The organism is Glutamicibacter soli (genome assembly GCF_003309065.1).
In the GTDB taxonomy this organism is placed as follows: domain Bacteria; phylum Actinomycetota; class Actinomycetes; order Actinomycetales; family Micrococcaceae; genus Glutamicibacter; species Glutamicibacter soli.
The window spans coordinates 1-56,350 of the sequence record NZ_POAF01000011.1 but is presented as its reverse complement, the minus strand read 5'-3'; the positions used below and the strand labels follow the sequence as shown (position 1 = coordinate 56,350).

The window sequence follows — 56,350 nt, the reverse complement described above, 5'->3', positions numbered from 1 at the left end:
TGCGAATACGACGCGTCGCCGTACCGCATATGCCTTTCCCGAGCTGGGGACACCGCTCCCGGGCTGGTCGATTGACAGCCCTACCGTTCACTCCTAGGCTTGTGAGACGAATTCAAATTCCAAATGAATCATCTCCGGAGCAATGTGCGTTCCAGCTCGTAGTTTCGGACTCGAAGGCAAGAGTGTTGGTAGCGCTCTTGCCTTTTCTTATGGGTGATAAGTCTTTTATGACTTGACGGATCCAATACTACATCTTGTGTCTTTCTGGTCAAGCGGCCACAAGATGATGTATTACAGCGACTCCACCCCTACGCAATGGAGCCCACAGGAATTGTGGATAATGACCCCTGAATAGCCCCTGGTTTCTTGCGGTATGGGTCGGCTTGTCCACAGCCTGGAATCTTGAGTGTGTGGGTTAAAAATACTTGTTGTGAAAAGTTTCTGGGCGTGTTTCACTTACGTCGGCTTGCACCTGGATAGAAATGCTTGTACCTACATTTGAACGACGCATGACCAGCATTTTTGACTTCTTTTCCTGCGAGCGTTGGTTCTGAAGTTAGCCCGCGGGGATCTGCCGTCTCCTTTGTGGGAGAGCCATTGAAACAGGGTGATAACACATGTTATATATGGGGTGAAGAAGTTTTTATTTTCGAGGTTTAGGGGGTTGTGATGAGCCAGCTCATGGAACGTCCGCGTCATGATGAGATGCGTGCGCGGCTGTTGAAGGCGCGGCAGCGTATGGAGGTTGATGCGCTGGACTATAAGCGCACTTTGAAGGCTGCTGCTGATGGGATGAGCCAGCGTGAGATGGCGGCGTTGCTGGGTATGTCTCAGCCAGCGGTGGCGAAGGCTTTGCAGCGTGCGCAGAGTGTGCCGGCGGTGGTGGGGGAGTTCAATGCGGCTAGCCCTTATGAGGTGTGCCAGCGGTACGCGGCCGGGTTCATTGACCGCGATGAGTTGGTGCGCCAACTGGTTGCGTGGCCTTATAAGCCGACTCCCTGGGCGAATGAGTACGGGGAATATGAAGAGAGCTTGGAGGGGACGTGGGAAGAGGTTGGCGATGCGCTGAGGCATGAGCTGATTGATGCTGCCACGTACGATGAAGTTCTGAGAAAGACGGCCGGCTAAGAGGCGAGCAACCGAAGGGTGAATCGTTGGCTCACGACGAATCGATTGAACGACATTATGCAGCGCTCAGGCAGGTGCTGGCTGATCCTGATATGAACCCGCGAGGGCCATATTCCACGATCCGTCAAGCGGACTATTTCGCGCAGACTGGTGCACGTCCACGTGCTACTGCGGAGCGCGAACTATTGCATAAGAAGTGGCTGCAAGAAGTCATGGACAAGTCTTCTGAGCGTGGGGAAATCAAGCACGAACAGCGCGCTATCGTGATGGCCGGCCCGCCCGGAGCTGGGAAGGGGACGGTGCAGCGGGAGTGTCTGAATGACGTTCCTGGTTATGTGCAGTGCGATCCGGACATGTTCAAAGAGAAGATTATCGCTCACGAGTTGGAGAGCGGGAATCTGGATCGGTTGAAAACTCCATTGGTGAAAGAACTTGAGACCCAGGGCCACAAGTTCGCACCAATGGAGTTTGCTGCGTTAGTGCATGAAGAATCGTCCATGTTGAGTGCGAAGCTGCAACGGGATCTGCGCAAGGACGGGACGAACTACGTCATTGACACGGTGTTGAAATCTCAAGCGTCTGCGCGCGAAGTGGCGGCGAGTTTGGATAAGCGTGGATACACCTATGACGTGGTGAGTGTGCAAGCGACGTTCGAGGAATCAAAGGCCGGGATCTATGGTCGCTGGCTAGAGGGCCGTGCAGCATTTGAGCGTGGTGAGAGCCAGCTTGGAGGCCGTCCGGTGCCGTCAGATTTTGCGAATAATCTGATCACACCGGATGGTAAATCAGCGACGGAAGAATCCGCGAAGTGGCTGTCAGAGCATGGCGAAGGAGTAGTGAGTTTTAGACAATACCGGCGGGGTTCTGCAACGCCGGAAATTGACCAAGTGAAACATGACGGCAAACTCATAGCACGTCGCGCGGCGACTGCACGGCAGACATTTCCCAAGGCGCATGAGGTGCCGAAAACTCTCCGACAAATGAACCGTCCTGGAGCAGATCGGGGAACCGGGATCGGATACTAACGGCACACCCTCCCCGTCCCCCGATAAATGCCGAACTACATGCCCCGGCCCCCTGTCCAGGGTGGGCGCAGCCCATCGCGCAGCGACGCGCAGCGCCCTTGACAGGGGGCCGGGGCATGTCACACTCGGGCATCGGGGACCGGGGATAGTGCGCAAGATGTACGGAAAAATTTACCCCAGCGTTCCATCTCTATCAGAGGCCGTGCATGGGCCACGATCTCCCGTCGTAAGCGAACTCAGGTACCGCAGCTTGTGGCTTGTGTGCGGGCGGTCGATTGGTTCCTGCTGTCCACGTGTGTGCAGGAAAAGCAGCGCAGCGATTGGGCTTTTGCTGTGCACATGTGGGCAGGAGGCTACCCAACGCAATCAGGATTAAACAATGGGCTGGCACTCACCGTGAGGTGAGTTCCGGCCCATTGTTGTGCGCTTGTTTAACTTTCGGCTGCGGAGGTCGTTTCGTCGGCCTTTTTGCGAGGCCGGCGACGGGATGGGGAGCCGATCTTATTCAGCTCGGATTGCGTCCAGCCCTTCTTCAATGCAGCGGTGAAAGCTTGCTTTTCGGTTGCCTTCGCTTGGTCTAGTTGCTGCTCGGCTTCCACGCGAGCGGCCACGGCTTGGGCAATGTCGGTGGCGGCTTGCATGCGCAGGTCGTTTTGCGCTTGGAGCTGTTCGAGAATGCGGTTTGCTGCGTCACTCATGACTGGCGCCTTCCGGTAGGGTCGCGCCGGCTCGACGGGGCCGATCCGGCGAAGGTCTGCTGCTTCCAGCGTAGCGCGGTCACGCTGCGAAGCCAACGGATGTTGCACTCCGGTGAGGTGCAGTGCCCCGCCTTTGAGGCGGAGCAAGCTATAAACTTAGGTGCCCTAAGTTGCTTGTGTCCTTGATCTTCGATTCTGCGGATGGGACAATCGACCTATTAGGTCGATTGGTGTTGCACTGGGCTGGGAGGTTGATTCGCATGGCTCGCTTCGATTCACGCAAGCGTCAGCCGAACGCGACCGGTGGCCGTTCGGTGCGTCGCGTAGTGAAGCTGACCGTTGAGCAGAACCTCGCGTTGCAGGTCATGGCAGACGAAGTTGGCGTGTCAGTTGCTCGCCTCTTGGTGGAGTCCACGTTGTCGCAGTCTCGTGGCGAGACTGCTGCCGAGCGTCACGAGCTGATTACCTCATTGTTCTTGTTGCAGCGTGGCCTTGCCGCTGTCGGGAATAACATCAACCAGATCGCCAGGGTGGCGAACACAAGTGGTGAAATCAAGGGCGAGCTGCACGATTCGTTGGAGCATCTGCGCGCGACGGTGGGGCGCATTGATGACGTTTTGGAGTCGTTGAAGATCGTGGGGGAGCCGGCATGATCCCGAACGTGGTGCGCGGTGGTCGTATGGCTGGTTTGATGAACTACTTGGTCGGGCCTGGACGTGCGAACGAGCATGAGAACCAGCGGCTGATCGCGGGCGATGACCGAGTGACTTTTGCTTACGCTCCGGGTGTGGAGTTGTCGAAGTATGATGCGTTTGAAATTGCCGAAATCTTGGATGCGCCGCGCAAGCTGCACGGCACGTCGGTGGTCAAGCCGGTGTATGCGAAGGACGAAGAAACCGGCGCATTTTTGAAGGACCAGAACGGTAAGAAAATCCGTACCGGGTCGAAGGATGCGCACGTGTGGCATTGTTCCCTGGCTGTTGAGGCCGGGTACGGTTCGGTACCGGATGAGCAGTGGGCGAAGATCGCCGGATCGTTCGTGGAGAAGATGGGGTTCATTGACCCGGATGGCGCGAAATCTTCGCGCTGGGTTGCGGTGCATCACGGGGCGTCGAAGAACGGGAATGACCATATTCACTTAGTGGTCTCGATGGTTCGTGAGGACGGCACCAAAGCTCACACGCATAATGATTTTCATCGCGCCCAGGTGGCGTGCCGTGAACTAGAAGTTGAGTACGGGTTACCACGGTTGGAATCCCAGGAACACGGACAGGGACTGGCAGGAGAGAAGCCGGCAGAACGTGCCAGGGCCGACCGAAACCACATGGCCTTGTCGGATAAGTTCGAGTTGCAACGCCGCCTCAGAGCAGCATTGGCGACCGCGAATTCGGCCGAAGAATACTTACGCCATGCTCAAGATCACGGGGTGCATATTGCGCCCAGCTTCAAACCAGGATCAAACACAGAAGTGCGTGGCTACCGGGTGAGCTTTGGCCATAGCGCCACGGACGGAAAGGCTGTGTGGTACGCACCGTCAAAGATTGACCGCACGCTAGGTTGGCCTGACATTAACCAGCGGTTCGGGGCACAGGGTAAAGCGGCTGCTGACGCGTACCTTGTCTCGTTGCATTCGGCGAATAGCCCGGCGATGAAAACTCGCACGAAGGGTCACGCGTTGTCGGTGGCGCAGCTGGAACGCATGATGAGCCATAAGACTGGCCCGGACACGTTGGCGAACATTTACGCGCGGTTGTCGTTGCAATGGGAACGCAATCATCCTGGAACGTTGCATCAACTGTCTATGTCTTATGCCCGCGCTACCCAGGGGATGGGTAACGCCCGGTATGCTGCCCGGTTGAATCAGAGGTTCGCGGCGGGCAACGGTCGCGGTTGGGTGGCAGTTGCCAAGCAGGCAGGACGTTTGGGCCGGCTGATGTTGGAGAACAGCTTGCGTACCGATAGACCACGGTTCACCGCCGGTGTGGATCGGTTGATCAACGATGCCGAGAGTATTGTGCGCGCTGAGATGCGCAAGATCGAACAAGAACAGTCTCACACGGCGCCAGCTCGCGGGTTGGCTGGCACCGGGCAGGGTACGACACCACGAGATACAGGGTACGAACGCTAAAGGAGAGTGAGCACCATGAACGACAATGAAGAATCTGAAATCATGCAGGACTTCGGACAGATGCTGCGAACGGTCATGGGTTCGGGCTTGCAAGCTGTTGAACAGGCACAGCGTCGAGCTGCGATGCGCGCCCAAGAGCAAGCGATGAACGAAGCCAAGGAACGCGGCGTCGCTCAGATGATCGGCAAAGATTTTGCCTCCGACAAGTTCTGGCGTTCTGCCGGTTCCGAAGCTATTGCCGACCGCATGACGCTTTCCTTGGAGCTGGCCACCAAGCACGGTGCGAGCAGTGAAGCAGCTCGTGCGTTCATGACCGGTGCTGATCGTATCCGCAACCAGTTCGGCATCAATGTGGAGGATCTGAACCGGGATCATCCCACGGCAGCCACCGACCGCCACCACGCGTTGCGTGATGCCCTGGACGACTATTTGGCCGGCCAGCGAGCCACGGCCGAGCAACCACCCATGGGCCAGGAGCCTTGGTTCGCGCAGCCGCAGGGAACGTTCCGGGATTATGACTACAACGATGGTCTAGAACGCCATGTGGAGATCAGCAAAGAGGAAGCGCTACGGCGCTTGGAGCTGATGCCGGCGGATACGGTGCGTGACCCATCTATTGGCGGGCGCGACACGATCAGTTTTGTTCCGTCCTGGTACGGGCATGACGATGACGTAGACCGGGCGATTGCCGAGAAATTCCCACACCTGGTGCCCGAAGGCGCAAAGCTACCACCGGAACGCACTACTGCCGAGGCGGCAGAAGCCCAGAAAGACGAAGCCACGCATCTGGGCCAAGCTGAAAGAGCCGAGGGCGAAGAGCACCTTGACCGGGCGAACGCGGAGACTGCCGAAGCTAAGGAAGTACGCACCCCACCACAGGCTGGGGCCGGCCCGGAGGACGCGAGCCCCGTGCCGTTAAACCAGCACAGTGATGCGTCCCAACGCATCCTGTCGGTGTGGCGGGAGAAATCCGGGGGAGCGAATAACCCCTCGCTAGCCCAAGCGCCCACGCTGGAACATTCCAAGTCCGCCACCTCAGCGAAGCGCCCGAAAATCCTGGTCGGGCAAACCCAAGGTCGAGGCAAGGAACAGGGTCTGTCGCGATGAAACTACCTGATGATCACGCCGATGATTTTGGTGCACTGAACGAAGAACCGCCGGCACCAGCCACCGAGGCGCCCGCATCTGATCCGCAGCCGGAGTTTGTGTATCGGGATGCTGAGCACTGGTTGCAGGAGCTGGCGCTACCGCACTACCTGCGCAAGCTGGGCGGAGCTGGCCACCGCTGGGCACCGAACTGGTTCGATTACCCCGAGGCCGACACCCTGATCCAGTTGTTGTGGGAGTACTGGGAGCAATCGCGGCTCGATGGCGTTCAGGCGATGTTGGTGTATTTCCGGGACTACTTCTACCCGCTGATGAATGTGCTCACCAGCGAGGACGGCCCATTCCATGCGTATGACAAGGTGATGCGCCCAGAACTGCCCGAACCGTTCCCGGTGTATAACGCGCCCAAGGGACATTTTCCGCAACCGTAGGACTTGGCAGGTCTAATTCCGCGCGCGTTCTCTGAGATTAGGGAAGCTGCTGAAGATTCGTCTTTCGAGTGGCTCTCGACTTGTGGTTTGGTTTGGCGTGAAATCGACGAATGAACTCTTGATACGTTGAATCTTCATTTATACAAGGTGTTGATAATTGTGCCCCGATCACTATTATAGTGTTTGGAGTAAATATGCATTCGTTTCAGGAGGAAGTTTGAAAAAATATGTCAAGGCTATCTCGGTAGCTCTTGCCGCAGTGTCGCTGTGTGCAGTATCCAGCCTCAGCGCCGTCGCTGCTGAGCCTATATCTACGGAACAACATGCATTGACAGCCTTCAAGGCGAATCTGGATAATCCTGAGGATTTGCGAGCGTTTGAAGCGTTGAATAGCGAGCAAAAAAATGAGCTTGCTTCGTACTTGCTCGGTGAGATTGATCCATTTGAAGAAGCAGAAAAAACAGGTGGCGAGCCCAAGGGGCAGTTTGAGGTCGTAAGTGATGAGGTTGTAACGGCTCCGGTCCTGTCCAAAAATCAACTTGGGACCGCGGCCCGAGCTGCCAGCACCACAAAGACTGTTTCCGCTTGGCAGTCTTTCACTTTTGCTGGAGTCACCATTTCAAAAACCACTGTTCGCATGAACTATACGGTCTCGAGCGGATCTGCGAAAAAAGTTTCCAGCTACTCCTGTGTAGTGAATGCTAATTATGACCCTTTTTCAGAGGTTCATACGTCTAAGGATGGCTCTTGGGTCTCTGGGGGTAAGGCCACTGCCGAGTGCTTGGTTAAGGTCAAGCGCGGAACTCCAACACCATGGGGCCAGATTACTTGGAGCACGAAATCCAATGTGCAGTATGTTACTGGCAATGGGCGTGGTAGCGTAACTAGTCATGGTTGGAGGTAGTTACTAGGATGAATCCATTGATTCCCACCGCTGGCGATCTATTACTGGCGAGTTTAGTCAGTGTTCATGTTGTTCTGGCATTGATCGCATTAGTGTTGTTACTCGTTTCAAGAGTTCGTCGTGCAAATTTCTTGCTGCAGTTGCTCGCTATTCTTTTTGTGCCTGTCATCGGGCCTGCGGCGTGGCTTTTCGCTCGGTATAGGTCACGTAGAACCCATGAAGCAGAAAAATCTTTATACCTTCATTAGTTTTGCGTATTGAAACGACCCCGGGCCTCTAAGTAATTTTAGGTGCCCGGGGTCTCTCGTAAGGTAATCGATAGCTAGACAGAAATTCATGCGGTTTACTGAAGTGACGGAGCGTTAATCACCTAGGTAGTGACCCGAAGTGCTCTTCCAAGGGTTCTGTTGAAGAGGAGGAAGAGGGGAAAAGCTACCCATAGAAGGTCGATATCTATCTGATCGCCCCCACTAGTTACAGCGTAATTTTGAGCTAACATCTTCGTAGTATTCTTGTGAGTCTCGCACATCTTCCCCGTAGGGCTTGGTGGAGTAGTGCTGTAGCTCGATCAGGCCAGCCGGCAGGCCCGAGCTGGTCAAGATCGCCCGACCCCGTGGAAGTGCTGCCAAATCGGCCACGTCCAAGATCCGCTCGCGCTGCATCGAGCTAGAGACGGAGCGTCCGGTGCGGCCACTGGTACTGGAGGAGCGTTTAAGCACGTCGCGTTCCCCGACGAGCTGAGCAAGGAACGGTAAGAACTTGTCATCCGAAAGCCCTGAGCCGGCAACGCGGATGTTGGCGGCACCCCAGAGCTTGTTCATGCCCTTCTCGCCGTAGGCTTCCACACCTTGGCTGTAGGACTGGAAGAACGTGGACACCACAATGCCCCGCGAACCATAGTGGGAATACACGTCCGGCAGTTCGCGCCAACGCACCACGTTCGCCGCCTCATCCAGCACAGCAGTCAGCGGCGTTTTCAGCCGGCCACCGGGCTGGCTGGCAGCGGTTTTCTCCGCTTCGGTCATGACCGCCATGACCAGAGCAGCGGTAATCGCGCGGGCCGATCCTCCGCCTTCCTTGGAAATGAGATACAGAGTGTCGGTGCCGGTGGCCAGCTTGCGATGATCAAACTCGGGACGATTAATCCCCATATCCCGAACCCACGGGATCACCTTGTCATAAGACAGCACATTCACCCAGGGGCGCATCGTGCCATACACCCCGTCACGCTGCTTCGGGGTGAGCTTCTGGATCTGCTCCAAGGAGTTCGCTAGAGGCAGGTGGCCGTGGTCTTTGAGCAGGTCGCGGGCCGTGAAATCCTCGGGATCTTGCGCCCACGCGAACACGTCAGTGATCGGACGCCGGCCCACGGCGGCAGCAAAGAACAGGTGCGAGAGCAACCGCTTACCGTCAGACTCGAAATACGCGTCCTGCTTGGCGCCCGCGTCGGTGGCGGAAGCTAAGAACACGTCCGCGAGCTTTTCAGCAGTTTCCATATCGGTGACGAAGGAGAGGGGATTCCACCACCAGGAGGGTTCTTCTCCGATGATGCCTTGCACGTCGTGCACCCAGACCGCGCCGACGCGGGCGCGGGGGCCACGGGTCATGTCTACGATGTCGCGCTTGTTCGAGGTGGCCAGTACCGGCCCGCCGGTTTCCAGGATCTGGGGGACGCACACGCAGGAGGTTTTGCCGGCGCGTGGCCCCATCAACCAGATCTGCACCCACTCATAGGAAGCAAACAAGCTAGCTTTGTTGTTTACTAGCTTCGCCAAGGGTGAGCCGATGCCGGCCTTGGTCGCTCCGAGGCGTTCAGCATCCGCCCGGGCTGCTGGTTCTTCCATGGCCTTGAAGTCTTTGGCATGGCTCATCTCCTTGGCCAGATGATCAATGCGGGAGCTGGTGCCTCGGCTGCGCCGCCACACCACAACCAGCATCACGATGACCGCCAACAGGAGCAGCAGCCCGAGGGCGAACACGGCGATTTGGACGCCGCCGACGGGCAGGAAGCCGCGGGACTGATCCATGAGGATTTGCACCGGATTATTCGAGGCCTGCGGTACGTTCGGGTCGAGGATCGCGCCGAGTGTCCACAACAGTACCCCCATGATGCCGAGGGTGAGGATGCCGCCGCCGATGATCCATAGGGTTTCGTCGTTGGCTGGCTGGTTTTTGCGCCCGGAGCGCGGATCAGCGTTGAACATTACTTGACCATCTCCCAAGCCCGGTTGGTATCCGAGATCTCAAATTCCAGATCGGTGAGCTGCGTGACGAACGGAGTGCCCGGGTTCTTGCCGACCTTCATGATGAAATGTCCGGCCCCGGGCCGGCGGGAAGCCTTGTTGGTTTTCGGATCAACCACGGCTTCACCGGTCCAGTCAGTCATCAACGCTTTCTCCTTGGAAGACAGGGCGAACACTTCTTCCAGGTTGCCCATCTCCGAAGGCGCCAACCCGCCCAGGAACACCAGGGCGGAGCGTTCCACGAACCCCCACGCGGTGGCGGTCAGGTGTTCTTTTGATAGGCGGAGGTCGTTCATGGTGTGGGTGATCATGACCTGCCCGATGCCGCGCCCACGATTTAGGCGGGTGATCGTGTCGATGAAGTGCACCATGTCATCTGATGCTCGCAGGATGCGCCATAGCTCGTCCATGACTAGGAAGTAGGTGCGCCGTTTGCGCTTGCCCGCTGCTGCTAAATGCTGCTCAGCCGATACGGTGGCTGATCCGAGGTTCCAGCACAAGGACTGCACGGCCGCGACCAGTACGGAGTCGTTTTCGTTGACCCCGGAAATATCGAACACCACCGGTACCCCGGGAGTGATGTGCGCGTCGGAGGGCTTGGCGAACATATCCCCATAGGCACCGGAGGGGCCGAGGTTGATCAACGCATCCAGCAGGGCTTGGAGGCGTTGGTCGTATTCGTGGTCATCATCGTAGGCGAGCACGTTCTGGCGCAGCACTTCGGGGCGGGAGCGGATGAAGTCCACCAGCTCACCAATCAACGGCGCGTGACGCAGCTCGGGGTCGAGTTCGTTGATCGCCACCGACAGGCAGGTGGACTCGTGCGGCTTCAACGGACGGCCCAACATCATCGAGGCGATGCCTTCCATGAGGGAGCGGCGGCGGCTGATCATCTCCTGAATCGCAATGTCGCGGGCCTTCTCGTTCTCAATCTCGTTCAGGCTGGCCACCAGGGGGCCAAGATCCAGCGGGTTGAGGTGTCCCTGGCCAGGAGAGAACGTGATGACTTGACCGCCCAGGGCGCGGATGTGGGGCACATAGTCGGGCCGGGAGTCGGCCAGGATCATCGGCACCACACCCCAGGCGGAAAGCACTGCCAAGAGACGGTGCACCAGCGAGGTCTTGCCCAACCCGGGCTGGCCAAGAATGAACGCGGACGGGTTGGAAATGATGCCGTTGAGGAACCACGAAATCGGATCACCGGTCACCAGGGTGCCCCGCAGCAGGTGCCGACCCAACGGTGCGCCAATCGTTGGCAAGCCGGCCCCGTTGACGAAGGGCCAGAACCCGCACACTTGCACGCAGGAGCCTTGAATCTCCACCGGGTTTTCGATGTAGTTCACCGGCCCGCCACCAGGTCGATTCCACCCCGCATCCGACGGGGAGTACCTGGACTGGGCGCCCTCGGCCAACAGCCGGGAGAGCAAGCCCGGTTCCTTGGCCGGCTTAGGTGCGGCCTTCTTCGCTGCACGTTCGAGGCGGGCCACGTCGCGCTTGGACAGCGTGAGGCTCTGCGGATGAGCCAGTTCAGCTTGTGCCCGTTCTGCGGGGCTGGGCTGGTGGCGTTTCTTCGAGAGTTTCAGGGGAATCATTAGAACCACACCTTCAGCTCGTCGGGGATCATCATGTGATCAGGCACCACGAGACCTAACGGCAAACCTGCCTGGAAGGTGACTGCTTGGTTCGCCAACGCCTCACGGACGCGCAGCTTGGCGTGGGACACCATGCCAGGAACGGTGCGATCAAACTTCTTCAACTCAGCCTCATCCTTGACGCTGATGGTGATGATCAGCCCGAACCGGGTCAAACCCGAACCGAGGGCTTCTTCCTGGGCTGTTTTCTGCGCGGCGGCGAGCCGCTGGCGGGCACGCACGGACACGCGCTGCTGCGAGCCGGAGAACATCGCATCCTTCTGCTCGTTCTCCACCACCGTGGAGGTCTGATCCGCTGGGATCGGACGATACAACAAGGTCACCCGCTTACGCAGTGCACCTTCACTGGGTGCGGTGAGACGGGCCAGTGAGTTGGACATGAATGCGCCGCGCGGGCCTTCATACATCGTCCATGACTTCGATACGGCCCGGTCGTGCCGGTAGTGATCGAACGCGTCCAGCGCGAACGACGGGCCAGCATCCTCCCACGCCAGCCCGGTGCCGCCAGCGGCTTGGGCTTCCTCCACGGCCACAGCGGTGGTCGGGTCATAGGCGACGCGGGTGAAATCAATGATTTCCTGGGCGGTGTTCGGGCGTACTGCGCCGGCCCCGGTGTTCGCCAGCCCGGAAATGATGCCGGGGAGCTTGTTGCCGATTTCCTCGGCCATTTCTTCCATGCCCCGATCCCCGGCTTTTCCGTCGAGGCGGCGACCGTCAAAGGTCAGGGTAATGCGTGCCACGACCTCAGGTGCGGTGGAATTATCGGTCTGTGCGATGCGTTCCACGACGCGTTGGGCGAACTCGGGCGCATCCTCGCGGTGGTTATCGGCCAACAGTTTTTGCAATCGAAGGCCGGAGTCTTGGGAGGATTCGATGGTGACCGAAGCGCCGCGGATTCCCTCGTCCAGGCCGCGTTGGGTCAGCCAGTTCGCCCAGTGCGCGACTTGGTTGTCCACGTCGGCTTGGTCGATGAGGTTATCGCCGTTGGGGAAGCATTCGAGTACGACGGAGTAGTTGTGGTGGCCACGTGAGGACAAACGGATCAGTCCGAAGGGGTTGCCGTAGGAGTCCATGGATTCGGTCAACTGCGACTTGGCCATGAGGCCCGGAAGGCGTACTTGTCCGTCGGGGGTGAATCCGGTGGGGCCGGAGAGGTAAACGTGTTTTTTGGATGCGACTTTCTGCCGCTGCGCTAGACGAAGCATGAGTCTCCCATAGATTGAACGGCCTTGCTTTTTCGTGACCAGCAGCAGCACGGCTCCCAGAATGGTGGCCAGGGCGATGATCACTGCGGCCATGATCCAGCCGCGTGCTGCGGTGACAATGACGATGAGGACGATGGGCACCAGCATGAGGCTCTGGCCCATGGACAAACCCAGCAAGCCTGAGCGGCGCGGCACGGTCAGGTTGCCGAAGGTGTTCGGTTCAATTCGCACATCACTGGTGGCCATGATTATTCGCCGTCCTCATCTACGAGCTTGCTGGGATTCGCCCCGTTAGCGAGGCCTTTCACGTCACCCATTTTCTGCATGGCTTCCGTAGCCTTGTTCGGTGCTTTCGCGCCGGACGGGCCACCGGCAGACGGAGCATGTTCTTGAGGTGAACTTGAGGATTGGGTTGTGTTCCCAGAGCCGCCAGCACCAGCCCCCGAGGGTGAAGCACCGGAACCAGAGGAAGCAGAGCCACCAGAACTATTGGCCCCAGCAGCGCCCGCACTGGCGCTGGACGAAGCTGAACCGGAACCGGTACCGGAAGATCCTGAACCCGTCGAACCGGTGCTGCCACCTGCGGATGAGCTGCCCGAACTAGATCCAGCCCCGGAACCACTATCACCCGAGGGTGAAGAACCGGACCCAGCAGCACTGGTCGACGCAGAAGCGCCACCGGCACCCCCGCCAGTACCGGCCCCGGCACCGCCGCTGGCCCCGGCACCGCCGCCGGCAGCACCCGCAGCGGTAGACCCGCCGCCAGCCGCCGCCGCGCCACTACCGCTACCCGCAGCAGCACCAGCACCACCGGCCGCAGCCGCTGCACCACCAGTGCCCGCCAGGACGGCGGCACCCGCCGCGAGCGTGACACCAGCACCCAAGGCCGCGCCACCGGAGAACGCGCCAGCGCCGACCCCGGCCGCAGGAACGATGAACTTGATCAACGCGGGCAACGCCAACGCCGCCAACAACAGGATCAACAACGCAATCAGCGTGGAATGCATCGCCTCAGTCACCGTGGCTTCCTCCCCTTCCGGGGCACTGCCTTGCACCAACATGCGGAACCCCAACGAGTAGATTCCCGCTGCGACCGGTTTAAACAGCAACAGGGCCACCAGCCAGCCATTGGCTTTACGCCACGCTTGCCGACCCTGCTCCGATCCGCTGCCTGCCGCCAGCACGACGATGAAGGCTGAGAGGATCAGGAACATCACGTCACGGAAATACATGAACAGCAGATTGATGACCGCACCGAGCAGCAACAGGATGAACAGCAAAAAAGCCGTGCCAGGGCTCGCTAGCAGCGCGGTGCCCGAGGTGAGCATCTGGGTCAGATCCACATCCCCACCAGTGGAACGTTCCACGATCCACCGGGAGAACTCATCCGAGGCTTTGAGCAGCACGCCAATGCCTACGGCGTAGGCGGTTGTGGCCAGAATCAGGTTCACAATCGGGGTGGCCAAGCCGATCAGGCTGTTCTTCACGTCTTGGGAAGTGACCAGCTTGATTAGCCCAATAAAGAACCCCAGAATGGCGAACCCTGCGACGTACCAGGACATGTCTGCACGAAGGCTCGTGACGGCCGCGTTGTTCACATCCGGGCTGGCGGTATCCATCCAGAAGGTGGACACCTGCGCCACGAACGCCACCGCACCGTCATAGAGCGACTTCACGAAATCAGTGATCGCACTATCCGCAAGGTTTTTTAGACCGTCACCAATGTTGCAGCCTACTTGCCACCACTCGCATCCACCCTGATTTGCCACAACAATCGCCTACTTGAACTCTGTGAAGGAAGTTGGGTCGTTAACTGTGTTCCATGTGGGTGGGCTAGCACTTAGATCTAAGCGCCAATCGTGCGCTTTTTCGCTCCACACAAGATTGGCGCTCATTGCCGCGTACTGCTCGCCGGTCTTGGAAAGGTATTCAACAATGGCGCTGTCATCGCTGCTATTCATGACGCGGTATCCGAGCATGGGAGGAAATCCCTCATCGCTGGTGCCGGAACCCTGTTCCTGGAAGAGTCGTTCACGATTCATAGATTCAGCCGCAGCATCAATTTCTCGACCTTCTGAGAAATCAATGACGAGGGTAAATCCCGCCACTACTGCGCCGGTGGGGGTGTGGCTAAAGCAGCGCCAGAAATCCCCGTCCATCTTCGCTGGACCATGCTCCGCCGATACCGGTAGCAGCATCCCAGCAGGGTGGCGCTTCCACTCCGTAGCCGGGGCATCGTTCGGGAACGAGGTATCAGTGCTTAACGCAGGGCAATCCCCAGAGGCCGGCTTAGAAGCCGAGGCCGAAGGGGAAGCCGAAGGTGGCGCAGTGTCGACCGGCACCGAAGGAGCCGGCGCGGTCGGTGTGGCTTCTGGCTGCGGTGGGGTGCGGGGGAAGAAAATGAGCCCGAGGATCACTACCGCAGCGATGAAGGCGAGGATGCCGCCCCAGAGTTTCCAGTTTTTACCTAATGGGTCAGTTTCGGCCATGAGGATCTTCTCTCTTTTCTCTTTGACGGTTCACAAGCGTGTCTTAGACGAAGACGTTGATGATCGTTCCCGCGCTAATGGCCAGAATGCAGACGATCAACGAGATGATCAGTCCCTTGAAGCCGTTAATTTCCCGTCCAGTGAAGGACGCGAACGCCAAGAACCCGGCCGAGGCAAGGAACCCTGCCACACCGAGCAGGATCACCGCCCACGCGATCCAGTTCAAGATCGTGGTGAACCCTTGGGTGCCCGGAGGCTGCTCCGGAGTGGGGTTAGGGATAGTGGCGGCGAGGTCGATACCGAAAGCCAGAGCTTGCAACAACATGGGTGTGCCTTTCTATGGGGTGGGAGTGTTGAGAAGTTTGATGATTCGTTTGATCCGCCCAGGGAGCCGGGCAGGATCGGGTGGGGCATCCAACCAGGAATCCATCCACGGGATATGCGTGCCCCGGGGCACCATCCGCAATAAGCGTTTGGTGGCTTTCTTCCGGGCATCACTGGTGCGTGGCCCTGCCTCGATCAGCACCAAGGCCGAAAGCTGGGAACCGGTCAGTTGTCCGTTGGCCCAGGAACGGATGAACCGATCCGCAGCGGCCAACCCGTGATGGTCGGTGCGAGCTACCGCAATCACTGGGATAGGCCACGGGCTGCCAGTCCAGGCGTTCTGCGAGATAGGCCAAGCTTGGCCCACCTCAGATGCGTCATCACCTAAGAGCGCGGCCACTGTGGTGGCGCCAGCTCCACCGTGTAGGCCCATGACGGCAAGACCCTTAAATGGGCCAACGTCGCTAACAGCCCAAGCTTCACCTGGAGCCTCAAGCATTGGAGACAAGCCAGGTTTCATTGGGCCGCTAACTAGCAGGTCATCGCCCATAAGCTCGTCTCGGATGTCGAAAGCGTCATTTTGCGTCACCTTCTTTTTAGAAGGGGCAAAAGGATTCGACACGGCTGACATAGTGCGCTCTCCTTAGTAGAGTGATCAGCGCGAAAGGGTTGATCTATCATTTAGTATAAACTCGCAGTGAAGTCACTGTCAATAGTGTTACCTAAATATTATTGGTGTATTTCAAACTTAGCGCTTTGTATGGTTAATTTGGGTAATATGGTTGACATGGATTTCACATTCATACACATTTGGAGTGTGACCATGAACGATCCAGAAGCCGTTGAGGATCTCATCGCAGATTTGCCGGAATGGGCAACGACCGAAGAGATCGCAGACGTGATGCGTGTGAAAGCGCAGACCGTTCTGAAATGGAACCGAGAGTATGGACTCAAATCGGTATCCATTGGCTCCCGCGTGCGTAGGTACCGGAAAAAAGACATTCGAGATTTCTTGCTGAAAAGTGATGAAGCCGCCGACTAACCCAGGAAGTTACGGGTAGTGAGTTAAATGACGATAATCGATCCCCAGAAAGTTCCCGCGTTCCCGGTCTATACGCTGCAAATCAGCGAAGACCGCCAGACGCTGACCTTAGACGGGGCGCAGGTTCCCGTACTCGATGAGGAAGATTTCATCGAGGCGGGCAAAAATGCGATTATCACCAAACTCACCAACCACCACCTCGGTGTGGTGCGGGCACGCGCTATCGACGCGTCAACCGGTCAAACCTGGGACATGATTGTCGCTGCCACCGGCGAAGTCCTTGACCTCACCGAACAGCAAGAAGCTGAACTTGCGGCCACAGCCCGCCGGCAACGACGCACCAAGCGCCTGATGATCGCCGGGGTGAGCACCCTCGCGGTGCTCACCCTCGGCGGCATCGGCACCGCCGTGGTCGTCGCGAACCAACCTGCCGCGACCGCCCCGGCCTACACTCCGCAAGGGGTCGGGGCGACGCTGCCAGCCGCACCACCACCACAGCATTCGGCCACGGCCGCGTGGAGCCACGCCACCCGGGCTGGGTCCACCGTCAACCTGATCAGCCCCGACCGATTGCTGACCGCTGATCCTGAGGGCACCGTCACCGGTCGAACCCCGGCCACGGGCCAGCCGGTCTGGCGCGGGGACAAAGCCCCGGAAAACCTCGCCTCCATGCACCAAGGCATCTGGGCCGGCAAGCCCGTCTATGCCGCCGCAGAGCGCAACGAGCTGCGCCTCTGGCCGGTAGACATGCCCTACGACACCCCGAGCGTGGCACCAACCAGCATCGCTTTGGAACCAGGGCAAACCGCGCGCACCGACACCCACGCCCCCTACATCGACCTCGGGGACTGGTATATCCGGGTACCTGATCCGGCCGGCACGCTGCATGAGGTGATGATCCCACCCGGCTCCACCGTGCTGGACGTAGCCGCCGATGGAACGATCACCACGATCAGCGCCACCACCATCTACACCCTGGACAACACCGGCACGATCCTGACCGAGCAGCATTTCACCGCCCCCGAAGGCACCACGAAATACCCGATGCGAGTGTGGCTGCTAGATGACACCCACGCCCTGCTGGCCTGGGATGACACCGAACGCATCATGGGCGTTCTGGACACCACCACCGGAAGTCTGCTGTTCAGCGGCACGCCACGCACCATCCCCACCGCCACCGAACCCCTGCTCGTGGACAGGGACGCGAAAACCGCCGCCCTCGGAACGGTCGGCATCCGCTATGGAGCCAATAGCGCGCTAGTGGATCTACCCTCGGCAGATCTGTCCGCGATCCACGGCACCCTGATCTACGCGAACACCACCAACGGGCCAGCCACCGTGAACCTCGCCGCCCCGGAGGCCGAACCGCAGTCCTGGGCGAACTACCGGGCCGAAGACCCCGCCCCGGTACTGGTCACCGATGACGCGGTATATGTGGTGGCCACCCAGTTGGAGAACACCACCATCTACCGCTCCAACAAAATCCAGTAGGGAAGGCAAAGCTATGGGCGAAGAACAAGGCGGCGGCGCCAAAATCATCCTGGCTGTCCTGGGAATTCTGCTCCTGCTGGTCATCACCCCGATCATCCTGTTCCTGGGTGCCGGGAGCAATGACGAAGTCGATCCAAATGCGCCGTGCGTCATCGAGGGAACCCCTATCGCAGATGCCGACAAGGACGGCAAACCCAAGGTCAAAATCCCGGAACAGTACCGGGCAGCCGTGGAGCAATCCGCGCAGAGCGCAGGACTGCCGGTAGGGATCATTGCCGCACAGATCCAACAAGAATCCGGGTGGAACGCCAAGGCCGTGTCCCCGGTCGGGGCACGAGGCATCGCACAGTTCATGCCCGGAACCTGGGGCGAATGGGGCCACGGGAAAGATCCTTTTGATCCGTTCGCCGGACTGGATGCCCAAGGCCGCTACATGAAGCATCTCGCCGGACAAGTCGCCAAGCTGGCGAGTAATGAGCAGGAAAAGATCCAGCTCACCCTCGCCGCCTACAACGCCGGAGCGGGCAACGTCCAAAAATACGGGGGCATCCCGCCTTTTGACGAAACCGAGCACTACGTCGAAATCATCATGGACAACGCCCAAATGGACTATTCCTCCACCTGTGAAGCGCCCGGTGGCTTCGACTTTGGCGACCTGACAGCGGATGAATGGGCGCACCCCATGCCGAACGCGCGACTGACCTCAGGCTTCGGGCCACGTGCCTGCCCGCTGACTAGCTGCGTTGGCAAGCCGTTCTTGTTGAAGCACGAAGGCATCGACCTGGCTGGATCTGAACCTTACTTTTACGCTCCCACGGATATGAAAATCACCTATGTCTCTGTGGGATCGCCAGATCAGCTGTATGGCTCCTATGGCAACTACATCTTCGGGCAGATGACCGAAGCCCCCTATCTGGTCTTTGAATTCCACGAAGCACAAGATCACTCGCTACTGGTGAAAACCGGCGACGTGGTAGAGAAAGGCACCCCACTAGGCAAGCCCGGGGCGACCGGGAATTCCAGTGGCATCCACGTGCATTTTCAGATCAACAACCCGAAAACCAGTGTGTTCGACCGCCCGGCGATCAACAACGGCAAAACCTATGACCCGATCCCGATCCTTCGACAGCAAAAGGTGAACATCCAATGAAACACCCCAAAATCCTCACCCTCACCCTGGCCGCAGGACTCGTCACAGGAGTGACCGGCTGCACGCCGGCCGGCACCGAGACGGAAACCAGCAGCGCACCGACCGTCGCCCCAACCACGGCCAGCCCCACCGCGCCAGCCCCCAGCAGCAGCGGGAGCAGTCATTCCCAGGGCCAAGCCACCGAAGATCCGGCCAAGGTCGAGCTGGCCAAGCAAGCGGCCACGATCATGACCACCTGGAACCCGACCAAGGACTTCAACCGCACCGCCGCCGAGCTGCGCGCCCGCACACTCATGACCCCCGAACGAGCTAAGGAAGTCATTGCCCCCGAACGGCCCGCGACCGGCGTTGAATGGCTGACCGCCGCCGAAAAGAAGGCCACTAGTAAACCCACGGTGAAGCTGATGACAGAGCATCACGAGCAAGACACCATCGCCGTCACCGCCACGTGGCAATGGGTCACCAAGGACGGGGAATCCTGGGCCGGGGAAGGGAAGCAAACGTTCTTCTTCACCTTCACCGACACCGAGCCGTACAAGATCCGCGACTATGTTTCCTCCGTCCGCTAACCAGCCCCACCGCCTGAGTCGTATCGCCTACAGAGCTATCCCAGTGTGAAGAAAGCGAGTACATCATGAGCACCACCGAAGAACTCATCGAAGCGACCGTCAACAAAGACGGCACCGCCACCGTGAACATCCAAGGCATCATCCACGAGTTCGCCGCAGACAGCGAATCTGCCGCCCGGGTAGAAACCGTGGAACTGGTCAGCAAACACGCCAAGCAACGCGGTGCCGCCGTGCGCGCAGTGATGCACGATGCCCAAGGCTCCTGGCCGGTCAAAGTCCACCCCGATGGCACCGTGGAACCAGACACCACCACGCCGCCGGCTAGCAGTGACAAGCCTGCCGCGCGCCGCCGCCGTGTCGATAGTCCGGTCACGCACGTGGCCAACGCTGAAACGGCTGTCATCGAAGAACCAGCAGCCACCGCAGAACCAGCAATGAGTGAAGAAGCCACCGCCGCAGCGCCCGAGCCGCCAGCCACCGCAGAAACTACACCCGAACCGGAGAAACCAGCGATGGAACCCGCCCAAGTTGCCGACACGCGCCAGAGCGCCACCCCGGCCCCTGATGCTGCAGCGCCCAAAGCCCAGCAGTCGAACCCGTTCGCCCAGAAAACCCAATCCCACACCGTTCCCGCACCAGACGAGGCACCTGCAACCCGGCGCGAAGCCCGCCAAAGCTTCCTCACCCAGGAACAAGTCGAAGAACCCGCCACCCAAGGCTGGCGCGGCACCATGACCCGCCTCGGCATCCGCATGGCCCCCAGCGAGAACGAACGCGCCGAACGCGCCGATGTGCAAGCCGTGAGCCAGCACTGGCCAGGGCCACGTACCATCGCCATCGTGAACGGCAAAGGCGGAGCCGGGAAAACCCCCACCACCGTGCTGCTCAGTGCGATCTTCGCCCGCTACGGCGGAGCCGGGGTGCTGGCTTGGGATAACAACCAGACCCGAGGCACCCTGGGCTGGCGCACCGAACAAGGCCCGCACGAAGCGACCTTGTTGGAGCTGCTGCCCGAATCCGAAAAACTCTTAGGCACTGGGGCGCAATCGGCAGACCTCGCCCATTTCGTGCACCACCAGACCCGCGATCGGTTCGACGTGCTGCGCTCCAAGCCGATGGAGCTGGCCAGCGCCCAACGCGTAGACGCAGCCGACGTGGACGCGATCCACCGGGTGGCCTCGAAGTATTACCGGCTGATCTTCATTGACTCGGGCAATGACGAGTCAGATCCGATGTGGCGGCGCATGATCGACCACACCGATCAGCTCGTCGTGGCCACCACGACCCGGGATGACCACGCCGAAGCCGGCGCGCTGCTGCTGGAAGCGCTCGCGCAGCAGAACGACAAGGCCCACGCCCTGGCACAGAACGCCGTAGCCGTGGTAACCCAAGCTGATTCCAAAGCCACCGGCGCCGACGTGCAGCGCGTCGCGGACGGCTACAAGACCTTGGCTCGCGATGTGGCAACGATCCCATTTGATCCAGCGATGGTGGACGGCATTCTTCGCTATGACGCGCTACGACCAGCTACGCAGCGGGCATGGCTGGCAGCCGGTGCAGCAGTCGCAAGGGGACTATGAAAATGAGATGTGCGTTGAGTTCCTCCTGCCTTTGCGACAGGGCCAGGCTGCAAACTTCTCTTGAGCTAACTCTTTGGAGAAACTTGCGGTCGTTTGCAAGACAGTGTCACTGAACGAAAACTTTTTTCAGAGAAATCCAATCCGTACTGCCTATGGCGTCGAATGCCTCATGACAAACCAAACCCGTGGTTTGGAAACCGACTGACCCCTCGCGGGTCACCAGTCAAGGAGAACGACATGAAAAGCATGCAGCGCAAGACGGTTGGACTGCTCTCGATTGCCGCATTGGCCGCATTTGGGCTCAGTGCCTGCTCGATGGACAACGCCTCCGAATCCGCTCCAAGCAGTGAGGCCACGGCATCAAGCATGGCGCCAAGCAGCTCAATGCCGGAAGATACTGAAATGTCGAGCGAGTCCGCGATGGATCCAGCAGCAAACCTGGTCGGCCCAGGATGTGCCGCATACGCTGAAGCAGTGCCCGAGGGCGACGGTTCAGTTGCGGGCATGGCTAAAGACCCGGTAGCCGTTGCCGCATCCAATAACCCCTTGCTGACCACCCTGACCAAGGCTGTCTCAGGAGAACTCAACAAGGACGTTGACCTCGTCGATACCCTCAACGGCGATGAATTCACGGTCTTCGCCCCAGTAGACGATGCATTCAAGGCTATTCCGGAAAAAGATTTGAAGGCTGTTACCGAAGATGCTGACATGCTCACCAAGGTACTGACTTACCACGTGGTGCCCGGGCAGATGACCCCCGATGAACTCTCCGGCGACCTGAAAACTGTGGAAGGCGACACGGTCAAGGTCAGCGGCAGCGGCGATGATCTGATGGTCAACGACGCCAAGGTCATCTGCGGCGGAGTCCAGACTGCCAACGCCACCGTTTACCTCGTGGATTCGGTGCTGATGCCGCCAGCAAAGAAGTAACACAAGACCACCCCTGAAGAAGCCAGGGAATGAGCGGTTGGAATCTAGCTACTGTTCGTTCTCTGGCTTCTGTCTACCCACCGCCCGGCCTGCACGCATGTCAGGGGGTGAGACAAATGATCCTTAGCAGTGTGAGATCCTTGAATCCATGATTCCGAAACGATCAAGCGAACCTTCCGGCGGGTCTACTCCGGATGAAGCTCTCGTGCTTCAGGTAGCGCGAGGAAACGAAGCAGCTTTTGAGCAGCTCTATGATCGATTTGCCCCTCAAGTCTTCGGTCTAGTTAGCCGTCTGATGCGCGATGAGGCTCATAATGAGGAAGTCACCCAAAAAATCTTTGTCGATGCTTGGCAGCATGCCGCTAGCTTCGACCCCCGGCGAACTACCGCGCTAACGTGGCTGTTGACGATCGCCCACCGCTGCGCCGTGGATCAGATCCACTCGACACCACAGTGCCCTGAACCTGACCTGATAATCGATGCTAGAACCCCTCAAGAAAGCGATCACCGTTTGGAAGATGGGACGGCATTCCAGAATGAGGGCGAACGCATGACTACGGCCCTCCGCCAGCTGACTAAAGCGCAGCGAGAGGCGATCCAACTGGCCTATTTCGGAGGTCTAACGCACTGTGAGATCGCCGAGCATCTCCAACTACCAGTGGGCACGGTTCAATCCGGCATACGAGACGGAATGAAGAAACTACGAGATTTGATGGGAGTCGCGTGATGGACAAGCACAAGAGTGAGCTGTTCAGCGGCTTCGCACTGAACGCGCTGAACCAAACTGAACGAGATGAGGTACTGCAGCACGCGGCCACCTCCGATACGGCCAGTCAAGAACTTGACTCGCTGCAACAGACTGCTGCCTACCTCGGTCTTACTGTTCCTGCGATCCAGCCGCCACCGAGAATTAAGACGAACGTCATGGATGCGATTCGCACCGTGGAACAGATCCCTGCCAGCGTCCCTGAAACCCAGGCCGTGCGTTTCGCAACGGAGGCAAAAGCTCTGCCATATCCTGCTAATGCACCTGCCGAAAGCATGCGGAAGGCTCGCAAAAAGTCGCAGAAGTTCTTTGCGCTGGCCGCGGGGATCTTACTTGTCGCTTCTGGTGCACTTGGCGCGATGGTATGGAACCTGAATACTCAGCAGCAGCAGATGAATACCCTGATTCAGGCTACCAAGAGCGAGCGGGACACCATGATGCAGATCTTGAGCGCCCCAGACATGCAGTCCAAATCCCAGACGCTAGATGACGGTGCAACAATTAAACTTTCCTACTCCGCAGAGTCTGGCGCCATGGCCGTGTCAACCCACTCAATGCCCAAACTTCCAGAAGGGAAAGGCTATGAACTGTGGCTCATCTCCGCTGAGAAAGCCACCCCTGCCGGCATGCTAGACCTTTCAAACGCTTCAGCAACAGCAATGATTACCGGTTCAATGGAAGGAATCACCCACTTCGGGATCACAGTGGAACCCGCAACGGGATCACCTGCTCCGACCACCGAACCAATCCTCTTGCAAAGCCTATAGAAACGACCGCCAACCATACAGCGCCCACGGGACAATTCCGTGAAATCCAATCCAGACGCAGGATGACTCCGAATAGGACTTATCCGGTGTTCGAGTAACGCATCCGAACACACCGCAACGAAGTGTGGGGTTCAGTGACATGGAGCAAAGCCAAAGAACAAACAAGCGTCATATCTGGCGCTATCCAATAGCTGGCATCTGCTCAGCCATTGTCCTTTTCACGACCGCTCAAGCAGTGTCCACATTTTTCGGGACTGCTTCAGCACCATTCGTCGCCCTCGGGTCAACAATCATTGACTTCACCCCGCCATGGCTCAAAGATCTTGCCATCGGCTTATTCGGCACCAACGACAAGCTTTTTCTATTCATCACCCTATCGATCACCGCCGCCCTCTTAGCCGCCGCCGTCGGACTTGCCGCAGCGCGGAGCCTCGCACTCGGAATGATCTTGGTTTTGGGGCTATCAGTACTACTAGGTGCCTCGGTGCTGAGCCGCTCAGCAACAAACTTCCTGGATCTAATACCGACGATCGTTGGCACCGTATTAGGCCTGGGAACACTCACACTTCTTACCAATATGGCTACCGGTGCCGCTGCACCAACGGACCAGCCCCAGGCCGAAAACACAACATCCCGAAGAAAATTTCTCCTCGGATCAGCCGGCACCGTGGCACTTGGATTGCTCGCCGTTGGCGCAACCCACGCCCTGCGGACCCTTAGGAATACCGCCGAGTCAGCCCGCGCAGCCCTTGGTCTTCCCCCCGCGAAAGTGAAAGCTCAAGCCCCGCCCCCAGGCGCTGAACTGGACGTCCCCGGCGCCGCCCGATTCGTCACACCGAACCAGGACTTCTATCGGATCGACACAGCCCTGTCCGTGCCGCAGATCGACCCCCAAGACTGGTCATTAAGAATTCACGGAATGGTCGAGAAGGAATTCACACTCACATTCAATGAACTCTTAGATATGGACCTTGTCGAGCACTACCTCACCTTGACCTGTGTTTCCAACCCAGTAGGTGGCGACCTCGTTGGTAACGCCAAATGGCTTGGCTACCCACTACGAGAACTGCTAGCCCAAGCCAAACCATTACCGGGTGCCGATATGGTCCTTTCCACCTCCATCGACGGCTTCAGTGCCTCTACGCCGCTAGAAGCGCTCACCGATAGTCGCGAAGCCCTGCTGGCCATCGGAATGAACAACGAACCGCTGCCACTCGAACACGGTTTTCCGGTGCGCATGGTGGTTCCTGGACTTTACGGGTACGTTTCGGCCACCAAATGGGTGGTTGATCTGGAAGTGACAAGATTCCAAGACAAAGCAGCCTACTGGACGACTAGAGGTTGGTCGGAACGAGGACCAATCAAGATGTCTTCCAGGATTGACACCCCACGGTCCTTCGCAAAGCTGCCCGCCGGAAAAGTTGTCTTCGGTGGCACCGCCTGGGCTCAAACCACGGGAGTTTCCAAAGTAGAGATCCGTATTGATAACGGGCCGTGGCAAGAGGTCGAACTCGCCACCGAACTCTCCGCAGACACCTGGCGTCAGTGGCGGTTCGAATGGAGTGATGCTACTGCAGGCAATCACTCTGCAACTGTCCGCATGACCAATGCCCAGGGCGAACTGCAGACAGAAGACACCGCAGCGCCTGTTCCAAACGGTTCCTCCGGCTGGCACCGGCTGCAATTCAGTGTCGAATAGCAGAAACCATGCGCTAGGAACTGGCAAGCCGTCAAGACCTTGAACCATCCACTCTATTCAACTCCGAAAAGGGCTTCGGTTTCAAGAACTTTGAAGAAGGCCAAACCGTTGAATACAAGCTTGAAGCGGGCGCTAAGGGTCCCCAGGCTACCGAAATTCAGGTGCGCTAAACGCACCTAGTAATTCTATGAAGAGGGGCGAGATGGGTGTACGGCCCATCTCGCCCCTCTTTATTTGAGTAACTCGTTAAGCTCTTTCTTCGATGAAGCAACCGGCCAAGCCATCAAGATTCAAGAACCGCAGTGTCTTCACTTCTTAGTAGCCCTCATACCCGCAGATACTCTTTGGATTGTTAGGGTCGGTTACTCGACGTTAGGGAATCCCAGTTAGGTGTTGTCGGCTTCTGATCCCTTCCCATGCAGCAGGTCGTCGAACAGGATCCGCTACCTGGGCTCAACGGGCCTTCGGGAGTCACCGCAGGAGAATCGACCGGTTCCCCGCGATACTGAGCCGCCCGCTCCAGGGCGGCATCAACAAGCCCCGACACAAACACTGGATCAACCCCAACAGTCGCTGCCCGCACATAATCCAGTCCAAGATCCTTGGCAGTCTGCGCTGCCTCAGTATCAAGATCGTATTTCACTTCCATATGATCGGACACGAATCCCAGCGGAACAACGACTACACCTTCCACGCCCGAGCTGGCGAGCTCCTCGAGTCGATCATTGATATCAGGCTCCAACCACGGAGTCCGGGGTGAACCAGAACGAGAACAGAAGACAAGCTCAGCATTTAACGGCTGCTTGTCTCCCAGTTCTCGATTGATCCATTCGATCAGCTGCAGATGCTGTTCACGATACCCAGCAGTGCGCCGCTCTGAGGCTTCTTGCATTGCTAGAGGGATCGAATGAGTGACATAGAGCAAACGGTGCTTCTGCGGGTCTAAAGCCCCGACTTTCTGGATCAATTCGGTGAGTCCGCGATGCACGCAATCCAATTCCGCGTAGGCAAAGCCGGGATGGTTATAGTACTGTCGGATCTTCTCGAAAGATACCTCGATACCTTCTTGGGCCAGGACATTTTGGGTCTGGGCGAAATCTTCGCGATACTGCCGGCACGAGGAATAGCAAGAATACGCGGAGGTATCGATGGCAAGGAATCGCGATCCTCCCGTCCTTTTGGCGAAGTCGCGTACGGTGTCAGTGAGGTAAGGATCCCAGTTGCGGTTGCCCCACAATACTGGCGTCGTGATTCCACGTTGTTCGAACTCTTGACGCAGGGCTTCTAGTAGCTGGCGGTTCTGGTCGTTGATGGGGGACTTCCCGCCGAACCCGTAATAGTGTTCACCTACTTGGACTAGTCGCTCATCCGGGATGCCTCGCCCCGCAGTGACATTCTGCAGAAACGGAAGAACATCTTCATCTTTCTCCGGTCCGCCGAAGGACATGAGGATGACTGCGTCGAAGGGGGTTAGATTGCTGCTTTCCATGCCTGAATTTTACGTACTGTAGAAAAAGCGTAAGTCCCTCATTCAGGGTGTCTCCAGCTTTGCCGAGTTTGCCGTTTTATTCTTGAAGTTGCCTGAGAAGATAACTAGAGTGGTACCATATCTAGTACCACTAGGAGGCGGCATGGCAATCACCACCAGCGAAGCGCGACGCGACTTGTTTGGTCTTATCGAACGAGTGAACCTGGACCACACCGAGGTTGAAATCATGTCCAAGCGTGGGTCCGCAGTGCTCATGTCGAAAGACGAGTACGACTCCCTCGTCGAAACCAGCCACCTACTGCGCTCACCCAAAAACGCAGTACGTCTGCTCGCAGCCTTGGAAGCGGCACGCAATGACCAGACTGCAGAACACGGGCTCATCGAACCGTGAGCGATAGGCTTCTGACCTGGACCGCCGGTGGATGGGAAGACTACGTCTATTGGCAGACCCAGGATCGTAAAACACTCAAACGAATCAACGTGCTGATCGAGGACGTGCTCCGTGATGATCCTTTTGAAGGTATCGGAAAGCCTGAACCGTTGAAGCATGCATTAGCTGGCGCCTGGTCGCGACGCATCGATGACGTCAACCGATTGGTGTATATCGCTGATGACCGTGCAGTGACGATTCTTCAAGCGAAATACCACTACTGACACCGCCTTTTGGCGTTCTTGGTCCCCCTGGGGCCCACTCCCCTGAGTGAATTCGTCTCGCCGATAACCTATCTTATGTAAAGTAAAGGCTATTGTTTTGTAGGACCATACGGACTTGAGGGACAATGATTCATTGAATATCCGGGTATCTCTCGCACCCGGCAATTTCCAGAGGCTTCGTCAACAAGGAGCCAATCTTGCAGCCGGGCCTAGCGGAATCTACACCGTACTCCCTGACTCCTCAGGGTTCAAACTCAGTAGATCTTTTGCCCTAACTACGCCCGCATCACAGGCAATCACCGTTAAATGGACTCGCTTTGAGATACCCAGTTCGAAGCACATATCTGTAAGACGCTTTTTAACAGTGCCTTCACTGACGAGGACTCTTCTTGCGATCTGCGCATTGGTCAAGCCCAAAGCTACGTGTCTGAGAATGTCATACGAAAGTGGACTGAGATTGCGAATGTAACTCTTATATATTCCTTCACGCAAGGGATAGCCACCAGTGGGCCCACCGGCTTCTGGCCGCATGAAAACCCAGTATCCCTCAGCGATTGCTCGGACATAGGTAGCCAGGCCGGCGCTAACCATGCGTTTTGAAATGACCCCGGCGATTCCAGACTCATAGGCATCATTCAACGTCTGCATCGAGCTGCCTAGTGTCAAGAGCGCGACCTTACAGCGTGAAAGATCCCGCACTGCTGCGTTTATACCCTGATTGCTCATAGGATCATTGTTTTCAGAGTTAATCAGGAGCATGTCCGGTGTTTGGAATTCTTTTTGAGAAAGAGCCTCGGCGACGGTGTCATAGTGGCTTTCAACGATCAGATCGCTGGTCTCGCCAAGTTGGCTGATAATCGCGCTTCTGGAAAACGCATCGGCATCGACAAGATGTATCCGCGTCTTGGGCACGGCAGCTGCTGGGAACTGATCGTTGTCCACTTGTGGTTCTTCCTTAAGATAATTCTTCCAGAATTCCCCATTCTACGTATTGGGGAACATCTGGATTGTATTTATGAACTTTTGACTCAAGAAACTAGTTCTGAACTTCACTGAGCGCACAGATACTCCTTTGGAGGGGATTGTGTGCTCCTTGAAAGAGACGTTCTTCGTGCGCCATCTGAGATTCATGTATTTCACTCCCGTCTATTCATTGAGGATCGCTCAGGTCGAAGGGTTCTTCGACTTTGTGGCTGACGATCTGCTATGTCGCCACGAGCGTCGTTCTGTCCAGTACCTAAAAGCCGATAAGAAGGGGAATGATGAAGGCCTGAAGCAACCTGCGTCCATTCGTTTGAACGACATGGCCGAGCAGTTCTTGGAATCACTCGAACGTTTTATGACTCGGATGGCAGGTGCAGAGCACTACAGGTGGACCGGTCGGCTTCTATCCTGTCAGCCAGTCCAGACTAGCTAAAGATAAGTCTCGAAATTTTTTGTATAGAGTGAGGCTTTGGCCTTGCATGACGAAGCCCTCCTATGCTAGCTTCCAGTGCTCATGGCTGGCATAGCCTTGGCCCCCGACGCCAGCATCATTCCAAGTCCAGCACCAGCCGCTTGCCCTTGCACCGTGAAACGCAGATCATCATGGTGTCGCCGGCTTCCTGTTCCTCCTCCGAGAGCAACGAGTCGCGGTGATCGATCTCCCCCGACACCACCGCAGTCTCGCAGGTGCCGCAGATCCCCTCGCGGCAGGAGTTCAGCGGTGTCTTTCCTGCATTTTCCAGCGCCTGCAAGATGCTGGTGCCCACGGGCACCAGCACTTCACTGCCATCGGTACTTTCAACCATGAACTCATGATCGCCGTCATGCGGCGCAACCGCCTCCGCGGCTTTTTCGGGATCCACGACAAATCGTTCGAAATGCAGTCGCGAAGGGTCGGCCCACTGCGCGGCGAGTCCCTCGATGACCGTCAGCAACGGCCCCGGACCACAAGTGTAAAGGTCGAAGGTTCCGGCGGGGTCGGCCAGCAGCTCATCCAAGGCGAACCGTCCGTGTTCGTCATCGGCATGGATCTGCACGTTCTCCCCGTAACCAGCCAACTCATCGAGGAAGGCCATACTCCTTCGGCTGCGCCCCAAGTAGACCAGGCGCCAGGGGGTATCCCCGGCCGCGGCAGCCCGCAACATTGGCATGATCGGGGTGATCCCGATCCCTCCGGCCAGGAACAGATACTCCTTGGCCGGGGCCAGGGCGAAGTTGTTCTTCGGGCCGCGGACCTCGATTTTCGCCCCGGGCCGCAGTTGATCGTGCACAAAGGCCGAGCCTCCGCGGCCAGCCGGTTCGCGCAGGACCGCCAACCGCCAGATGTCCCGGCGTCCAGGGTCCGAGCACAACGAATATTGGCGCACCAAGCCATTGGGCAGCCGCAGGTCCAGATGCGCACCGGCGCTCCATTCGGGCAGCTGGTGTCCCTGCGGGTGGCGCAGGTCCATGGACAGCACACCGTCGGACTCGGCGGTCAAGCGGTGCACTTCGGTTTCAAAGAATTCCAGGGTCGACATCTTTTGTCTCCTTTCCGGATCGTTCAGCGGATTTTCGCTCGCGCTCAAAGCACGGAGGCCAGGAAGGCCCGCGTGCGTTCATGCTGCGGGTTACCGATAACTTCCGCTGCTGGACCCTGTTCCACCACATGGCCGTCGTCCATGAACACCACCCGGTCTGCGACGTCGCGGGCGAAATTCATTTCGTGGGTCACCACGACCATTGTCATGCCGGTAGCTGCCAGATCCTTCATCACCTTCAGGACTTCACCCACCAGTTCCGGATCCAATGCGGAGGTCGGCTCGTCGAATAGCATCACCTTAGGTTTCATGCACAGCGCCCGGGCGATCGCCACGCGCTGCTGCTGGCCTCCGGACAGCTGACGCGGGTAGGCCTTGGCCTTGTCGCCCAACCCGACCGATTCGAGCAGTTTCAGCGCCCGCTGGGTCGCCACGGAGCGTTTTTCCCTGAGCACCAGCCGCGGCGCCTCTATCAAGTTTTCCAGCACAGTCATGTGCGGGAAGAGGTTGAAGTGCTGGAACACCATGCCGATCTCCACCCTGCTGCGGCAGATCCGGGCATGGGATTGCTCATGCAGCTTGCTGCCCTTGAGGTCATATCCCATGACCGCTCCGTCCACCCACATGCGCCCGGCGTCGAGGGTCTCCAGGTGGTTGATGCAGCGCAGCAGCGTTGACTTGCCCGACCCGGACGGTCCTATCAGGCAAACAACTTCTCCTTGCTGCACCTGCAGGTCGATGCCCTTGAGCACCTCAAGTCGCCCGTAGTTCTTGCGAATCGCATCGGCTTTGATCATCGGTTCAATCGCGGCGACGGCACTCATTTGATTGCTCCCTTGGAAGTCAGCGGGGCATGGACCCGCACGATGCGCTTGAGTTGCTGCCACGGGGTCGGCGGCAGGCTGCGTTGACCGCCCTTGGCATAGTGGCGTTCCAGATAGTACTGGCCGATACTCAAAATCGAAGTCACCACGATGTACCAGATGCTGGCCACCATCAGCAGCGGGATCGTTTCGAAGTTCCGCGCATAAATGATCTGCGAGGAGTACAGCAGCTCGGGCACCGAGATGACCGACACCAGCGCTGTGGTCTTAAGCATCCCGATGGTCTCGTTGCCGGTAGGCGGGATGATCACCCGCATGGCCTGCGGCAGGATGATCCGACGCATGGTCTGCAGCCGGTTGATGCCCAGCGCGCCGGCCGCTTCGGACTGCCCGTGCTCCACCGAGAGGATCCCGGCGCGGACGATCTCCGACATGTACGCCGCCTGATTCAAACCCAGGCCCAGGATCGCGGCGGTCATCGGGGTGATGATCCGGTTCGCGTCCAGGTCCAGCCCGGGGATGCCGAAGCTGATGGAGGGGTACAGCGCCGCCAGGTTGTACCAGAACAGCAGCTGCACCAGCACCGGGGTGCCACGGAAGAAGTTCACGTAGGCGAAGGCCGCGGTGCGTACCACCGGGTTCGCGGCGATCCGCATGACAGCCAGGACGACTCCCAGCACGATGCCGATCGCCATGCAGATGACCGTCAGTTCCAGGGTGATACCGATGCCCCGCACGATGGACACATCGCGCAGGTACATACCGACGGTGCCCCATCCGAAGTTCGGATTGGTCATCACCGAGCGCAGCAGCAAGATCGCGACGAAAACGATCACTGCCGCGGATATCCAGCGGCCCGGATGCTTGGCCTTGACGATGGTGTAATCATCCGGGGCCACGGCGGTCTCCCGAGGTTCGGTTAACACAGACATTCCTTGTCCACCTCAGCTAGTTCAGCACGACGTCGGAGACGGTGATTTCGGTGCTCTCGGGAAGCCCCCACTTGCTGTTGATCTGGCCATAGGCCTCGGACTCCAGCACCACGGCGGTGGCCGCTTGGATGGCCGGCAGCAGCTCGCTGCCCTTGTCCAGGGCGGTGCCGGTCAGCTCCGGCTCATAGTCCGGGCCGTCGGCCAGCTCGAACTTCCCGCCGGCGAGCTGTCCCTGGTACGCCAGGGACGCCGAGTCGGCGATGACACCTTGGACGCGGCCGGAGGTCAGGGCCAGGTTGGCGTCATTTTGCGTCGGGAAGAATTGCATGTCGATTGCCGGCTCCCCGGCCTTGGTGCATTCCTTGGAGAACTTCGGCAGGATGTCCAGGGACTGGATGGACCCCTTCTGCGCGGCGATGGAGGAGCCGCACAGGGTCGACGCTTCGACCGCCAGCTGCTCCGGGTTGCCCGGAGCTACCGCCAGCCCGGTGCCGCCCTGCAGGTAGGGCACGAAGTCCACCGCTTTGCGCCGTTCCTCTGTGACGCTGAAGGTGGACATGCCCAAGTCGTATTTGCCCGAGGTCAGGCCGGGCAGAATCGTGTCGAAGGTCGCCGGGACATGCTTGACCTCCAGGCCCAGCACCTGACCCAGGGCATCTCCCATGTCGATATCCCAGCCGATCAAGGTCTTGTTGTCGGTGTCGTAGTACTCGAAGGGCGGGTAGGTTGGATCCGAGGCCACGGTCAGTACCCCGGCCTCGCGGATTTCCTCGGGCAGCAGCGCCCGGGCGGCCTCATCCACGCCCAGCTCTGTGGCCTGTGCGCCGCTGGCAGCGGAACCGGAGGCCGAGGCGTCGCCGCCCTGCGGCGATTCAGCTTCGGAAACCGTGGTACAACCGGTTGCGGCCAGGGACAGCAACAAGGTTCCGACGATCAAGCCGGCTTTTTTCTTGGTCAACATGGCGAATAATTCCTTTGTGTGGTGGTCCGTGGCCCGTGCCAGGGACGTCAGGGAATGATCAGGTGTTCTGGATATCGAGTTCCGGTGCGATCTGCACCAGATGGGTGCCGGGCCGCACCAGGGTCGGGCGCCGCAGGATGGCCACCATCCCATCGGTACGGGCGGTGAAGGTGCGCGGCGGCCGGTCCAGTTCATCGATGAAATGCACGCGGGCCACTTCCTGTCCGGCAAGGACCCGTTGGCCCAGATCCACCAGCGGTTCGAAAAGGCCGCCCACGGTGGAGGTCACCGAGGATTCGGGAAGCAGCTCCAGCCATTGGGGGTCTTCCGGCGCCCCGGCTGCCTCCTGGGCCGCAGCTTCGGGGGCCGCTGCGAGAATCCCGAGTCCAGCCAGCAGCCGCGGCATGCCGCGGCGCATGGTCTCCAGGGCCTGCCGGTCCACGGTGCCCGCCCCGCACAGCTCGGTGGAGATGGTCAGCACCCCAGCCCGGTCCCCGGCGCTGGACAGTGATCCGGGTTCCAGCAGCTCGGGGACGACCATCGCATAGGGCAGCCCCAAAGCCCGCACCGCTTTCAGCTTGCGCTGCCAGGACTGCTCGTCCGGGCCACGGTAGATGAAGGTCGAGGGCAAATAGGTCGCATTCGACCCGCCCGAATGCAGGTCGATCACGAAGTCCGCCTGCGGCAGCAGGTGGTCGCGGATCAAGGCGGCGACCTGGTCGGTGGGGTTGCCCGAGGCGTCGCCCGGGTAGCTGCGGTTCAAATTTCCCGCATCGATCGGCGAGACCCGGGTCCCGGCGCGCACCGCCGGGGAATTCGCCGCGGGTACCACCAGCACGGTGCCCTGCAGTTGCCCGGGTTCCAGCTCGCGGATCAGCTCGTGGGCCAGGATCTGTCCCTCGTATTCATCTCCGTGGGTACCGGCCACGATCAAGGCCACCGGGCCGGGGCCCGAAGAGATCCGGGCCAGCGGCACCGGGATCACCGACCCGTCATGCACGTTGTCCGAATGCACCACATGCCCGTAGCCCAACTGCTTGCCGGTGGCAGAGAAATCGATCCCGGTGAAGTTCGCGGTGGCCGCGGCGCTCATGGTACCCACCTCAGGGCGGCCGCGCGGCGCGGGGCTAGCAGCGTGGCCGAGGCCTTGGACTCCGCTGCGTCCAGCGAAATGCGCAGCTCCTCATCCTCTTCGCCTTCCACGATGAAGACATCTCCGGGATTCAGCCAGCGCTCCCACGGGCCGTCGACCGCGGCCACCAGCACCTGCCCCCGCAGCGAGGTCAGCACCAGCTGCTGCCCTGCCGCCCTACGGATGATCCCCGAATGCCCGTCGGAGTACACGGTGGTCTGCACCCCGATGTAGTCCGGATCGGCGTCGATGAGCACTTCCGCTCCGTGCTCATGCTCGGCCAGCGTGGCGGTCCAGCGCCAGGGGTCCCCGCGCTCGTCGGTATCCGGGCAGGCCGCCAGGGTACGAGCGGGCGCGTTGGCGCCCCAGTAGTCATCGAGCGAATCGGCGCGTACCAGCAACCACATGGCGGCTACGCCTTGGCCCCGGCGACAGGCTGGGCTGCCGCCGCCTGCTCGCGCTTGATGAGCGTGGCCAGGATGCGGCGGGCCTTGGCCACCCCGCCGTCCTGGGCGATGAGCACGTCGAACTCGCCAGCCGGGCGGGACTGCATGCCCAGCTCCTGCGCTTGGAGGGCGTCCGCGTCCTCGCGCAGCACCGTTTCCAGCCCCACGTGCAGGTCCTTGGTGGCCTGCGCATCGTCCAACGCGAAGTTACGGCTGAAGGCGTAGTAGTACCAAGAATTGTGCTCGTCGATGGGGGTGATGCCGTTGAGCACCTTGATCAGGTAGCCCTCTGCGCGCGGCTTGCCTTCCCCGGTGATCCCCGAGTGCAACACGTGTAGGTTCGGGACGAAGAATTCGGTGCAGTGGAAGCGGTCGAACAACCCGCGGGCATCCATGGTCTCGGCGTACAGCGGCGGCGCTGCCACCGAGGGCATCAGGCGGTCGACGCTGACCACCGAGCCCTGGACTTCCACGGTGATGCCGTGTTCATAGATGTAGTCATCGCCCACGGTGGTCTTGTGCAGGAAGGACTCGTGGGTCAAATCCAGCAGGTTGTCGTGGATGAGATCGGCGCGGCAGGCGAAATGCACCGAATGCGTGACGGTGGCCCACTCGGGGTCGTTCATCCAGTGAGTGTCCGGCACGTCAGCCGGATCGGCCAGCTCCGGGTCCCCCGTCCAGGCCCAGATCCAGCCGTCCTTTTCCACCAGCGGGTACTTGCGGACCTTGGCCCGCTCGGGAATGGTGCTCTGCGCCGGGACCTTGGTGCACATGCCGTCGGCACCGTAGGTGAAACCGTGGTAGCCGCACTCGATGGAGTCCCCGATGGTGCGCCCCTCGGAGAGCGGGAAGGCGCGGTGCGCGCAGCGGTCGGCCAGCGCTACGGCGGTGCCGTCCTGGGTGCGGAACAGGACGATCGGCTGTTCGCAGATGGTTCGCTTGACCGGCTTGCGGGTAACCTCGCTGCTCCAGGCCGCCACATACCAGGTGTTCAAAACGTACATTTTCATTCCTTTGTGTGATCTATGGCACATGAATTGTATTCACCGTATACAGTGGATACATTGCGGTCAAGAGCTTTCCCGCCTATATTTGCCGCTTCTCGGGAATCACAGGTCACAAGGTTAGAATCAGAAGGACGACGCGAAACGTACCCAGGAGTAACAATGGCCACAGGAGCCCACGATGCACGGCCGCTGGCCGTAAGGGTCCATGAGCGGATTGCCACTGAAATCGTGGATGGCACGCTCAGGCCCGGCGCTGCCCTCGTGCAAGAACAGGTGGCTGCCCAATACGGCGTCTCCCGCACGCCCGTGCGCGATGCCCTGGCCCAAGTCGCCATGGAGGGCCTGGCAACCCTGGTGCCCGGCCGGGGCTATGTAGTCAACGACCTCACCACCCAGGACGTGAGCGATGTTTTCCAGGTCCGCTACCACTTGGAACAGCTGGCACTGACCCAAGCCATCGGCAATCACACCCCTGCGCAGCTGGTCCGCCTCAAGGCCCTCATCGATGAATTCGAGACAGTCGATGCAAGTGACGCCGAGGAGCAATTCCGGCTTGGCAAGGAATTCCACATCAAGCTCATTGAGGCTTGCCCGAATGCCTACCTCCGCGAGACGCTGGCCGGCATCTGGGATCACCCGATACAGCGCCGTATCACCCGAGCTTACTCACTGGGCCCTGCACACCAAGCTGCAGTCGCCAGCGAGCACCGCAATATCTTGGCTGGCCTGACCTCCGGGAAAATAGAGTCCATCATCCGTGCTTTGGGCCGTTGCCACGATCCCGGCGACATCGTTGAGGAAGCACTGCCCACCCGCCAATAACAGTGCCGACGCAACGTTGCCACGGGTTCTCGTAAAGAGCAACGGGCTGGAATATGTTGTTTCAATGCGCACGAAGATTTCCTGCTAGGGCGTGTCTCCTAAATCATCAGGGTCGTTCTTGCCACGATAGATAGGTGAAATCCCGCTATCGCGTTTTGACCGATACCCAATGGGATTTACTGTCCCCGTTCATGCCAGATTCCACCGGTAGACCCGGCCGCCCCTTCAACGAACACCGACGGACAGTTGAAGGAATCATCTACCGGTACCGTGCGGGGATTCCATGGCGTGACCTTGCGGAGCATTTCGGGCCTTGGCAATCCGTCTGGAAACGCCACCGCCGTTTCAGTGCCGATGGTACCTGGGACACGATCCTTGGCGTTCTGCTTTCCCAGGCTGATGCCCGAGAGCTGATCAATTGGGAGATGTCGGTGGACTCCACGATCAATCGTGCTCACCAGCATGGCACCAACATCACCCGCCACACAGGGGGACCTATCGAATCACAAGAATCTGCTGATCGAGCCGGTTGACCATGCCCTCGGGCGCTCCCGAGGTGGGTTGAGCACGAAGATCCATGCCTTGGTGGATGGCAACCGGCGCCCTCTGGTGCTCTTGCTGGGGCCCGGTCAGGCTGGGGACGCGCCCATGTTCGAGAACCTCATGAACGCGATCCGAGTGGAGAAGCTCGGGCCTGGCGCCGCGCGGACCCGTCCGATGCGGGCTATGGCCGACAAGGCTTATTCTTCCAAGGCAATCCGCAAGTACTTGCGCGACCGCGGGATCCAGTGCGTCATCCCGGAAAAGGATGATCAGAAAGCCAACCGCAAGCGCAAAGGGTCAGCTGGTGGGCGGCCAGTGTCCTACGACAAGAAGGCGTATAGGCGTCGTCATGTCGTGGAGTGCAGCTTCAATTCCTTGAAGCAGTGGAGGTCACTGGCCACCCGCTATGACAAGCTCGCGGTCGCGTACCGGGCAGCAGTTGTCATGCACGCTGTGATGGTGTGGAGCGGAGCTTTGAGTCAATAAAGAGACATGCCCTAGTACCGTCCGTTTGAGCGTTCACTAATCCTGGCTAACCCCACTGCCTTTCCACCAGACGATGCGCACAGCTTCTACTCGCTACACTTAGCAAGAGTGGGCATATAAGGGTGGTGTCCCCTGCTCCCTCGGAGCTGGGGGCACCACCCTCGCCATCGTTCTAATAGCCGACTCCTTCGTTCTTCCGTTCCTGCTGCGGCTGCGGTTGCTTCCGATGTAGACCAGACTCTGCTCCGCTCGCGCAGATTCCATCAGCAGTACCGCGAAATAGACGTTGCCTGGGTAGCGGGACCCGGTCACTGTATTCTCAGGGATACCCTCTCGATTGATGCGCAACTGAGGATCAAGAGCCCTTGGCTCGACCCGATTCTCCGAATGCTCAGTCCTGGCTTTGAAATCACCACCCCGCATATTGTGGGTTGATAGCGATTTTGTCGACAGGCGAAAACGTTCGCTCATCTCACAACTTAGGGTTGCGGGACGTCTCAATGGATACCACTCCCCAACCGAAAAATCCGCGGAAACTCAACAGTTCAAAATTCTTATAACTATGTGTCGCAACCTATGGCTCCCAAAGAAGTGAGCAGCATTGGTTGTAAGACATTTTCGCGGGCACGATAACAACAGCACAGTCGAAAAAAATAAGTTTCGAACATACAAGCTAAGCGTGTCGTAGGGTTCTTAATGATGTCGCTATCTCGTATTGTAGGACTATGACATCACCACGACGACCCCGAGGGTCCGTAAACGACCCCATCGCTTTAGGGTGGAAGGTCCAGCGGAAGAATAAGGATTTCTTCACCGACCTGGCATCCAAAGCTGGGCTGTCAGGTGCAGCCATGTTCGATCTTATGATCGAAAACCTTGAACTTGATGAACGGGGCCTACCTGCTTGGGCTCCGACAAAGGATGACGAAGGAAAACTGCCTATCGACAAGCCTTAAAAGGAAAAGTCCGCGCACTGCGCGGACTTACCTAAGAATTCGAATCTGATCTGCATGAGTTTGCCGACCTAGACAGACCAGATTGACCAGAAGCTTCCGGTTACCACACCGGACGCTCCCCCTTCTTTACCCTCTTACAGGAAAGACGTTGTATGTCTATAGTAGCGTCTCCGCGCGCCCAATCAAGCACCAGCACCCCCGAAACGCCGCAAAACACCGCGATCCAGCCCACAAAAGCACGTTGGTGCACCCGGCCACGTGACGGCCGTGTGGCCGCGATCCTCGCCCACACCGCCCAAGGACACCGCCCCTTCACCAAAGCCCAAACCCCCGAAAACTTCACCGCCAAAGGCAAACGGCAGTTCAACGCGGCCAAAGAATCCCTGGCCACCAAACACGCACATACCCCTGCCCCGCTGCATATCAAGCGGGTCTCCCGCGCGCAGGAAACCTCCCCCCGCGCGATTGCCTGGGCCATCCCCTCTGGCAGCCGCAAAGTCGATCACACCGCACAAGCCTGGCGTGCGGCCCGGTCCCTGGACGAGCTGCTGTGCCGCCGCAAAGACTGCCAGCGCAACATCATGGCCGTGCTCTGGGTACTCCTGCGCTACACCGACCACAACACCATGACCGTGCGCATCACCTGGGACACCATCGCCACCAAAGCCCGCGTCAGCCGCGCCACCGTCGGCAACGCCCTCAAATTCCTGCGCACCCACGGCCTACTCGGCATCGTCGCCTCAGGCCGCAGCGCCACCTACGCCGCCAAAGCCGGCCAACCAGCCACCAACGAAGCCCCCGTCTACGTCATCACCCGCCCCATCGGCCGCGGCCTACGCCCCCAGGACACATCTGATGCACCAACCAGTACCAGCACCACAGAAAAGGGCGCCACTGGTACCTGTGGAAATAACTTAGAACCCCTCCCCGTAGGGGGGTTAACCACTTACGAAGTAAGTTCCTACACGCGCACGCGCGAGAAAAACACCCACAATGAGCCGCTACGCGGCACTGAAAATCATGGGCACGGCTGCGCCGTGCAAACTCGCCACCGCGATCAGCGACAAGTCACCCTGTGGCCGGCCAACCGACGCATCAGCTCAAGAAGCCAGGGGCTCTCGGCTGCCGCTGAAATCTTGCGTTTGATGCCAGATTTAGCACGTTTTTCCAAGAAAAACGTGCTAAACATGGTCAAACCATTTTTTGACGCGGGCTGGACCATCTCAGATGTTCACCACGCCCTGGATTGGCGTACCACCCCCGGTTTGCACGGCAAGGAAGCTTGGGGGGCACTCCCCCAGCATGATCGTGACACTCAGTCCTACATCGACTACTGCCGCATCCTGCGGGCAGCGATCCTCTACCGGCTCCGTCAGTGGATGACCCCGACCGGCGAAGTCATGACCAGCCGATCCCAGCGAGCAGCAGCCGCCAGTAGCCACGCGCGCGCCGCCGCACGAGCAGCAGCCGAACGCCGCGCCCAGCAAGCCGCGCAGCGCCCGCAACTGCGCAGCACCGTTTCCCGAGGTGCCGCAGCCGCACGCGCCGCCCTGGCAGCCGCACGCCGAACCGGGGCATGCTCCTAGCCTCCTGCCCACATGGGCACGACAAAAGCTCAACCGCAAGCGGCTTTTCTCGCACACATGATGGACAGCAGGAACCAAACGACCGACCGCACACAAGCCACACGTTTAGTACTCGAGTTAGCACACGACACGCGAGCATGACATGTGCACGGATCTCTGACCAGGCACCACTCACCAAAGAACAGCGAAGCCCAAACTGTCCGACGATACACCTAGACTTGCCATATGCCCGAAGGAGAAGCAATCGAAGCGGCGCTAAAAATGCGCGAACAACGCCCCCTCTTTTTCGCAGCGCCGCTGATCCCCATCCTGCTGATCCTGGGCGTGATCATCTCAGGATCACTCACAGTACTTTTTGGAATCGCACTAGCAGCAGTGACCATGGCTGTAGCCTGCTTGATGCGTATTATCTGGCAGACAGCGCACTTCCAGGGCTACAAGAACACGACCGAAAACCGAGCACTCACAATCCTGGGATACAGCGCAGTTCCCATCGTGCTTATTGCGCTCATACTTAATATTTTCATCTAATCAGCTCACCAAAAAAGGGCCGGCTACATTAGCCGGCCCTTTTTCGCGCATCTACGCCACGTCTCGCACAGTCCAGGAACCATCCCGAGGATGCTCTACCAGATCCCATGTCAGCAGATCCGAACGGGGATTAGCCCCTAACCTCACCTGCACCCGCCACACCGCAAAATCAATAGGATCAGCAGCCCCCTTCTTGATTTTGAACGAGTGGTCTTCCCACCAGTTCACCCGCTCAAAATGACGGCTCGGCTCGACCGCGGCCTGCCAGACACGGCCGCCGCGCCGAATCTTCCACGGCACACCAGCCGCCGTAAAACGCACCTCAACAAATTCGTCAGACATAACGAGCCAAGGCTACGCCCTGGCACAGACAAAAGGACGGCCGCACGCGGCCGACCTATCCCCTACCCCACTCTTTCGTACCTCGTTCCTGGCGCTCCATCATGCCTGGCCGGCCGCTGCGCGCAAGGGCTACGCCCCGGCTCCTCCGAGATTTTCCGGGCGCGGTCGCAAGCTCCCTTATCCCGCCCAGAAATTCTCTCCCCCACCGCCCTGCGGGTTGCGCTACGCGACCTTATGCCAGGAATGCTCCGCTTATCAGGAACGAGGTGATCAACCGAGCATCTCATTTAGCCCTAATAGTACTTTTGGAGGTACATCTCATGGCACGCAAGATCAAGAACACCAAGACCGCCGACCAGCGCCGCGCCGAAGCCGAAGCAATGCAGACAAAAATCGCTGAACAGGTCGAGCAGCTGCGCAACAGCGACGCATGGATTAACTACCTGAATTTCGCCCAGGCCTTCCACCGCTACAGCGTAGGAAACCTACTGCTGATCATGGCCCAGTGCCCAGGCGCTACCCACGTCGCCGGATACCGCACCTGGCAGAACCTCGGCCGCCAGGTACGCAAGGGAGAAACCGGCATCCGCATTTTCGGCGGCCGCAACGTCAAATGGACGGCAGAAGACGAGCAGACCGGAGAAGAAAAGGAGCACAGCGCGGTGCGATTCTTCCCCGTGAGCGTGTTCGACATGGCCCAGACCGATCTAATCGACCCCGAAGCCGAAGACCCCAGCACCATCGCCCACAAGCTCACCGGCGACGACCCCCAGGGCATCACCCAGGCAGTGACCGACTATCTCACCGGCCATGGCTGGACTGTCACCCGCGAGCCGATCAGCGGCAGCACCAACGGCTACACCACCACGGACGGCAGCCGCCAGGTAGTCATCGACACCGCACTAGCACCAGCACAGGCAGCCAAAACCGCACTACACGAAGCCGCCCACGTGATCCTACACAGCACCGAAGAAGAAGCCGCCGAATACATCGAGCACCGGGGCATCAAGGAAACCGAAGCCGAGAGCGTGGCCTACATCGTCGCCGGAATCCTCGGACTGGACACCAGCGCCTACAGCATCGGCTACGTCGCCGGATGGAGCCAAGGAGACACCGAAATGATCAAGGACACCGCAGCCCGAGTCCTCAAAGCAGCACACCAACTAGCCGAAGCCATCACTGAGCCGGAAGAAACCCAAGAAGCCGCCTAAACCTCAACTAATAGTACTATTACCGTTGCTTTCCAGTAGCGGTAATAGTACTATTAGAGTTAAGGAGTAAAGGAAAGCAAATAGAAGGGGGTTCGACATGAATCGCAACAAGAAGGTATCACTAGCCGGGAAGCTCCACTTGGTTATTTCCCTGCTTTGCATGCCAGTGGCATTGGGTGCAGCCGTGGCACGCCATTATGAAATGATTTCACGGCTGAGCATGTGGTCAATTTTCCTGGCCTGCATGCTTGTTTCACGCATCGAGTTCAAGAAGTTCCAGAAAGCTTTGGTGCACCACCCCGCAGCCGACGGCGAATAAGAACGCTGACGAGCAGGAAGCGTGAAGAATAGTACTATTGCCGTTGCGTTTCAGTAGCGGTAATAGTACTATTAGAGTTAGAAGAGAAAACGAGAAGGAAGGAAACCCCATGAACAAGGCAATTTTCATCTACGACCAGCAGGCAGTGTGCGGCCCTAGCGAAGAGCATCGCGCCAATGCAATGCAGTTCCGGCAGGCACTCGGCTTAGGTGTGCTGGGATCGCTCGGCGCTAGCGACCTCACCGCAGTGCCAGGAGCGCACCAGCGCGGCGGCCTGCTGTTCACCGCCAGAGTCCTGCCGATGACCACGCGAGGAACGCGCGGCACGCGGCCCCGCAATATGGGCATCATGGTCAGCCTGACCCCCGCTGATGAAATCGAGATTGAAGCCCGAGAAATCGCACGCGGCACAGAGCACGCAAAAATCGAGGGGATCGGCATCGAGCAGCTACAGCGCGCAGCGCTGGCCATCGACTACGACGGCCCCGAAGTGCTGAACCCGCGCTACAGGACGAACTAACACCAAAAGTACTATTACCGACACCGGCGGTAATAGTACTGTAAGAGTTACAGGAGATTGACCAATGCTCACCATTGAACAGATCAAGGGCATGGCCGCCGAGACCATCCAAGGGATCGCGCCAGAGTGTCGCGCCGAGCTGGCCAAGGAAACGCGCAAGCGCTACCACGGCCCCGCCGACGATGCAGCGGCAGTAATCGACCTCATGCAGAACATTGCAACAGCTCGACGCTACGCGACGAAATGACGGCACCAATAGTACTGTTACCGTTGCATTACGCCACCGGTAACAGTACTATTAGAGTTAGAAGGAAGGAGAAGTCATGGACTCCGAAATCACGGTTTACACCAAGCCCTCATGCGTGCAGTGCAACGCCACCTACCGAGCGCTGGACAAGAAAGGGATCAAGTACCGAAAGGTGGACATATCTACCGATGCGAAAGCGTTGGACTACGTGCGCAGCCTGGGCTACATGAAAGCACCCGTAGTGGTGACAGCCAATGATCACTGGTCGGGCTTTAGGCCGGATAAGATCGAATCTCTCTAGCTTTGGTAGTACTATAAGAAACATACCCCTAACAGTACTTTTAGAGTTGTTAGTACTGTTACCACTATTGGAGGTAAGAACGTGAACGCAGAGATCATCGCCCTGGCGAACCAAAAGGGCGGCGTCGGGAAATCAACCACAACGGTTAACCTGGCGCGCGCCGCTGTTCGGCGGGGATTGCGTGTCCTGGTTGTTGACCTGGACCCCCAGGGAAATCTAACCGATGCGCTGGCCGCCGAGCCGGTATCAGATGACCAGGTGGGCCTAGCGGACGTACTGAGCGCCCGAGCCGACGAAGTACTCTCAGATGTTATCGTGCCGTCGATCTGGCCAGGCGTGGACATTGCGCCCACCGCAGGCGACACCCTGGCATCCGTAGGCGAGGAACTGATCACCACGGGAGCCGGCCGGGAATCGAAGCTGCGCAAAGCACTGGCAGAAGTGGCCGACCGGTACGACCTCATTTTGGTGGACTGTGCCCCTAGCTTGGATCAGCTCACCATCAACGGCCTGACAGCAGCCCATAAGGTGCTGATCGTTACGCAATCCAAGAAGTGGAGCCTAGACGGGCTGGCCAAGCTCCTTCGCACCATTGAGAGCGTGCGGGAGCACTATAACCAGGGCTTGCAAGTGGCCGGTGTCCTGGTGAACCAGCACGAAGGCCGCACTATTGCAGGGCAAACCTGGCTTGACGAGCTGCACGCGGCCGCCGAAGCCCGAAACTTTAGGGTGCTTACCCCGCCAGTTCCAAAGCGCGTAGTCATCGCAGATGCTACCGAAGCATCAGTAGCCCTCGATGAATGGGGGAGCGCCGAAGCGATGGAGCTAAGCGAGATGTACGCCGATCACCTCACCACTATCCAAGGAGCTAAGTAGCTATGGCAGGCCGACCAGCAGCCCGAAAATCGAATCTGGCAGGAACTAGCCCGGTAAATCCTGTGCCAGCCGCGCCAGCCGCCGCGCCACGGCAGGACGAACCTAAAAAGGCCGTCAAGGCTGCCCCCGCAGTGTCGAAGCCAGCCGCCGAAGAATTGGTAAAAAAGCGTAAGTACCCGCATAAAGTGTCGTTCTATCAGGACATGAGTGATACGGACCGGGTACGCGGAGCCATCTTGCACACGATGATTTCAGAGGGCAACCGCAATCTCTCGCAGTTCATTCACAAGGCAGTGATGAAGGAAGTAGAGCGCCTGGAAGCCGAATACAACGGTGGCCAGCCCTGGCCAGCTGTGAAAGCCAACGACATGCCCAAGGGCGCAGCAGCCCACGGAGAAAAGGAAGACTAATGCGCAAACCGTAGTGCGATAGAAAGAACGTTCATGCGCCTAAGCGACTTGCCACTATTGCCGATTCTATTTTTCGTTCTCGGGGCTGCCGTTGTCGCCTTGGCTAGTAAGCAACTAAAGCCGGAAACGCACGATAAACGTTGGGTGTACGTGATGCTTGCCGGTGCAATCACTTGCCTGGCATCAGCTGTTTATGCCTGGTTGTAACTCGCGCGCATGGCCTCAGAGATCCGTGCACAACCCAAGATCACATAGCGCGAGAGAACTCAGATACCGCAACTTTTGGGCTGTGTGCGGTCGGTCGATTGGTTCCTGCTGTCCATCATGTGTGTGAGAAAAGCAGCGGAGCGGGAGGGCTTTTTTCGCGCCCATGTGGGCAGGAGGCTACACGCATAACTCGGTATCTCGAGGCTTGTTTCCTACCCTCCGATGCCCGACCTTTAACTAACTGAAAATCAGGAGAAAACCAATGACCCGCAATGCTTCGGAAATCTACGATGACCTCAAAGCCTTGGCTAACGAGCTGGAAGACCTCGCAGCTAGTGGGCGTATCACCATGAGCACCGATTCATGGAACCAAGACCACCGCGACACGAAACAGGCCGTCGCTCAAGCCCTGGCCGCGCTGCAACAAGCGATCAACGCTACCTGCTGGATGGAAACCCTGCCCTCGCCAATACCTACCGGAAAAGAACCAGACCAGGGAACCCACTAAAAGAAACAAACCATGTAGGTTGGAGAAATGACGGGCTGGCACGTATCACGACACCCAGAATGGGACATGATGTACGCGGCTGGTCTGACCGTGCGAGAAATCGCTGACCGGTGCCACCAAATAGTGGCTACCGTCCACCTACACCTACAGGTGAGAGAAAAATATTCACCAGGACTACGGGCAACCCACGAAGCAGCGCTAGCACGTCGCGACCCCGACCGCCCCACCACGTCGTGGCGCAGGCGACTCGATGAAGTCCTGACGTTCCATGCCATCAACCAGCGGCTGCCTAGCAGCCAGGGCGAAGTCCAGGAACGGTCACTGGCGCAGTGGGTAGCCAGCCAACGTACCGCCTACCAACAGGGCAAGATGGCAGCAGCGAAGATCATCTTGCTGGACCAGCTACCCAACTGAAACGTTAACCTGCACCAGCAACGCTTAGACGAGACATGGAAAGCCAAACTAGCCGCTGTAGTTGATTACGTAAAAGTCGCTGGAAGCCTGCCTAGATACAGGAACTATGCCACCGAGTATGAACGTAGTTTGGGCGTGTGGCTGCATAATCAACACCAGAAGCGCACCAAAGGAACCCTAATCGAATGGCGCAAGACCGCACTAGATGATGCTGTGCCATCCTGGCATAGACGCGGCTGAACAAGCGCTTAGGCAGCGCAGGCCGCTGAGTTTCAGCGGCCTACGTAGAACAGGGCTAGAACAAATGGCCAGTCAGCCGATCCTTGGCCCGTTCGGGGATTCTGGAAGGTACACCATCTAACGGGCGAACCTCAACACCTATCGTGTTAAACATCATGTTGAAAAGGAGTGCAGCAAGACTGAGCAGAGTCTAGTCTTCCTCAATAGTTAGATCGAACTCGCCCTGCTGATCGCCAGCAGCATTCGATCCTAGAACGGTGGGGTAAATGGGCTTGGCGCGTTTACCTGCCTCCGGCCAGACTGTTCCTGATACTTCTAGATCTTCCATGGAGATTAGAGGTAATCCCATGATTTGATCGAGAATTCGTTGTTGTTCGACTGCGTGTTCAGACAGTCTTCTTAGCAATGAAGCAAGGTCAATGAACTCACTAGTCCAGTCAGACTGCCAGTCCGATACATGCATGTGATCTAGAGGTGAAGATTTCAAACCGCCAGGTCGAAGGTTACGCGAACTAAACCAAGATTTGATTACTGATTTGCCACCTACTTGGTATTCCCAGGCTTCTACAGGTATAGGCCCGAAGCGACCGTCACCAATATGCACTTCTTCAGCTTCAGCATCGTAAATGATCTGCTCCGGTAGCGCAGTTACAGGGCTGAGGGAAACGACTCGGCGTGGATCTTGATTTGCGAATCTGATGTTGTCTTTTGGACGTTGCGTACCCTCGCTGTAGGCACTTCCATACGTTTGCGCCCAGAGGACTTCACGTCCAAGCTCAACCGCCTGAGTCCATAGGGTCGCATTTGTTGTGATAGGTACGCGAACACCCGGTGTTTGAAGATCTTCGGCGAATCTTGACGTGTAACCTGCATGGGAAACAACAGCCGCAACATACGCCAATACGTCCTGCTCAGCGATGGTGAGTCCAAGCCTAGCCTCCAGCGAGGAAACGAGTTTGGGTGCAAGATTGGCAGATCCGTCGGGATGTAGTGCAGGCAGAACCCGACCACCTTCTGAGCCTTTGAAGTGATGATAGTCAGGGATAAGCGAGGAGAACACGATGCCAGGCCCCGGTTTAAGCACTTGGGTATGAAGCTCAACGGTATAGACCTGATTCTCCTGACGTGCGGCCCATAGTGGAGCTGCTGCTCGGTGAATTGCACGACTATCAGGGATGATCCATTGACGGTCAAAGGAACGATATCCAATTTGCAGCGGTTTCGTGGGTACAGGATTCGTTTCTTTAGCAAGCGGAGTGATTGCTTTCGACGTATCAGCTCCTGGTAAGACAGGGAAACTCTTGTGAAGCCGTGGTTCACTACCTTCCTTGAACAGTTCAGGCTTCTCAGCTTCTGGGGCCGCGATCAAACGTGCCCAACGCTCATTTAACAACTCTGGCGATGGTGAATAGATCCATGTACGAGTAGCAAAGATTCCAGGCGCGTACCAAGGCAACAAATCATCAAGCGCAGGATTATCATCCCAGCCGTTTAACGAAGCCGGGGTAAAAGGAGCAGTCCAACCCGTTCGAGCTTCTTTCCATTCCGGCCCATTAAGTGTCAGTTTCGCGAGCTGATCGAATTTCTCCTTTTGTCTACCATGCAGAGACACATAACGGATTCTTGCTGGCAGGTTTGTGTCCGTTCCTGATTTACGTACAAAGATCCCGATACTCAATGGTTGGCGAACCATCGGGAAAATTCGCGTCGGGACATCTGGCGTCTGGCCTTCGGGGGTCAGATCAATGATCCACGCGTCGGAAGATTCACGCCGCAGATACTCCCGCATAGCCACAAAAGGACGTCCGGTGACGTATCCGGAAGTGGAAATAAAGCAAACGACTCCAGCGTCGCTATCGGGTTGATTGGTGGTCGATTCCCAAGTCTTCCAAGTCGCCCAACGCCAAAAATAGATGTACAGATTTTTTAGTTTGGCCTTGTATTGGCGCATTGCAGGTGAGAAGAAATCTTCTAAAATCGCGCGAGTACGCTTCTTTTTACTGTCCTGTGAGGGGCTTCCGTTCGCAACCCATCCACCCTGGGAGGTGGCTAATTCCTTGTAGGGAGGGTTGCCGATAACAACAGTAACGTTCTCTTCCGCCTTGACCTTGTTGGCATCCTTGCGTGCCTTAGCTAACAGCTTCAAACCGGATCCAAGTTGCGTCTCTTCCGCATGAGGGTCATCCAGCGTGTCAGTCACGAAAAGCTTCATTCCACCGCTTGGTGCCTTTGCTCCGTGAAGAGCAAGAAGATCGTGGGCGCGCAGTTCTGCGACAGCGTAAGGGCCCATTTGAAGTTCAAACCCAATCAGACGTTCAGCGGCTTGGGTAACAGCGCCAGCAACTGCTCCAGGACCATCAGCGTGCTCGGCCGACGCGGCGACACGTTCAAGAATTGTGTGGAGGAAAGTCCCCGTTCCCATAGCAGGATCGATAGTGAGTACTTGCTGGTCACGGAACCCTTGGCTCTTGCCAAGCTGCGTCACCAGTACGTCCTCAGTTAGCCTCGTCATTTCCTCAACGACCTCACGAGGCGTGTAGTAGGAACCCGATTTTTTGCGAAGCTCGTTGTCATATAGGTCAAGGAAATTTTCGTAGAGGTGGAGATAGGTGTCTCTTCGACCCTTACGAACTTTTTCCCAGTTAACAGCACCGATAACTCGGACTAACAAATCAAGGGTGACTTTGAAATCCTTTGCCACGTCATCAGTTAGAAGCTGAAGAGCTTTGCCCATCAGAGAGTGCTCAGCACCTAGGGAAGAACCTACTGAATGTAGCGAACGAGATTGAATGTCAATGTTTTCCGTTCGGGCCAAAAGTAAGCCGAACGTAACTGTCTGAGCATATCCATCCGCAAAAGTTGCGTTATCAGCACTTGGAAAAAGTAAAGCGCGCCAGTCCTGTGCCAGTCCTAGGAAAGGCTGAATATCAGGATCTTTCCCAGCCTTGATTTGTTTTTCCTCATGTTTTATCTGATCTAGAACTTCTCCGCGAAGCAGTCGAGTTAGAGGTGCTACTGCACGAACAAGTGAACCAACACTTGTAATGGCCGAAGGGTGCCATTTTAGGAAATCAAGAAGCAAAGCTTCGAGTCCTTGGGAAGGAACTAAGACCTTTGAAGGATCGTCTAGGGCACCACCATTTAGATATTCCGGTTGACCGCAGAGTTCGCCATTCCTGTACAGCCGCCATTCTGTGCCGTTGGTGTAGATCAGATTGGGTAAGTCTTTCTGCCGCTCCCACTGCGTTCTATCGTGTCCTCGAAAAGTATCTGGATCGACCGACTTCTGCGGTGCCTTCACCTCAACATAGCCAGAAATTGCGCCATTGATAGAGACACCGTAATCGGGGCGAACTCTACGTTCCGAGTCACGAACCTCATCATGGAAGACAGCTTTTACACCGATCGAGGTGCCAAAGCTCCCGAGAAAAGTTTCCAGTGGAGAACGGATAGCAGCTTCCTTATCCCCGGGGCCAGCAAGCTTAGCTGCGCAACTATCACCGAAAACGACAGCTGCATCTATCAGCCACTGCGGGGAATTGGTCACTTCTACTCCTAAAACGCTTTGTTAGAAGCCTATCGCGTGAGTTCAATTGGTTAGTGATTGGATGTCATTTTCGGCTCTGTGTTTGCAGCGCATAAACGGTCGTTTTTGAAATGATCAGCGAACCCCGGCGACACGCCGGGGTTTTCGTTTCAGAAACGCCTTTCATATGCGGAGTGCTCGTGGACCTCCTACACGGTTCCTACACGGTTCTATTCAAAGGTTTCACAGTGTGGCGTAGCTTAGTGCCATGACAGGTTGGGACGTCTCGCGGCACCCGGAATGGGACATGATGTATGTCGCCGGGTTGACGGTGCGTGAAATCGCGGACCGATGCCATGCCAACGTGGCCACCATCCACCTGCATCTACGCGTTAGAGAGAAGTATGACCCGGGGCTTCACGCTATCCATGCCGAGGCCCTGGCCGAGCGTGATCCCGATCGACCGTCCACGCGGTGGCGGCAACGCCTCACCGAAGTGCTGGCATTCCAACAAACCCACCACCGGCTGCCCAATAGTACTGCCGAAGGGATAGAACGCTCTTTGGCGCAGTGGGTGGCTCTGCAACGCAATGCCTATCGAAAGGGTGGCATGTCGGCGGCGAAGATCGTTCTTCTCGATCAACTGGATGGTTGGAACGTGGATGTGCCACAGCAGAGCCGCGATGAGCACTGGAGAAGCATGCTGAACGCGGTGAGCGCTTATGTCGTCTCTACCGGGCAGATGCCCCGCTACAAGACCTACGCCTCTGAGCCTGAACACCGGCTTGGGGTGTGGTTGCATCGTCAGCATCAAGCTCGCGCCGAAAGCACCTTACCCTCCTGGCGGTTAGCTGCGCTGAACGAGGCAGTGCCGGGATGGCGTAGCCGGTGCTGACTAAGTAACGATCATTCAATCGACCTTCGAACTTCCGCTCTCAGTACTTGAGGCCATCTGATGGCGAGTTCACCAAGTGATATCTGAGGTATCACTGAGCGGGTTCCGTGAGCTGGAATGGGTCAGTGTTAGATCATCAGCGTCATGCACCGGAGTTGGGAAAACTAGTCCGGTGCGTTCTTCCACTTCACTGACGGTGATTTGGTAGACCCGGAACTCGTCCAAGGCCATCAGCACCTGCAACCGGTCAAGGTTCTGGGTGAGGAGGAACGCCCGGGCGGTGAACCGCCCTGCCTGTTCAAAGAGGATGATCTTCCAGTACTCGGCAGGCAGCTGGTAACCCCGGTAGGGCTGATCTTCATCTCGCAGGACGGGGCCGGCGAAGACGCTGCAGCGCAGGTCATCGAGCTCCACGTCCTCGTAAAGGGCATTTTCTAGCCGACCCCAGATGCCGGCTTGTCGGGATTGGTTGAAGTCCTCCATCTGTGGGGTGATGTTGGTGAAGTAGAAGGAATCCCTGTTCGCTTGCTGAGCTTCGGCGTTGGGTCCCCAGGTGAGGTCGGCGCGGCGGGCCAGATGGCCCCGATCAAGCCGATTCTCTGTGTAGAGGTCATCGCCGGCTTGGTCTTCGGCCGGGATGCGACGATCCTTGGAGAAGTTGATACCGGTACGGGGGAGCAGCTGCATCTGGGCGCCGTCGATGTTCCAACCCACCCACCGAGCGAACTTGCGCGACCGACTCAAGGCCAGGGAGAAGTGGGTGTAATCGATGACGGGAGAGCCGTCGAGCTGTACTAGATCGTCGGCAAGCTCGGCGTTGGGCGTGGGGAGACCAATGATGGTGGTGAGGAAGTGCGGGTTAAATCCCGCAGACTCATTGGCTGGTTTTGCTGTTGGGTTCAGGCTCATGTGCTGGCGTCCTTCCCTATATCAAGACTTTGAAGGTCTACGCACCACGGTAGGATGTCGGTCGGCCCTTGCCTAGGCACAGTGCGACTTGGGACTAGCGTTCCTGTGCGCGGAGACTGTGCCTTGTGCTCCGTGGTGACCCTTCATTGGTTGGCGCCGCTTCCTCGGGGGCATTAAACACTGAAGCATCCCGCGATGACCGTGGGATGCTTCAGTGCGAAAAAGCTAATTTTTCAGTTATAAACAAGACCAGCTTAACTCTCGACGCTAGAGGTCAGTCCATAGGTTCCGGATTATCCAGGGAATCTTCAGATTCTGATTCACCTCCTGTGCCCGGACGGGTGGTGTAGGAAGTTCGATGTTCTCTGTCGCTGCGGACGTAGCAAGGGATTTCAAAGGTTATCGCACTGTATGCCCAATATCTAACGCGGAATGTTCTTGTCCCATTTGGAGCTTTGGCGATGAATTCGCGCAAGAGCTGGCCTTTAGGTTCGATTGGTACGTTTTCTAATGCCGGGTTCGGAACCGAGACGAACCAGAAGCTCAGATGATCAGCGAGCTCATCATAGAACGCGACCACCGCGGAACGTCCATGGACTGAAACTAGTCCCATGACGTCATCGAGTAGATCGTGTGGTTCGGCCAGGACGATGGGCGTCCCTTCCCTTCAGCCGTACGAGGCCAGGTGGATGCGCGCTTGGCGAGAACCGAGGATGTGTTTGACGTGTCCAGCTGTGTGGGATCGTAGTTCATGGGTGGACATCGTGTACCTCCGCTCTAGCAACTTCCAAAGATTTTCTGGAAGTCACACCGCAATGAGTCACAGTGGGTTGTCCTGGTGCCGGCAGGCCACGGATATTATCGCGGAATGTTCTTTCGACGGTACGCGTATTTCACTTTAATAGATACCCTGGCGACACTGGAAGACACCATGTCGAGACGAATCAGGTGTGTAGCCATATACCGCGCTAGGTATCGCAAAAGATCTGTAGGGAGTGCCAAGATTTACAGCGGACAGAGGCCGTAAGAACGGGAATCCATCATGCTGTCCGATTACATGCCCGTGTGTCAGAAGGACATTTGGGCCTTGTTTTCTGGGCTCCCCTTTCCAAAGGGGTGTTTAGTACCCCTATCGTCTTCGGGCTTAACCTTTAGGTGGGTAGGGATCGTTGCCGTAGGAGTTGCGGGCGCTGATGGTTCCGTCTTGGTTCTTAATGATGTGCTCAACCCCGTCGTTTTGTGCGGCTGTGCGACCTATGGCTTGTTGTTCAGCTTTCGTTCCACCGACATTGAATGCTCTTCCGCTTCCTTGCCGGCGGCTCTTCCACTGGCCATCTTCGTAGTATGTTTCAATGCTTGCTTTAGCCATGAGTCTGCATCCTTCGTTTCCTCGTTATAGTTTCTATAGGCTATTGCGATGTAGTTGTATGTTTAAGCTCTTGCAGAGGCTTCACATAGTGGAGGGTCTTGATCGCCATGATGCTAGTAAGAAGAAAAGGGTCTCTGCCAGCTAACGACAAGGAATTGTGGATCTAAAAAGTACCTGTCAGAGCGTTGCCGCTCTGGATACTCTTCCTGATCCTCAAGGTCCAGTAGGGGAGAAGAAAACTGACGGAGATTTCTCTAGACTATGTAATGGCCCACTTGCTTTTTGGGATGTTGCTAGGTAAATCTCTGTGCTCTTGACGTATCCCTGTTACTGTCTCGTAGGGTCAAGGAACCAGTTATTAGTGAACAATCCCGGAATTTATGACGACTATCCCGCGAAAAGACATTCATCTCTCCCTTACCGGTGACCAGTACGACGATCTGGCCAGCGCTTTGGAAACCCATCGCAATAGTTTCCAGGACCTGGCCTCTGAAGCAAGTAATGGGTTTGGATACCTTGATACCGAGTATTGGACCCAGCGAGTCACTGAAGTTCAGCACTTGATCGATACAGTGCATCGGCTGGCTCGAGGCGACAGTCCGGAAGCCGTGAAGCAGGAGGCTCAGGACGTTGCAAACAATGAAGCGCGTCCAGAGGCTGGCACGGAAGTCGGCCCAGAGGCTTAAAATCCGAGTCCGATCACGGAAGTAACCCCTTTAGGCTCTGTGCATCTGCTCGCTGCAGGGGAAGACCCTAAGGCACTCAAATATCTCCGCATGTCGCCTAGGACTCGTCCTAGGTATCGAAAGCGCCCATAGGACTGATCAAGCTTTTAGGCCGCGGTAGCTTACGCTTCGGAGTAACAAAATTGAGCCAAATTGAGCAGGGAGGGGAAATGGGTTGCAAGGCCATCTCCCGTCCCGGAACGACCTGACCGATTACTGGCCTTGGATCGTGATCAGCTCAAAGAGGGCTTAACACCGTATATGGGGGCTCAGGCGTAGAAGCGCTGTGCGTAGGTTCTAGTTTCTGGGGCTGGCTCAAAGACCGGGATGGGATGGGCGACGGAGCTCGCGTCCCAGTACTTTGAACGGAAAGTCACCAAGCCTTCGCGCTCGGCGCGGGCGAAGAGATCACTGATCTGGGTAGTATCGTTCTCGGCATCGACGCAACGTAATGCCGGGTTCGGTGCGCACAGATGCAGGAACTTCAAGGTGTCGGAGTATGCGTCGAGCATTGCGACCAGGACGGAACGATTGTGCATGGAAACCAGCCCCATCACATCATTAAGCGGCTCGCTAGGTACCGCCATAACAACGGGCATGCCTTGTTCCCACCCGTGAGCCCTAAGATGCTTACGGCCCTCTCGCGATCCGAGTAGTTCAGATACACGTTCAGCCGTTTTGGTGCGTGCGATACGTCCTGGCATTGGTACTACCTCCCACTGTGTTCTTGAGTTTTCCGAGTGATCCCCATCAACTTGGAACAAGTCACTTTCCCACACGGGTCAGCGGCTCCTAGTGTGTGATTTCCACCCTAAGAGATTACCCACAGGAAGAACAGGTGTGCACGAAAGCTCTACTCAGGGCGTGTTTCTGTGCGTTTACGAAGCAGATTCGAGCGCAGAGAGCTCAATTCTGCATCCCCTATATGGCTAGAGGTTAGTCGAGATAATACCTAGTCAAAAGCCTTTCACATCCATTTTGTCTGTATGGGGTGAAGTTTAGTGAAGTACATGCTTAGCTTGGCAAAATGTTCTCAGGTTTTTTTCAGGCAGTCATAGGGCGTCGCGGATCGTCACGAATCACTTGTTGCGGTTAATTGATCGACACGGCGCATATCGTTCCGGACGAAACAGGGGATTTCGTGGATCACGGCGCTGTGAGCCCAAAAGGAGACGCGGAAGGGGCGAAGCCGGTTCTGCGCCTGTTTGGTGCATAGCTGTTCGAGAATGGTGCCAGAGGGCAAGGGTGGGACGCGGGCGAAGATTGGACTAGGAATTGTGATGTGCCATAGCTGCAGCTCGTGGTATTCCTGGATGCCGACGGCCAGAAGTACTGCACGTCCGTGGACGGAGACGAAACCCATGATTTCTTCGACCTGGTCTTGGAGATCAGCGAAGATGACCGGCATTCCTTCAACCCAGCCGTAGGTCATCAGGTGGCGTTGCGCCTCCTCATTAGCGAGTAACTGGGCGAACTGTTGGGTGGCCCATATGCGCCGTGCTGCTGAATCCAAGATGCCCCCAAGAACCGGACGCGCTAAGAATTGTTCCTCAACGTCGCCATACCCCAGGATGGGCCATGGTATGAATGGCTGCTCCGTGGCGCTCTCGCGTCATGAGGGTCTTCTTTGAGCATATCCCCGTTGCTGTTCTTTTCCCACGGCGACCTTCGGCGCGGAGTGAAAAGCTCTGCGGTTTACGCCACTATGCTTCCGCTGTAAGTGGATCCGTTTCCCCTCGGGCAGCAGGGATGGATGGCCGGTCGGCGTGAGACGCCACCTATACGGACCCAGCTTCCTCTGGCATATTCGAATTTCGACGGTCTCAGCAGCACGCACCCCTCAGGGGCGGGGCGTGCTCTCGCAAATACGCCCCGCCTCAGTTCGCATCGAATCCCTAGCCTCTGGGGGATTGCAAAGGGTTTATTCAGGGAGCAGCACTTGGGGGATGCTGCTCGCTAGACCCGCGGAAGCGGGAGGCACAAACGATTTTGAGTATATATGTTATCGATCTTCCAGAAATTAAGTCGTATGCATGTTCCAGTGGAAATTGGGCCTATAGGCCCCGATGCCCGAGTGTTGCACGCCTGAAATCCCACACCAAGCAGGAACTGGCCGAGCTGCTGATGGGAGATACGCTGATCGCTGATCGGAAGATCTTCGATGCCGGGGCAGCCATGCTCTACGAAGCGCTAGAGTTCCTGGCCGGCGAGGACCGCTCGAACGTCTTGGCAGCGCTGGGATGGGCGCGCTGGATGGCCGGACAGGGCACCGGGGCGATGAAGTTCTTGGACCAGGCACTAGCACTTGACCCGGAGCACCGTCTCTCGCACTTGCAACGGCGACTGTTCACCAGCGGGAAGCTACCGAAATCGGCTAGCACACCCGATAAGTAAATAACCAGCTAAGTGAGGGGCAACCAAGCCCTATCCCCAGCACCGCCACACCAAGGACAATGAAACCTATGACTAGCTGTATTACCCACGGAGGTTAAGAACACGATCAGCCGGCGCCAGACCCGTCAGTGCGGTATGTCCTCGACGATAGTTGTAATAGTCTAACCACCCCTGGAACGCGGCAACCCGCTCGGCCTCCGTGCGGTACGGCCTGGCATACGCCCATTCCTCCAACATCGTCCGGTTGAACCGCTCCACCTTCCCGTTGGTCTGCGGCCGATAGGGGCGCGTCCGCCGGTGCTTCACCGCGACCCCAGCGCGTCCCTGAACGCGTGGGACCGGTAACACGCCCCGTTATCGGTGAGCGCCTGACGCACCGTGATGCCCAGCGACGCGAAGTAGGCGTTGGCCCGTTCCCAGAACCCGGCCGCGGTTTCCTTCTTCTCATCGGTCAGGATTTCGGTATAGGCCAGGCATGAGTGGTCATCCACCGCGTTGTGCAGGTAGGCGTAGCCGGGCCTCCGATTGGCGATTGTTCGGGTTTTGTTCCGGTTCCCGGCCGCCCGGCCCAGTGCTTGGTGGCCGCAGCCGTCGGGATCCGCCCGAGTTTCTTGATGTCCACGTGGATCATGTCTCCGGGTGCCATGTGCTCGTAGCGGCGGATGCACCGGCCGGTAGCCCGGTCCTGGAAGGACAGGCGGGAGCACCCGTACCGGGAGAGGACCTTGTGCACGGT

59 protein-coding genes and 1 pseudogene are annotated in these 56,350 nt (G+C 57.9%); 35 read left to right on the top strand and 25 right to left on the bottom strand.

Features of this window, described 5'->3' with window-relative positions:
- Positions 1–669 precede the first annotated feature (669 nt).
- Together C1H84_RS16985 and C1H84_RS16980 are read left to right on the top strand one after the other, a co-directional pair.
- Positions 670–1,128, top strand: coding sequence for a hypothetical protein (locus C1H84_RS16985; protein WP_146956194.1), 459 nt, complete (start codon positions 670–672; stop codon positions 1,126–1,128).
- A gap of 26 nt (positions 1,129–1,154) precedes the next feature.
- Entirely contained in the window at positions 1,155–2,153 is a 999-nt protein-coding gene (locus tag C1H84_RS16980; RefSeq protein WP_146956192.1) for a zeta toxin family protein, read from the top strand.
- Positions 2,154–2,584: 431 nt separating this feature from the next.
- On the opposite strand, the gene C1H84_RS16975 is transcribed toward C1H84_RS16980, so the two are convergent.
- Positions 2,585–2,851 (bottom strand): hypothetical protein, encoded by a 267-nt coding sequence (locus C1H84_RS16975; RefSeq protein WP_113608078.1) that lies wholly within the window; start codon positions 2,849–2,851, stop codon positions 2,585–2,587.
- Positions 2,852–3,111: 260 nt separating this feature from the next.
- On the opposite strand from C1H84_RS16975, the gene mobC reads away from it, so the two are divergent.
- From mobC to C1H84_RS18120, 5 genes are all read left to right on the top strand, one after another.
- Positions 3,112–3,504: a plasmid mobilization relaxosome protein MobC gene (mobC, locus tag C1H84_RS16970; RefSeq protein ID WP_146956190.1), complete on the top strand. Its 393-nt coding sequence runs from the start codon at positions 3,112–3,114 to the stop codon at positions 3,502–3,504.
- Positions 3,501–4,979, top strand: coding sequence for a relaxase/mobilization nuclease domain-containing protein (locus C1H84_RS16965; RefSeq protein ID WP_113608076.1), 1,479 nt, complete (start codon positions 3,501–3,503; stop codon positions 4,977–4,979). The genes mobC and C1H84_RS16965 overlap by 4 nt, the downstream gene beginning before the upstream one ends.
- Before the next feature lie 15 nt (positions 4,980–4,994).
- The gene (locus tag C1H84_RS16960) at positions 4,995–6,086 is read left to right on the top strand and encodes a hypothetical protein (protein ID WP_113608075.1); all 1,092 of its coding nucleotides are present in this window, start codon (positions 4,995–4,997) and stop codon (positions 6,084–6,086) included.
- Positions 6,083–6,517: a DUF4913 domain-containing protein gene (locus C1H84_RS16955; RefSeq protein ID WP_113608074.1), complete on the top strand. Its 435-nt coding sequence runs from the start codon at positions 6,083–6,085 to the stop codon at positions 6,515–6,517. Before C1H84_RS16960 ends, C1H84_RS16955 begins: the two co-directional genes overlap by 4 nt.
- A gap of 217 nt (positions 6,518–6,734) precedes the next feature.
- Complete coding sequence (locus tag C1H84_RS18120; protein WP_146956188.1) at positions 6,735–7,421, top strand: hypothetical protein; 687 nt, start codon at positions 6,735–6,737, stop codon at positions 7,419–7,421.
- A 470-nt stretch (positions 7,422–7,891) separates the two neighbouring features.
- Here the strand turns inward: C1H84_RS18120 and C1H84_RS16945 are convergent, their stop codons facing one another.
- From C1H84_RS16945 to C1H84_RS16915, 7 genes are read right to left on the bottom strand one after another with little or no spacing between them, the layout of a single operon-like run.
- The gene (locus tag C1H84_RS16945; RefSeq protein WP_113608072.1) at positions 7,892–9,625 is read right to left on the bottom strand and encodes a type IV secretory system conjugative DNA transfer family protein; all 1,734 of its coding nucleotides are present in this window, start codon (positions 9,623–9,625) and stop codon (positions 7,892–7,894) included.
- Entirely contained in the window at positions 9,625–11,256 is a 1,632-nt protein-coding gene (locus C1H84_RS16940; protein ID WP_113608071.1) for a hypothetical protein, read from the bottom strand. The genes C1H84_RS16945 and C1H84_RS16940 overlap by 1 nt, the downstream gene beginning before the upstream one ends.
- The gene (locus C1H84_RS16935) at positions 11,256–12,767 is read right to left on the bottom strand and encodes an SCO6880 family protein (RefSeq protein ID WP_113608070.1); all 1,512 of its coding nucleotides are present in this window, start codon (positions 12,765–12,767) and stop codon (positions 11,256–11,258) included. Before C1H84_RS16935 ends, C1H84_RS16940 begins: the two co-directional genes overlap by 1 nt.
- 2 nt (positions 12,768–12,769) lie before the next feature.
- A complete protein-coding gene (locus tag C1H84_RS16930) occupies positions 12,770–14,290 on the bottom strand; it encodes a hypothetical protein (protein ID WP_146956186.1) in 1,521 nt (506 codons plus the stop codon).
- A gap of 9 nt (positions 14,291–14,299) precedes the next feature.
- The gene (locus tag C1H84_RS18115) at positions 14,300–15,010 is read right to left on the bottom strand and encodes a DUF8175 domain-containg protein (protein ID WP_146956184.1); all 711 of its coding nucleotides are present in this window, start codon (positions 15,008–15,010) and stop codon (positions 14,300–14,302) included.
- Positions 15,011–15,053: 43 nt separating this feature from the next.
- The gene (locus C1H84_RS16920) at positions 15,054–15,335 is read right to left on the bottom strand and encodes a hypothetical protein (RefSeq protein ID WP_113608067.1); all 282 of its coding nucleotides are present in this window, start codon (positions 15,333–15,335) and stop codon (positions 15,054–15,056) included.
- 12 nt (positions 15,336–15,347) lie between these two features.
- Complete coding sequence (locus C1H84_RS16915) at positions 15,348–15,965, bottom strand: DUF6668 family protein (protein WP_113608066.1); 618 nt, start codon at positions 15,963–15,965, stop codon at positions 15,348–15,350.
- A gap of 192 nt (positions 15,966–16,157) precedes the next feature.
- Between C1H84_RS16915 and C1H84_RS16910 the strand changes: the two genes are divergently transcribed.
- The 9 genes from C1H84_RS16910 (at position 16,158) to C1H84_RS16870 (ending at position 25,328) form a co-directional block, all read left to right on the top strand.
- On the top strand, positions 16,158–16,376 hold the full coding sequence (locus C1H84_RS16910) for a helix-turn-helix domain-containing protein (protein WP_113608094.1): 219 nt from the start codon (positions 16,158–16,160) through the stop codon (positions 16,374–16,376).
- A 27-nt stretch (positions 16,377–16,403) separates the two neighbouring features.
- Positions 16,404–17,867, top strand: coding sequence for a hypothetical protein (locus C1H84_RS16905; protein WP_113608065.1), 1,464 nt, complete (start codon positions 16,404–16,406; stop codon positions 17,865–17,867).
- A 13-nt stretch (positions 17,868–17,880) separates the two neighbouring features.
- Positions 17,881–19,017 (top strand): transglycosylase SLT domain-containing protein, encoded by a 1,137-nt coding sequence (locus C1H84_RS16900; protein ID WP_181728188.1) that lies wholly within the window; start codon positions 17,881–17,883, stop codon positions 19,015–19,017.
- Positions 19,014–19,586: a hypothetical protein gene (locus tag C1H84_RS16895; protein ID WP_113608063.1), complete on the top strand. Its 573-nt coding sequence runs from the start codon at positions 19,014–19,016 to the stop codon at positions 19,584–19,586. Before C1H84_RS16900 ends, C1H84_RS16895 begins: the two co-directional genes overlap by 4 nt.
- A gap of 65 nt (positions 19,587–19,651) precedes the next feature.
- Entirely contained in the window at positions 19,652–21,166 is a 1,515-nt protein-coding gene (locus C1H84_RS16890; protein ID WP_113608062.1) for a MinD/ParA family ATP-binding protein, read from the top strand.
- A 237-nt stretch (positions 21,167–21,403) separates the two neighbouring features.
- On the top strand, positions 21,404–22,096 hold the full coding sequence (locus tag C1H84_RS16885; protein ID WP_113608061.1) for a fasciclin domain-containing protein: 693 nt from the start codon (positions 21,404–21,406) through the stop codon (positions 22,094–22,096).
- A gap of 148 nt (positions 22,097–22,244) precedes the next feature.
- A complete protein-coding gene (locus C1H84_RS16880) occupies positions 22,245–22,823 on the top strand; it encodes a sigma-70 family RNA polymerase sigma factor (protein WP_113608060.1) in 579 nt (192 codons plus the stop codon).
- Entirely contained in the window at positions 22,823–23,629 is an 807-nt protein-coding gene (locus C1H84_RS16875; RefSeq protein ID WP_113608059.1) for an anti-sigma factor, read from the top strand. The genes C1H84_RS16880 and C1H84_RS16875 overlap by 1 nt, the downstream gene beginning before the upstream one ends.
- 139 nt (positions 23,630–23,768) lie before the next feature.
- Positions 23,769–25,328, top strand: coding sequence for a molybdopterin-dependent oxidoreductase (locus C1H84_RS16870; protein WP_113608093.1), 1,560 nt, complete (start codon positions 23,769–23,771; stop codon positions 25,326–25,328).
- 352 nt (positions 25,329–25,680) lie between these two features.
- On the opposite strand, the gene C1H84_RS16860 is transcribed toward C1H84_RS16870, so the two are convergent.
- On the bottom strand, positions 25,681–26,817 hold the full coding sequence (locus C1H84_RS16860; RefSeq protein WP_113608058.1) for a ferrochelatase: 1,137 nt from the start codon (positions 26,815–26,817) through the stop codon (positions 25,681–25,683).
- 142 nt (positions 26,818–26,959) lie between these two features.
- Between C1H84_RS16860 and C1H84_RS16855 the strand changes: the two genes are divergently transcribed.
- Together C1H84_RS16855 and C1H84_RS16850 are read left to right on the top strand one after the other, a co-directional pair.
- A complete protein-coding gene (locus tag C1H84_RS16855) occupies positions 26,960–27,208 on the top strand; it encodes a type II toxin-antitoxin system Phd/YefM family antitoxin (RefSeq protein ID WP_022876888.1) in 249 nt (82 codons plus the stop codon).
- Entirely contained in the window at positions 27,205–27,471 is a 267-nt protein-coding gene (locus tag C1H84_RS16850; RefSeq protein ID WP_022876887.1) for a Txe/YoeB family addiction module toxin, read from the top strand. The genes C1H84_RS16855 and C1H84_RS16850 overlap by 4 nt, the downstream gene beginning before the upstream one ends.
- A 219-nt stretch (positions 27,472–27,690) precedes the next feature.
- On the opposite strand, the gene C1H84_RS16845 is transcribed toward C1H84_RS16850, so the two are convergent.
- From C1H84_RS16845 to C1H84_RS16805, 8 genes are all read right to left on the bottom strand, one after another.
- Positions 27,691–28,413, bottom strand: coding sequence for a response regulator transcription factor (locus C1H84_RS16845; protein WP_113608057.1), 723 nt, complete (start codon positions 28,411–28,413; stop codon positions 27,691–27,693).
- A 590-nt stretch (positions 28,414–29,003) separates the two neighbouring features.
- Positions 29,004–29,975 carry a PDR/VanB family oxidoreductase gene (locus C1H84_RS16835; RefSeq protein WP_113608055.1) on the bottom strand — a complete coding sequence of 324 codons (972 nt, stop codon included), beginning with the start codon at positions 29,973–29,975 and terminating at the stop codon, positions 29,004–29,006.
- A gap of 44 nt (positions 29,976–30,019) precedes the next feature.
- The gene (locus tag C1H84_RS16830; protein ID WP_280524265.1) at positions 30,020–30,799 is read right to left on the bottom strand and encodes an amino acid ABC transporter ATP-binding protein; all 780 of its coding nucleotides are present in this window, start codon (positions 30,797–30,799) and stop codon (positions 30,020–30,022) included.
- Complete coding sequence (locus tag C1H84_RS16825; protein WP_113608054.1) at positions 30,796–31,731, bottom strand: amino acid ABC transporter permease; 936 nt, start codon at positions 31,729–31,731, stop codon at positions 30,796–30,798. Before C1H84_RS16825 ends, C1H84_RS16830 begins: the two co-directional genes overlap by 4 nt.
- A 16-nt stretch (positions 31,732–31,747) precedes the next feature.
- Positions 31,748–32,692, bottom strand: a complete 945-nt coding sequence (locus C1H84_RS16820) for an ABC transporter substrate-binding protein (protein ID WP_113608053.1) — start codon at positions 32,690–32,692, stop codon at positions 31,748–31,750.
- A gap of 58 nt (positions 32,693–32,750) precedes the next feature.
- The gene (locus C1H84_RS16815; protein WP_113608052.1) at positions 32,751–33,785 is read right to left on the bottom strand and encodes a succinylglutamate desuccinylase/aspartoacylase family protein; all 1,035 of its coding nucleotides are present in this window, start codon (positions 33,783–33,785) and stop codon (positions 32,751–32,753) included.
- The gene (locus C1H84_RS16810; protein WP_113608051.1) at positions 33,782–34,231 is read right to left on the bottom strand and encodes a hypothetical protein; all 450 of its coding nucleotides are present in this window, start codon (positions 34,229–34,231) and stop codon (positions 33,782–33,784) included. The genes C1H84_RS16815 and C1H84_RS16810 overlap by 4 nt, the downstream gene beginning before the upstream one ends.
- A 5-nt stretch (positions 34,232–34,236) precedes the next feature.
- Entirely contained in the window at positions 34,237–35,274 is a 1,038-nt protein-coding gene (locus tag C1H84_RS16805) for an aromatic ring-hydroxylating dioxygenase subunit alpha (RefSeq protein WP_113608050.1), read from the bottom strand.
- A gap of 162 nt (positions 35,275–35,436) precedes the next feature.
- On the opposite strand from C1H84_RS16805, the gene C1H84_RS16800 reads away from it, so the two are divergent.
- From C1H84_RS16800 to C1H84_RS16785, 4 genes are all read left to right on the top strand, one after another.
- Complete coding sequence (locus tag C1H84_RS16800) at positions 35,437–36,099, top strand: GntR family transcriptional regulator (RefSeq protein WP_113608049.1); 663 nt, start codon at positions 35,437–35,439, stop codon at positions 36,097–36,099.
- A 191-nt stretch (positions 36,100–36,290) separates the two neighbouring features.
- Positions 36,291–37,128, top strand: a protein-coding gene (locus C1H84_RS16795) for an IS5 family transposase (protein ID WP_113608090.1) whose coding sequence is annotated in 2 segments (ribosomal slippage) — positions 36,291–36,596 and positions 36,598–37,128 — 837 coding nt in all. Because the reading frame shifts where the segments join, the coding sequence is not laid out codon by codon here.
- Positions 37,129–38,236: 1,108 nt separating this feature from the next.
- Positions 38,237–39,670 carry a hypothetical protein gene (locus C1H84_RS16790; protein ID WP_146956182.1) on the top strand — a complete coding sequence of 478 codons (1,434 nt, stop codon included), beginning with the start codon at positions 38,237–38,239 and terminating at the stop codon, positions 39,668–39,670.
- A gap of 225 nt (positions 39,671–39,895) precedes the next feature.
- Positions 39,896–40,201 (top strand): hypothetical protein, encoded by a 306-nt coding sequence (locus C1H84_RS16785; protein WP_146956180.1) that lies wholly within the window; start codon positions 39,896–39,898, stop codon positions 40,199–40,201.
- Positions 40,202–40,252: 51 nt separating this feature from the next.
- On the opposite strand, the gene C1H84_RS16780 is transcribed toward C1H84_RS16785, so the two are convergent.
- Entirely contained in the window at positions 40,253–40,543 is a 291-nt protein-coding gene (locus C1H84_RS16780; RefSeq protein WP_113608046.1) for a hypothetical protein, read from the bottom strand.
- A gap of 320 nt (positions 40,544–40,863) precedes the next feature.
- Here C1H84_RS16780 and C1H84_RS16775 point away from each other — a divergent pair, with 320 nt between their 5' ends.
- The 10 genes from C1H84_RS16775 to C1H84_RS18735 all read left to right on the top strand — a co-directional run bounded on the left by C1H84_RS16775 (position 40,864) and on the right by C1H84_RS18735 (position 45,796).
- Positions 40,864–41,754, top strand: a complete 891-nt coding sequence (locus C1H84_RS16775; RefSeq protein ID WP_113608045.1) for an ArdC-like ssDNA-binding domain-containing protein — start codon at positions 40,864–40,866, stop codon at positions 41,752–41,754.
- A 97-nt stretch (positions 41,755–41,851) separates the two neighbouring features.
- Positions 41,852–42,073, top strand: coding sequence for a hypothetical protein (locus tag C1H84_RS16770; RefSeq protein WP_113608044.1), 222 nt, complete (start codon positions 41,852–41,854; stop codon positions 42,071–42,073).
- Positions 42,074–42,182: 109 nt separating this feature from the next.
- Positions 42,183–42,593, top strand: a complete 411-nt coding sequence (locus C1H84_RS16765) for a hypothetical protein (protein WP_113608043.1) — start codon at positions 42,183–42,185, stop codon at positions 42,591–42,593.
- 64 nt (positions 42,594–42,657) lie between these two features.
- Entirely contained in the window at positions 42,658–42,840 is a 183-nt protein-coding gene (locus C1H84_RS16760) for a hypothetical protein (protein WP_113608042.1), read from the top strand.
- A 76-nt stretch (positions 42,841–42,916) separates the two neighbouring features.
- Positions 42,917–43,141: a glutaredoxin-like protein NrdH gene (gene nrdH, locus C1H84_RS16755; protein WP_113608041.1), complete on the top strand. Its 225-nt coding sequence runs from the start codon at positions 42,917–42,919 to the stop codon at positions 43,139–43,141.
- Between the two features lie 81 nt (positions 43,142–43,222).
- Positions 43,223–44,017 (top strand): ParA family protein, encoded by a 795-nt coding sequence (locus C1H84_RS16750; protein WP_113608040.1) that lies wholly within the window; start codon positions 43,223–43,225, stop codon positions 44,015–44,017.
- A 2-nt stretch (positions 44,018–44,019) separates the two neighbouring features.
- Positions 44,020–44,427 (top strand): ParB family protein, encoded by a 408-nt coding sequence (locus C1H84_RS16745; protein ID WP_113608039.1) that lies wholly within the window; start codon positions 44,020–44,022, stop codon positions 44,425–44,427.
- Positions 44,428–44,896: 469 nt separating this feature from the next.
- Positions 44,897–45,142, top strand: coding sequence for a hypothetical protein (locus C1H84_RS16740; protein WP_113608038.1), 246 nt, complete (start codon positions 44,897–44,899; stop codon positions 45,140–45,142).
- 27 nt (positions 45,143–45,169) lie between these two features.
- Entirely contained in the window at positions 45,170–45,556 is a 387-nt protein-coding gene (locus C1H84_RS18740; protein WP_113608037.1) for a helicase associated domain-containing protein, read from the top strand.
- Between the two features lie 9 nt (positions 45,557–45,565).
- Positions 45,566–45,796, top strand: a complete 231-nt coding sequence (locus C1H84_RS18735; protein WP_113608036.1) for a helicase associated domain-containing protein — start codon at positions 45,566–45,568, stop codon at positions 45,794–45,796.
- Positions 45,797–45,986: 190 nt separating this feature from the next.
- Here the strand turns inward: C1H84_RS18735 and C1H84_RS16725 are convergent, their stop codons facing one another.
- Positions 45,987–49,343: a type ISP restriction/modification enzyme gene (locus C1H84_RS16725; protein WP_244910935.1), complete on the bottom strand. Its 3,357-nt coding sequence runs from the start codon at positions 49,341–49,343 to the stop codon at positions 45,987–45,989.
- A 247-nt stretch (positions 49,344–49,590) separates the two neighbouring features.
- On the opposite strand from C1H84_RS16725, the gene C1H84_RS16720 reads away from it, so the two are divergent.
- The gene (locus tag C1H84_RS16720) at positions 49,591–50,217 is read left to right on the top strand and encodes a helicase associated domain-containing protein (RefSeq protein WP_113608035.1); all 627 of its coding nucleotides are present in this window, start codon (positions 49,591–49,593) and stop codon (positions 50,215–50,217) included.
- A 69-nt stretch (positions 50,218–50,286) separates the two neighbouring features.
- Here C1H84_RS16720 and C1H84_RS16715 read toward each other — a convergent pair whose 3' ends face one another.
- The 3 genes from C1H84_RS16715 to C1H84_RS16710 form a co-directional block, all read right to left on the bottom strand.
- Positions 50,287–51,126: a DNA/RNA non-specific endonuclease gene (locus tag C1H84_RS16715; RefSeq protein ID WP_113608034.1), complete on the bottom strand. Its 840-nt coding sequence runs from the start codon at positions 51,124–51,126 to the stop codon at positions 50,287–50,289.
- A gap of 274 nt (positions 51,127–51,400) precedes the next feature.
- Positions 51,401–51,739, bottom strand: a complete 339-nt coding sequence (locus tag C1H84_RS18415) for a hypothetical protein (protein ID WP_220124924.1) — start codon at positions 51,737–51,739, stop codon at positions 51,401–51,403.
- Positions 51,740–52,270: 531 nt separating this feature from the next.
- A complete protein-coding gene (locus tag C1H84_RS16710) occupies positions 52,271–52,495 on the bottom strand; it encodes a DUF2188 domain-containing protein (protein WP_113608033.1) in 225 nt (74 codons plus the stop codon).
- A 380-nt stretch (positions 52,496–52,875) separates the two neighbouring features.
- Here C1H84_RS16710 and C1H84_RS16705 point away from each other — a divergent pair, with 380 nt between their 5' ends.
- Positions 52,876–53,181 carry a hypothetical protein gene (locus tag C1H84_RS16705; RefSeq protein ID WP_113608032.1) on the top strand — a complete coding sequence of 102 codons (306 nt, stop codon included), beginning with the start codon at positions 52,876–52,878 and terminating at the stop codon, positions 53,179–53,181.
- Between the two features lie 308 nt (positions 53,182–53,489).
- Here the strand turns inward: C1H84_RS16705 and C1H84_RS18590 are convergent, their stop codons facing one another.
- Both C1H84_RS18590 and C1H84_RS16695 read right to left on the bottom strand, forming a co-directional pair.
- Positions 53,490–53,759, bottom strand: a complete 270-nt coding sequence (locus C1H84_RS18590; RefSeq protein ID WP_244910934.1) for a hypothetical protein — start codon at positions 53,757–53,759, stop codon at positions 53,490–53,492.
- 533 nt (positions 53,760–54,292) lie between these two features.
- Positions 54,293–54,733, bottom strand: a complete 441-nt coding sequence (locus tag C1H84_RS16695; protein ID WP_113608030.1) for a hypothetical protein — start codon at positions 54,731–54,733, stop codon at positions 54,293–54,295.
- 611 nt (positions 54,734–55,344) lie between these two features.
- On the opposite strand from C1H84_RS16695, the gene C1H84_RS16690 reads away from it, so the two are divergent.
- A complete protein-coding gene (locus C1H84_RS16690; protein ID WP_113608029.1) occupies positions 55,345–55,614 on the top strand; it encodes a DUF4192 family protein in 270 nt (89 codons plus the stop codon).
- Positions 55,615–55,695: 81 nt separating this feature from the next.
- Here the strand turns inward: C1H84_RS16690 and C1H84_RS16685 are convergent.
- Positions 55,696–56,350, bottom strand: a pseudogene (locus tag C1H84_RS16685) (IS481 family transposase); the annotation flags it as partial.

Bases quoted from the DNA above. Each gene is read 5' to 3' on its own strand.
- C1H84_RS16935 (WP_113608070.1), bottom strand. From the start codon at position 12,767: ATGGCCACCAGTGATGTGCGAATTGAACCGAACACCTTCGGCAACCTG.
- C1H84_RS16775 (WP_113608045.1), top strand. From the start codon at position 40,864: ATGGCACGCAAGATCAAGAACACCAAGACCGCCGACCAGCGCCGCGCC.
- C1H84_RS16860 (WP_113608058.1), bottom strand. From the start codon at position 26,817: ATGGAAAGCAGCAATCTAACCCCCTTCGACGCAGTCATCCTCATGTCC.
- C1H84_RS16710 (WP_113608033.1), bottom strand. From the start codon at position 52,495: ATGGCTAAAGCAAGCATTGAAACATACTACGAAGATGGCCAGTGGAAG.
- nrdH (WP_113608041.1), top strand. From the start codon at position 42,917: ATGGACTCCGAAATCACGGTTTACACCAAGCCCTCATGCGTGCAGTGC.
- C1H84_RS16920 (WP_113608067.1), bottom strand. From the start codon at position 15,335: ATGTTGTTGCAAGCTCTGGCTTTCGGTATCGACCTCGCCGCCACTATC.
- C1H84_RS16760 (WP_113608042.1), top strand. From the start codon at position 42,658: ATGCTCACCATTGAACAGATCAAGGGCATGGCCGCCGAGACCATCCAA.
- C1H84_RS16705 (WP_113608032.1), top strand. From the start codon at position 52,876: ATGACGACTATCCCGCGAAAAGACATTCATCTCTCCCTTACCGGTGAC.
- C1H84_RS16890 (WP_113608062.1), top strand. From the start codon at position 19,652: ATGAGCACCACCGAAGAACTCATCGAAGCGACCGTCAACAAAGACGGC.
- C1H84_RS16790 (WP_146956182.1), top strand. From the start codon at position 38,237: ATGTCTATAGTAGCGTCTCCGCGCGCCCAATCAAGCACCAGCACCCCC.
- C1H84_RS16965 (WP_113608076.1), top strand. From the start codon at position 3,501: ATGATCCCGAACGTGGTGCGCGGTGGTCGTATGGCTGGTTTGATGAAC.
- C1H84_RS16835 (WP_113608055.1), bottom strand. From the start codon at position 29,975: ATGTCGACCCTGGAATTCTTTGAAACCGAAGTGCACCGCTTGACCGCC.
- C1H84_RS16770 (WP_113608044.1), top strand. From the start codon at position 41,852: ATGAATCGCAACAAGAAGGTATCACTAGCCGGGAAGCTCCACTTGGTT.
- C1H84_RS18115 (WP_146956184.1), bottom strand. From the start codon at position 15,010: ATGGCCGAAACTGACCCATTAGGTAAAAACTGGAAACTCTGGGGCGGC.
- C1H84_RS16945 (WP_113608072.1), bottom strand. From the start codon at position 9,625: ATGTTCAACGCTGATCCGCGCTCCGGGCGCAAAAACCAGCCAGCCAAC.
- C1H84_RS18590 (WP_244910934.1), bottom strand. From the start codon at position 53,759: ATGCACAATCGTTCCGTCCTGGTCGCAATGCTCGACGCATACTCCGAC.
- C1H84_RS16690 (WP_113608029.1), top strand. From the start codon at position 55,345: ATGGGAGATACGCTGATCGCTGATCGGAAGATCTTCGATGCCGGGGCA.
- C1H84_RS16910 (WP_113608094.1), top strand. From the start codon at position 16,158: ATGAACGATCCAGAAGCCGTTGAGGATCTCATCGCAGATTTGCCGGAA.
- C1H84_RS16765 (WP_113608043.1), top strand. From the start codon at position 42,183: ATGAACAAGGCAATTTTCATCTACGACCAGCAGGCAGTGTGCGGCCCT.
- C1H84_RS16780 (WP_113608046.1), bottom strand. From the start codon at position 40,543: ATGTCTGACGAATTTGTTGAGGTGCGTTTTACGGCGGCTGGTGTGCCG.
- C1H84_RS16785 (WP_146956180.1), top strand. From the start codon at position 39,896: ATGCCCGAAGGAGAAGCAATCGAAGCGGCGCTAAAAATGCGCGAACAA.
- C1H84_RS16715 (WP_113608034.1), bottom strand. From the start codon at position 51,126: ATGAGCCTGAACCCAACAGCAAAACCAGCCAATGAGTCTGCGGGATTT.
- C1H84_RS16800 (WP_113608049.1), top strand. From the start codon at position 35,437: ATGGCCACAGGAGCCCACGATGCACGGCCGCTGGCCGTAAGGGTCCAT.
- C1H84_RS16905 (WP_113608065.1), top strand. From the start codon at position 16,404: ATGACGATAATCGATCCCCAGAAAGTTCCCGCGTTCCCGGTCTATACG.
- C1H84_RS16885 (WP_113608061.1), top strand. From the start codon at position 21,404: ATGAAAAGCATGCAGCGCAAGACGGTTGGACTGCTCTCGATTGCCGCA.
- C1H84_RS16895 (WP_113608063.1), top strand. From the start codon at position 19,014: ATGAAACACCCCAAAATCCTCACCCTCACCCTGGCCGCAGGACTCGTC.
- C1H84_RS16975 (WP_113608078.1), bottom strand. From the start codon at position 2,851: ATGAGTGACGCAGCAAACCGCATTCTCGAACAGCTCCAAGCGCAAAAC.
- C1H84_RS16955 (WP_113608074.1), top strand. From the start codon at position 6,083: ATGAAACTACCTGATGATCACGCCGATGATTTTGGTGCACTGAACGAA.
- C1H84_RS16915 (WP_113608066.1), bottom strand. From the start codon at position 15,965: ATGTCAGCCGTGTCGAATCCTTTTGCCCCTTCTAAAAAGAAGGTGACG.
- C1H84_RS16815 (WP_113608052.1), bottom strand. From the start codon at position 33,785: ATGAGCGCCGCGGCCACCGCGAACTTCACCGGGATCGATTTCTCTGCC.
- C1H84_RS16820 (WP_113608053.1), bottom strand. From the start codon at position 32,692: ATGTTGACCAAGAAAAAAGCCGGCTTGATCGTCGGAACCTTGTTGCTG.
- C1H84_RS16900 (WP_181728188.1), top strand. From the start codon at position 17,881: ATGGGCGAAGAACAAGGCGGCGGCGCCAAAATCATCCTGGCTGTCCTG.
- C1H84_RS16810 (WP_113608051.1), bottom strand. From the start codon at position 34,231: ATGTGGTTGCTGGTACGCGCCGATTCGCTCGATGACTACTGGGGCGCC.
- C1H84_RS16870 (WP_113608093.1), top strand. From the start codon at position 23,769: ATGGAGCAAAGCCAAAGAACAAACAAGCGTCATATCTGGCGCTATCCA.
- C1H84_RS16985 (WP_146956194.1), top strand. From the start codon at position 670: ATGAGCCAGCTCATGGAACGTCCGCGTCATGATGAGATGCGTGCGCGG.
- mobC (WP_146956190.1), top strand. From the start codon at position 3,112: ATGGCTCGCTTCGATTCACGCAAGCGTCAGCCGAACGCGACCGGTGGC.
- C1H84_RS16825 (WP_113608054.1), bottom strand. From the start codon at position 31,731: ATGTCTGTGTTAACCGAACCTCGGGAGACCGCCGTGGCCCCGGATGAT.
- C1H84_RS18415 (WP_220124924.1), bottom strand. From the start codon at position 51,739: ATGGGACTAGTTTCAGTCCATGGACGTTCCGCGGTGGTCGCGTTCTAT.
- C1H84_RS18740 (WP_113608037.1), top strand. From the start codon at position 45,170: ATGACGGGCTGGCACGTATCACGACACCCAGAATGGGACATGATGTAC.
- C1H84_RS16745 (WP_113608039.1), top strand. From the start codon at position 44,020: ATGGCAGGCCGACCAGCAGCCCGAAAATCGAATCTGGCAGGAACTAGC.
- C1H84_RS16805 (WP_113608050.1), bottom strand. From the start codon at position 35,274: ATGTACGTTTTGAACACCTGGTATGTGGCGGCCTGGAGCAGCGAGGTT.
- C1H84_RS16940 (WP_113608071.1), bottom strand. From the start codon at position 11,256: ATGATTCCCCTGAAACTCTCGAAGAAACGCCACCAGCCCAGCCCCGCA.
- C1H84_RS16855 (WP_022876888.1), top strand. From the start codon at position 26,960: ATGGCAATCACCACCAGCGAAGCGCGACGCGACTTGTTTGGTCTTATC.
- C1H84_RS16960 (WP_113608075.1), top strand. From the start codon at position 4,995: ATGAACGACAATGAAGAATCTGAAATCATGCAGGACTTCGGACAGATG.
- C1H84_RS16875 (WP_113608059.1), top strand. From the start codon at position 22,823: ATGGACAAGCACAAGAGTGAGCTGTTCAGCGGCTTCGCACTGAACGCG.
- C1H84_RS16830 (WP_280524265.1), bottom strand. From the start codon at position 30,799: ATGAGTGCCGTCGCCGCGATTGAACCGATGATCAAAGCCGATGCGATT.
- C1H84_RS16740 (WP_113608038.1), top strand. From the start codon at position 44,897: ATGACCCGCAATGCTTCGGAAATCTACGATGACCTCAAAGCCTTGGCT.
- C1H84_RS16880 (WP_113608060.1), top strand. From the start codon at position 22,245: ATGATTCCGAAACGATCAAGCGAACCTTCCGGCGGGTCTACTCCGGAT.
- C1H84_RS16720 (WP_113608035.1), top strand. From the start codon at position 49,591: ATGACAGGTTGGGACGTCTCGCGGCACCCGGAATGGGACATGATGTAT.